This window comes from Vibrio mytili, from assembly GCF_000830505.1.
GTDB lineage: Bacteria > Pseudomonadota > Gammaproteobacteria > Enterobacterales > Vibrionaceae > Vibrio > Vibrio mytili.
In genome coordinates this window covers 57,672-99,210 of record NZ_JXOK01000036.1, presented here as the reverse complement: position 1 = coordinate 99,210, position 41,539 = coordinate 57,672, and the positions used below count along the sequence as shown (strand labels likewise).

At 45.3% G+C, this 41,539-nt stretch carries 29 protein-coding genes, 12 tRNA genes and 6 pseudogenes (1 of these 47 running past the window's edge); 38 read left to right on the top strand and 9 right to left on the bottom strand.

Translation table 11 applies throughout. The features are described 5' to 3' along the window. The first annotated feature begins 23 nt into the window (after positions 1-23). From SU60_RS10090 to SU60_RS10035, 12 genes are all read left to right on the top strand, one after another. Positions 24-108: transfer RNA gene (locus SU60_RS10090), tRNA-Leu, on the top strand. Between the two features lie 47 nt (positions 109-155). Then, positions 156-229: transfer RNA gene (locus tag SU60_RS10085), tRNA-Gln, on the top strand. Positions 230-312: 83 nt separating this feature from the next. After that, positions 313-397: transfer RNA gene (locus SU60_RS10080), tRNA-Leu, on the top strand. A gap of 22 nt (positions 398-419) precedes the next feature. Beyond that, positions 420-496 (top strand) — tRNA-Met (locus SU60_RS10075). Positions 497-548: 52 nt separating this feature from the next. Further along, positions 549-633: transfer RNA gene (locus SU60_RS10070), tRNA-Leu, on the top strand. Between the two features lie 47 nt (positions 634-680). Further along, positions 681-754: transfer RNA gene (locus tag SU60_RS10065), tRNA-Gln, on the top strand. A gap of 83 nt (positions 755-837) precedes the next feature. Next, positions 838-922 (top strand) — tRNA-Leu (locus SU60_RS10060). A gap of 22 nt (positions 923-944) precedes the next feature. Then, positions 945-1,021, top strand: a tRNA-Met gene (locus SU60_RS10055). A 47-nt stretch (positions 1,022-1,068) separates the two neighbouring features. After that, positions 1,069-1,153 (top strand) — tRNA-Leu (locus SU60_RS10050). 29 nt (positions 1,154-1,182) lie between these two features. Further along, positions 1,183-1,267, top strand: a tRNA-Leu gene (locus SU60_RS10045). Between the two features lie 43 nt (positions 1,268-1,310). Continuing rightward, positions 1,311-1,384 (top strand) — tRNA-Gln (locus SU60_RS10040). Between the two features lie 51 nt (positions 1,385-1,435). Further along, positions 1,436-1,520: transfer RNA gene (locus SU60_RS10035), tRNA-Leu, on the top strand. 144 nt (positions 1,521-1,664) lie between these two features. Here the strand turns inward: SU60_RS10035 and SU60_RS10030 are convergent. After that, positions 1,665-2,840: a 2-octaprenyl-3-methyl-6-methoxy-1,4-benzoquinol hydroxylase gene (locus SU60_RS10030; protein ID WP_041155403.1), complete on the bottom strand. Its 1,176-nt coding sequence runs from the start codon at positions 2,838-2,840 to the stop codon at positions 1,665-1,667. Between the two features lie 392 nt (positions 2,841-3,232). Between SU60_RS10030 and miaB the strand changes: the two genes are divergently transcribed. From miaB to lnt, 5 genes are all read left to right on the top strand, one after another. Continuing rightward, positions 3,233-4,657 carry a tRNA (N6-isopentenyl adenosine(37)-C2)-methylthiotransferase MiaB gene (gene miaB, locus SU60_RS10025; protein WP_041155399.1) on the top strand — a complete coding sequence of 475 codons (1,425 nt, stop codon included), beginning with the start codon at positions 3,233-3,235 and terminating at the stop codon, positions 4,655-4,657. A gap of 109 nt (positions 4,658-4,766) precedes the next feature. Continuing rightward, entirely contained in the window at positions 4,767-5,864 is a 1,098-nt protein-coding gene (locus SU60_RS10020) for a PhoH family protein (RefSeq protein ID WP_041155398.1), read from the top strand. A 2-nt stretch (positions 5,865-5,866) separates the two neighbouring features. Beyond that, positions 5,867-6,331, top strand: a complete 465-nt coding sequence (gene ybeY / locus SU60_RS10015; protein ID WP_041155397.1) for an rRNA maturation RNase YbeY — start codon at positions 5,867-5,869, stop codon at positions 6,329-6,331. A gap of 105 nt (positions 6,332-6,436) precedes the next feature. Continuing rightward, positions 6,437-7,339 carry a CNNM family magnesium/cobalt transport protein CorC gene (gene corC / locus SU60_RS10010; RefSeq protein WP_041155396.1) on the top strand — a complete coding sequence of 301 codons (903 nt, stop codon included), beginning with the start codon at positions 6,437-6,439 and terminating at the stop codon, positions 7,337-7,339. A gap of 34 nt (positions 7,340-7,373) precedes the next feature. Continuing rightward, positions 7,374-8,909: an apolipoprotein N-acyltransferase gene (gene lnt / locus SU60_RS10005; protein ID WP_041155395.1), complete on the top strand. Its 1,536-nt coding sequence runs from the start codon at positions 7,374-7,376 to the stop codon at positions 8,907-8,909. A gap of 107 nt (positions 8,910-9,016) precedes the next feature. Here the strand turns inward: lnt and SU60_RS10000 are convergent, their stop codons facing one another. Then, a complete protein-coding gene (locus SU60_RS10000) occupies positions 9,017-9,487 on the bottom strand; it encodes a zinc ribbon-containing protein (RefSeq protein WP_041155394.1) in 471 nt (156 codons plus the stop codon). A 155-nt stretch (positions 9,488-9,642) separates the two neighbouring features. Between SU60_RS10000 and leuS the strand changes: the two genes are divergently transcribed. From leuS to lipA, 12 genes and pseudogenes are all read left to right on the top strand, one after another. Then, positions 9,643-12,216, top strand: a complete 2,574-nt coding sequence (gene leuS / locus SU60_RS09995; RefSeq protein ID WP_041155393.1) for a leucine--tRNA ligase — start codon at positions 9,643-9,645, stop codon at positions 12,214-12,216. 164 nt (positions 12,217-12,380) lie between these two features. Further along, positions 12,381-12,923, top strand: a complete 543-nt coding sequence (locus SU60_RS09990; RefSeq protein WP_041155392.1) for an LPS-assembly lipoprotein LptE — start codon at positions 12,381-12,383, stop codon at positions 12,921-12,923. A gap of 5 nt (positions 12,924-12,928) precedes the next feature. Beyond that, a complete protein-coding gene (holA, locus tag SU60_RS09985) occupies positions 12,929-13,948 on the top strand; it encodes a DNA polymerase III subunit delta (protein WP_041155391.1) in 1,020 nt (339 codons plus the stop codon). A gap of 89 nt (positions 13,949-14,037) precedes the next feature. Beyond that, on the top strand, positions 14,038-14,355 hold the full coding sequence (gene rsfS, locus SU60_RS09980) for a ribosome silencing factor (protein WP_041155390.1): 318 nt from the start codon (positions 14,038-14,040) through the stop codon (positions 14,353-14,355). 4 nt (positions 14,356-14,359) lie between these two features. Continuing rightward, complete coding sequence (gene rlmH, locus SU60_RS09975; protein WP_041155389.1) at positions 14,360-14,830, top strand: 23S rRNA (pseudouridine(1915)-N(3))-methyltransferase RlmH; 471 nt, start codon at positions 14,360-14,362, stop codon at positions 14,828-14,830. A gap of 49 nt (positions 14,831-14,879) precedes the next feature. Further along, positions 14,880-16,792: pseudogene (mrdA, locus tag SU60_RS09970) on the top strand (penicillin-binding protein 2). Beyond that, positions 16,792-17,912 (top strand): annotated as a pseudogene (gene rodA, locus SU60_RS09965) (rod shape-determining protein RodA). The pseudogenes mrdA and rodA overlap by 1 nt, the downstream one beginning before the upstream one ends. A gap of 2 nt (positions 17,913-17,914) precedes the next feature. Then, entirely contained in the window at positions 17,915-18,739 is an 825-nt protein-coding gene (locus SU60_RS09960) for a septal ring lytic transglycosylase RlpA family protein (RefSeq protein ID WP_041155388.1), read from the top strand. Positions 18,740-18,831: 92 nt separating this feature from the next. Beyond that, complete coding sequence (locus SU60_RS09955) at positions 18,832-20,010, top strand: serine hydrolase (RefSeq protein ID WP_041155387.1); 1,179 nt, start codon at positions 18,832-18,834, stop codon at positions 20,008-20,010. Positions 20,011-20,149: 139 nt separating this feature from the next. Continuing rightward, positions 20,150-20,428, top strand: a complete 279-nt coding sequence (gene ybeD, locus SU60_RS09950; RefSeq protein ID WP_038865384.1) for a DUF493 family protein YbeD — start codon at positions 20,150-20,152, stop codon at positions 20,426-20,428. A gap of 176 nt (positions 20,429-20,604) precedes the next feature. Then, positions 20,605-21,266, top strand: a pseudogene (lipB, locus tag SU60_RS09945) (lipoyl(octanoyl) transferase LipB). Continuing rightward, positions 21,263-22,228: a lipoyl synthase gene (lipA, locus tag SU60_RS09940; RefSeq protein WP_041155386.1), complete on the top strand. Its 966-nt coding sequence runs from the start codon at positions 21,263-21,265 to the stop codon at positions 22,226-22,228. Before lipB ends, lipA begins: the two are co-directional and overlap by 4 nt. A 269-nt stretch (positions 22,229-22,497) precedes the next feature. On the opposite strand, the gene glyA is transcribed toward lipA, so the two are convergent. Beyond that, positions 22,498-23,748 (bottom strand): serine hydroxymethyltransferase, encoded by a 1,251-nt coding sequence (gene glyA, locus SU60_RS09935; RefSeq protein WP_041155385.1) that lies wholly within the window; start codon positions 23,746-23,748, stop codon positions 22,498-22,500. A gap of 346 nt (positions 23,749-24,094) precedes the next feature. Here glyA and SU60_RS09930 point away from each other — a divergent pair, with 346 nt between their 5' ends. Beyond that, positions 24,095-24,697 carry a YitT family protein gene (locus tag SU60_RS09930; RefSeq protein ID WP_041155384.1) on the top strand — a complete coding sequence of 201 codons (603 nt, stop codon included), beginning with the start codon at positions 24,095-24,097 and terminating at the stop codon, positions 24,695-24,697. A gap of 95 nt (positions 24,698-24,792) precedes the next feature. Here SU60_RS09930 and treC read toward each other — a convergent pair whose 3' ends face one another. The 4 genes from treC to gmhB all read right to left on the bottom strand — a co-directional run bounded on the left by treC (position 24,793) and on the right by gmhB (position 29,771). Next, positions 24,793-26,478, bottom strand: coding sequence for an alpha,alpha-phosphotrehalase (gene treC, locus SU60_RS09925; protein WP_041155383.1), 1,686 nt, complete (start codon positions 26,476-26,478; stop codon positions 24,793-24,795). A 91-nt stretch (positions 26,479-26,569) separates the two neighbouring features. Continuing rightward, positions 26,570-27,994, bottom strand: coding sequence for a PTS trehalose transporter subunit IIBC (treB, locus tag SU60_RS09920; RefSeq protein WP_041155382.1), 1,425 nt, complete (start codon positions 27,992-27,994; stop codon positions 26,570-26,572). Positions 27,995-28,170: 176 nt separating this feature from the next. Further along, entirely contained in the window at positions 28,171-29,118 is a 948-nt protein-coding gene (treR, locus tag SU60_RS09915) for a trehalose operon repressor TreR (RefSeq protein ID WP_041155381.1), read from the bottom strand. Between the two features lie 101 nt (positions 29,119-29,219). After that, positions 29,220-29,771: a D-glycero-beta-D-manno-heptose 1,7-bisphosphate 7-phosphatase gene (gene gmhB / locus SU60_RS09910; protein WP_041155380.1), complete on the bottom strand. Its 552-nt coding sequence runs from the start codon at positions 29,769-29,771 to the stop codon at positions 29,220-29,222. A 342-nt stretch (positions 29,772-30,113) separates the two neighbouring features. Between gmhB and metN the strand changes: the two are divergent. From metN to SU60_RS09895, 3 genes and pseudogenes are all read left to right on the top strand, one after another. Next, positions 30,114-31,147: pseudogene (gene metN / locus SU60_RS09905) on the top strand (methionine ABC transporter ATP-binding protein MetN). After that, positions 31,137-31,814 (top strand): methionine ABC transporter permease, encoded by a 678-nt coding sequence (locus tag SU60_RS09900; protein WP_041155379.1) that lies wholly within the window; start codon positions 31,137-31,139, stop codon positions 31,812-31,814. The pseudogene metN and the gene SU60_RS09900 overlap by 11 nt, the downstream one beginning before the upstream one ends. 33 nt (positions 31,815-31,847) lie before the next feature. Next, positions 31,848-32,657, top strand: a complete 810-nt coding sequence (locus SU60_RS09895; protein WP_041155378.1) for a MetQ/NlpA family lipoprotein — start codon at positions 31,848-31,850, stop codon at positions 32,655-32,657. A 111-nt stretch (positions 32,658-32,768) separates the two neighbouring features. Here the strand turns inward: SU60_RS09895 and SU60_RS09890 are convergent, their stop codons facing one another. Beyond that, positions 32,769-33,545 carry a Zn-ribbon-containing protein gene (locus tag SU60_RS09890; protein ID WP_041155377.1) on the bottom strand — a complete coding sequence of 259 codons (777 nt, stop codon included), beginning with the start codon at positions 33,543-33,545 and terminating at the stop codon, positions 32,769-32,771. A 2-nt stretch (positions 33,546-33,547) separates the two neighbouring features. Next, positions 33,548-34,093, bottom strand: a complete 546-nt coding sequence (syd, locus tag SU60_RS09885) for a SecY-interacting protein (RefSeq protein WP_041155376.1) — start codon at positions 34,091-34,093, stop codon at positions 33,548-33,550. 81 nt (positions 34,094-34,174) lie between these two features. Here syd and queF point away from each other — a divergent pair, with 81 nt between their 5' ends. The 5 genes and pseudogenes from queF to xni all read left to right on the top strand — a co-directional run. Next, positions 34,175-35,020, top strand: a complete 846-nt coding sequence (gene queF / locus SU60_RS09880) for an NADPH-dependent 7-cyano-7-deazaguanine reductase QueF (protein WP_041155375.1) — start codon at positions 34,175-34,177, stop codon at positions 35,018-35,020. A gap of 182 nt (positions 35,021-35,202) precedes the next feature. Continuing rightward, positions 35,203-37,485, top strand: a complete 2,283-nt coding sequence (locus SU60_RS09875) for a tetratricopeptide repeat protein (RefSeq protein WP_041155374.1) — start codon at positions 35,203-35,205, stop codon at positions 37,483-37,485. Positions 37,486-37,585: 100 nt separating this feature from the next. Continuing rightward, positions 37,586-39,150 (top strand): annotated as a pseudogene (locus tag SU60_RS09870) (GGDEF domain-containing protein). Positions 39,151-39,402: 252 nt separating this feature from the next. After that, positions 39,403-40,778 (top strand): annotated as a pseudogene (gene ppnN, locus SU60_RS09865) (nucleotide 5'-monophosphate nucleosidase PpnN). Between the two features lie 58 nt (positions 40,779-40,836). Continuing rightward, on the top strand, positions 40,837-41,539 hold the 5' portion of the coding sequence (xni, locus tag SU60_RS09860) for a flap endonuclease Xni (RefSeq protein ID WP_041155373.1). It continues 80 nt past the right edge of the window; only the first 703 of its 783 coding nucleotides appear in the window; it begins with the start codon at positions 40,837-40,839; its stop codon lies off the right edge, out of view.

Here is a 41,539-nt window from a genome sequence, read left to right as displayed (position 1 = left end):
ACCTTGATCACTATAAATAAGATGCGGAAGTGGCGGAATTGGTAGACGCACCAGATTTAGGTTCTGGCGCCGCAAGGTGTGAGAGTTCAAGTCTCTCCTTCCGCACCATTCTTTCTTTATTAGAAAGATTAATAGTCTCACGACTATTGACCTGTAGGCTATCGCCAAGCGGTAAGGCAGCGGCTTTTGATGCCGCCATTCCCTGGTTCGAATCCAGGTAGCCCTGCCATTATTTCTTTGAAATAAAGGTTCCTTGAAATACAGGAACGTTATCTAGGTTCACCAATCACCTTGATAACTATAAATCAAGATGCGGAAGTGGCGGAATTGGTAGACGCACCAGATTTAGGTTCTGGCGCCGCAAGGTGTGAGAGTTCAAGTCTCTCCTTCCGCACCATTCTTGATTAAAAGTTTAAAATGGCTACGTAGCTCAGCTGGTTAGAGCACATCACTCATAATGATGGGGTCACAGGTTCGAATCCCGTCGTAGCCACCATAAACAACGTTATTTAGGTTTTACCAATTACCTTGATAACTACGAATAAGTTGCGGAAGTGGCGGAATTGGTAGACGCACCAGATTTAGGTTCTGGCGCCGCAAGGTGTGAGAGTTCAAGTCTCTCCTTCCGCACCATTCTTTCTTTATTAGAAAGATTAATAGTCTCATGACTATTGACCTGTAGGCTATCGCCAAGCGGTAAGGCAGCGGCTTTTGATGCCGCCATTCCCTGGTTCGAATCCAGGTAGCCCTGCCATTATTTCTTTGAAATAAAGGTTCCTTGAAATACAGGAACGTTATCGAGGTTCACCAATCACCTTGATAACTATAAATCAAGATGCGGAAGTGGCGGAATTGGTAGACGCACCAGATTTAGGTTCTGGCGCCGTAAGGTGTGAGAGTTCAAGTCTCTCCTTCCGCACCATTCTTGATTAAAAATTTAAAATGGCTACGTAGCTCAGCTGGTTAGAGCACATCACTCATAATGATGGGGTCACAGGTTCGAATCCCGTCGTAGCCACCATTGATTCGATTACTAGCTAACGCTAATAATCGTGTAGATTTTAAGATGCGGAAGTGGCGGAATTGGTAGACGCACCAGATTTAGGTTCTGGCGCCGCAAGGTGTGAGAGTTCAAGTCTCTCCTTCCGCACCATCTTAAATAATCTACAATATCAAACCTGTGCGGAAGTGGCGGAATTGGTAGACGCACCAGATTTAGGTTCTGGCGCCGTAAGGTGTGAGAGTTCAAGTCTCTCCTTCCGCACCATTCTTTCCTTTATGGAAAGATCATAGTTTTTAGACTATGCTTTAGGCTATCGCCAAGCGGTAAGGCAGCGGCTTTTGATGCCGCCATTCCCTGGTTCGAATCCAGGTAGCCCTGCCATATACAACGTTTTCGAGGTTCACCAATCGCCTTGATAACTATAAATAAGATGCGGAAGTGGCGGAATTGGTAGACGCACCAGATTTAGGTTCTGGCGCCGCAAGGTGTGAGAGTTCAAGTCTCTCCTTCCGCACCATTATTTGAAACCCAGTATTAAGTTGCTGGGTTTTTTCTTTTTCTGGACTCGGTGAATTAACTACCATTGGTATTAATTGACCGGATTAAAAAAGCGAGCTTAATGCTCGCTTTTTTTCTATCTATCCACAAAAACTGGCAGCAATCACATGCCGAGTGCGTATTTAAGAACTTGGGATTTGATTGGTCCAGAGTGCTCAGCCAATTTTAGTGCCGCATTGCGTGCAAACTTTAATGGACCCAGATCATTACTAAAACCTTTGTAGAAGAAATCCATCCCTGTCTGCATCAGTAGGTTATCTGGACGACGAGAACGCTCATATTTCGCCAATAGCGCATCACTTAACTCATTCTGGTTTTGTGTCACTTTTAGTAGAACATCAACATCCTTAAAGCCTAGATTTACTCCCTGGCCGGCGAGTGGATTGATAGTATGTGCTGAATCACCAACAAGGACACACCCTTTATTCGAATAGGACTGAGCATGACGACGAGTCAAAGGGAACGAGCCAAACTGCAGTACTTCAATGTCACCGAGCTCTTTCGGGAAGTGATGTAAGATCTCAGCTCTCAGCTGAGACTTCGTCATGGAGCACAACTGTTTAATACGGGCGGGTGAGTCATACCAAACTAATGAACCTTGCCCTAATTCAGTTCCTTCATCTTCGAAAGAACATAATGGCAAGAAAGAACGCGGACCAGAGGGCGTAAACTGCTGCCACGTAATATCTTGTTGCGGTAATTCAGTCTTCACATTGATCAACATGCAATGTTGACGGTAATCCCACGCAGTAATTCCAATTCCGGCCAATTGACGCACTTTCGAGTTTGCACCATCAGCACCGATCACCCACTGCGCCTCAAATTGCTTGCCACTCTCTAGAGTCACGCGATTACACTGTTCAAATTCTATGGTTTTTAAGCGTTCTGGGCATTCAAGAGTCAGGTTATCGTACTGCCCAAAGGCTTGCCATAACCCTAATTGAATGAGGCGGTTTTCTGCAATGTAACCAAGTTGCTCAAGGGATAATTCCTCCGAATGAAATCGAGTACGACATTCAGGGTGTTCCCAAGTTTCCAAACGACGGTAGGGACAGACACGCATCGCTTTAATTGACGCCCATGCACCCAACGACTCAAGAAGTGACACGGATTGATGAGAAATAGCGGATACGCGTATATCCATAGCTTGAGAGCTATCAAACGGTTTTGGTTCGTTTCCCTCAACAACAACTACACTTCTGCCCTGCTGAGCAAAACCTATCGCCATTGCTGCACCGACCATACCTCCGCCTATTACTGCGATGTCATATCTGTTCATTTTTTGTTCTTCATTATCTTGATTCACCAGCTTTTTTCATTGTACGTCTCACCCAAGCATTTACAAAACGGTTTATCTTTAGTTATGGCTATATAGAGCCCCTCACTTTTGACATCATCTCTCTATATATACTGCTCAGTAAGCTAGATTTTTTCATTCGTTTTTATGGTCAAAAACCTTGTTCAACATAAAGCGAATCCCCTGATTTCATCAGGCTTTGCAGAGAATTGACCAGATCACTAGTCAGGTGCTTTTTAAAGCAGTACAATACGCCGCTTACCGTCGAGACGGCGGCTAAAACTTGGTCACCACAACTGCTATTATATCGGTGACTTTCTGGAAACATTGGGCGATTTGCTCCCTTAATTTAAACTAACGATCGAGCGAACAACATGAGTAAAAAACTGCTAATTAAAACCTGGGGCTGCCAGATGAACGAATACGATTCATCAAAAATGGCGGATCTACTGAATGCGACTAACGGCTACGAGCTGACAGAAGAACCAGAAGAAGCAGACGTATTACTACTTAATACCTGTTCTATCCGTGAAAAAGCACAAGAGAAGGTATTCCATCAGCTAGGTCGTTGGAAAACGCTAAAAGACAAAAAAGCAGGCGTCGTGATTGGCGTGGGTGGTTGCGTAGCAACGCAAGAAGGTGACCACATTCGTGAACGCGCACCTTTTGTTGACGTGATCTTTGGTCCTCAAACATTGCACCGCCTGCCAGAGATGATCAAACAGTCTCAGTCAGATGACGCTCCGGTCATGGACATTTCATTCCCAGAGATTGAAAAATTCGACCGTCTACCAGAGCCTCGTGCTGAAGGCGCGACAGCATTCGTATCCATTATGGAAGGCTGCTCTAAATACTGTACATACTGCGTAGTGCCATACACACGTGGTGAAGAAGTTAGCCGCCCAATGGACGACGTGCTATTCGAAATCGCACAGCTTGCCGAGCAAGGCGTACGTGAAGTCAATTTGCTAGGTCAGAACGTGAATGCGTACCGTGGGTCTACTCACGATGGTGAGATCTGTTCGTTTGCAGAATTGCTTCGCCTGGTCGCATCCATCGACGGTATCGATCGTATCCGCTTTACCACTAGCCACCCACTAGAGTTTACTGACGATATCATCGCTGTTTATGAAGATACGCCTGAACTCGTAAGCTTCCTACACTTGCCAGTACAAAGTGGTAGTGATCGCGTTCTGACAATGATGAAGCGTCCGCACACAGGCATTGAGTACAAATCGATCATCCGTAAGCTACGCAAAGCACGTCCTGATATCCAAATCAGTTCTGACTTTATTGTTGGCTTCCCAGGTGAAACGGACAAAGACTTCCAAGACACGATGAAGCTTATCAAAGACGTCGACTTTGATATGAGCTTCAGCTTTATCTTCTCTCCTCGCCCAGGTACGCCTGCCGCTGATTACCCATGTGATCTGTCAGAGGAAGTGAAAAAAGAGCGCCTGTATGAGCTCCAACAAACAATTAACGCTCAGGCTATGCGTTACTCTCGTCTAATGCTAGGTACTGAGCAACGCGTATTGGTTGAAGGGCCATCTAAGAAAAATCTAATGGAACTGCGTGCTCGTACAGAAAACAACCGTGTAGTAAACTTTGAAGGTAGTGCAGACCTCATTGGTCAGTTCGTTGATGTGAAGATTGTAGATGTATTTGCAAACTCACTACGTGGTGAGCTAGTACGTACAGAAAAAGACATGGACCTTCGTAGCGTGATTTCTCCAACGCAAATGATGGCGAAAACCCGCCGCGAAGATGAGCTAGGTGTAGCGACTTTTACGCCTTAAAGCTTGAAATTACCTGACTAAGTAACCATCTTAGAAGAAGGTATGTAAAGCCATTAGAAGCCCGGTCTAAATCGGGCTTCTGCAAGGTGGCATAAAATGAGAGGCAACATTGAGCAATAAAATCGTAACTCTAGAAATCAATCTAGAACCTTCAGACAACCGCCGTCTTGCAAGCCTGTGCGGTCCATTCGATGATAATATCAAGCATTTAGAACGCCGCTTGGGCGTTGAAATCAACCACCGTAGTGATCATTTTACTATCGTAGGTAAGCCCCATACCTCAGCGGCTGCGCTAGATATTCTCAAAACGCTTTACGTGGATACCGCACCAGTACGCGGTGAGATCCCAGATATCGAGCCTGAACAGATCCATCTTGCGATCAAAGAGTCAGGGGTGTTAGAGCAAAACACTGAGTCAAATATCGAGCACGGTAAAGAGGTGTTCGTCAAGACGAAGAAGGGAGTCATTAAGCCACGTACTCCGAATCAAGCTCAATACTTAGTTAATATGGTGACACACGATATCTCATTTGGTATAGGTCCTGCGGGTACAGGTAAGACTTACCTTGCGGTTGCAGCAGCAGTTGATGCGCTTGAACGCCAAGAGATTCGTCGTATTTTGCTGACTCGTCCAGCGGTTGAAGCTGGCGAAAAACTCGGTTTCCTGCCAGGAGACTTGAGCCAGAAAGTCGACCCATACCTTCGTCCACTGTACGATGCATTATTTGAAATGCTAGGCTTTGAACGGGTTGAGAAACTGATTGAGCGTAACGTAATTGAAGTCGCCCCACTTGCATACATGCGTGGTCGTACCCTGAACGACGCATTTATTATTCTCGATGAGAGCCAAAACACCACGGTAGAACAAATGAAAATGTTCCTCACACGTATTGGCTTTAACTCTCGTGCAGTGATCACTGGTGACGTAACCCAGATCGACTTACCGCGCGGCGCTAAATCGGGTTTGCGTCATGCGATTGAAGTACTAAACGAAGTGGATGATATCAGCTTCAACTTCTTCCTCGCCGACGACGTCGTGCGTCACCCTGTTGTTGCTCGTATCGTTAACGCCTATGAGAAATGGGAAGCGCAAGATCAGAAAGAGCGTAAAGAGTTTGAAAAGCGTCGTCGTGAAGAGCGTGATGCCAAATTACTTGAAGCTGCCAAAGCTGAGCTAAACACTCAAGCTACTGCAACGAAGGAATAACTATGGCGATTGAACTCGATCTGCAACTGGCAGTCAAAAGTGAAGAAGGGTTACCTTCTAAACAAGACTTCCAATTATGGTTGGACAAGACTATCCCTCTTTTTCAACCACAAGCAGAAGTCACCATACGCGTTGTGGATGAGCAAGAAAGCCATACATTGAATTATGATTATCGTGGCAAAGATAAACCAACCAATGTGCTTTCGTTCCCTTTTGAAGCCCCACCGGGTATGGAATTGGATCTATTAGGTGACTTGATCATTTGCCGACAAGTTGTTGAAAACGAGGCGGCTGAGCAAAACAAACCGCTATTAGCTCACTGGGCACATATGGTTGTACATGGTAGCTTGCATCTGCTAGGTTATGATCATATTGAGGATGACGAAGCCGAAGAGATGGAGTCCCTCGAAACGGAAATCTTGCAAGGCATGGGTTATGACGACCCATACCTCGCAGAAAAAGAGTAGCGTTAAGCCACTCGATTGTGAAAGGCAAATTACTCACAGTATTCTCGTATGTGCCTTTCTATGTGAGCTATCACACTTCTGATAGCGTTACTTACTTGAGAAACAATGAACGAAGATAATTCGCCCCCCGCATCCAACGAAGGGCAGAAAGAAAAGGCAGAAGGTCCGAGTAGAAAGTCCTTCTTTGAACGCTTAGGTCAACTCTTTCAAGGCGATCCAAAAGACCGCCAAGAGCTTGTGGATGTGATCCGCGACTCTGAAGTTAATGACCTGATCGACCACGATACCCGAGACATGCTTGAGGGTGTTATGGAGATCGCCGAAATGCGAGTGCGAGACATTATGTTGCCACGCTCGCAAATGGTCACGGTTGATCGAAAAGACGATCTCGATACGCTCGTCATGTTGATCACCGATGCGCAACACTCTCGCTACCCTGTGATCAGCGAGGACAAAGACCATGTGGAAGGCATTCTGCTCGCGAAGGACTTACTTAAATACTTAGGCTCTGACAGCAACCCATTTGACATCGAAGAGGTCATTCGACCTGCTGTGGTCGTTCCGGAAAGCAAACGCGTTGATCGCTTGCTAAAAGAATTCCGAGAAGAACGCTACCATATGGCGATCGTTGTCGACGAGTTTGGTGGAGTATCTGGACTGGTAACCATCGAAGATATCCTCGAAGAGATCGTTGGCGATATTGAAGATGAGTTCGATGATGATGAAGAAACCGATATTCGTAAGCTTAGCAAGCATACGTTTGCCGTTCGAGCGTTAACAACTATTGAAGAATTTAATGCCACGTTCGGTACCAACTTCAGTGATGAAGAGGTAGACACTGTCGGTGGTATGGTTATGACTGCCTTTGGTCACCTACCGTCACGAGGTGAGCTTGTCGAAATTGAGGGCTATAACTTCAAAGTCACCGCTGCCGATAACCGTCGTGTCATTCAACTCCAAGTCACCATTCCAGATGAAGAGACACTGGTAGAAGCGGCTCAAGAGTAACGCGATACCCTGTAGGGAATATCAGAAAATAATAATGATGAATGAATTCTTTCATCGCCTCAAGCGGCCCTTAGCGGCCGCTTTTGTTGGCGCCTCCACTACATTAGCCTTTGCCCCTTACCAACTGTGGCCATTGGCGATCCTCAGCCCGGCACTATTGCTTATTCTTCTCGCAAAGCAGACACCAAAACGCGCGCTTTGGATAGGTTACTCCTGGGGACTTGGCCAGTTTGCAACTGGCGTTAGCTGGGTTTACGTCAGTATATCTGGCTTTGGCGGAATGCCACTGATTGCCAACGTATTTTTGATGGCGTTATTGGTGGCCTATTTAGCCATCTACTCTGGCCTGTTTGCTTGGCTCAATAATCGACTCTTTCCCTCACTGACCTTAAGCCAAGTACTGCTAGCTACGCCTGCGCTTTGGCTGATTACCGATTGGCTACGCGGATGGGTTATGACTGGGTTCCCTTGGTTGTGGCTAGGGTACAGTCAAATTGATGCCCCATTTGCCAGCTTTGCGCCAATTGGTGGTGTGGAACTTCTGACCCTATTAGTTGTTATCTCTGCCGGGGCTATGGCTTACGCTTGGCTTCATAAACAATGGTTAGTCGTTGTTATTCCTGTGGTACTGCTCAGTACAGGGTTTGGTATTCGCCAGTACGATTGGGTCACTCCACGTTTGCAGGACACGACCAAAGTTGCTCTACTCCAAGGTAATGTCGATCAGAAATTAAAATGGTTGCCGAGTCAACGCTGGCCTACGATCATGAAGTACACTGACCTGACCCGAGAAAACTGGGATGCCGATATCATTGTCTGGCCAGAGGCTGCGATCCCAGCCTTCGAGATCGAAGTGGCGTCATTTCTCAAAAACATCGATAGTGCAGCAAAGAACAATCACAGTGCGATCGTTACTGGGGTCGTGAATCAAACCGACGATCATCAGTTTTACAATAGTATTTTAGCACTCGGCACCACACCATACGGTGACTACAGCTTTGATATGACACAGCGATATCACAAACACCATCTACTGCCGTTTGGGGAATTTGTACCGTTTGAAAATATCCTGCGTCCACTCGCGCCGTTCTTTAACTTACCGATGTCATCGTTCAGTCGTGGGGATTTTATCCAGCCAAACATCGTCGCAAATGGCAAACATATGGCGCCAGCACTGTGTTATGAAATTATCTTTAATGAGCAAGTGCGTCAAAACATCACCGACGACACTGACTTCATCTTAACGTTATCAAACGATGCATGGTTTGGACACTCTATCGGACCACTACAACATATGGAAATAGCTCGGATGCGCGCGTTGGAGTTAGGCAAGCCTCTGATTCGTTCAACCAACAATGGTTTAACCGCGGTGACAGATCACAAAGGTAAGATTATCGAACAAGTCCCTCAGTTTACAACTGCGGTTCTACGCGCTGAAGTAGCTCCCACTGATGGAAAAACGCCATACCGTATTTTTGGTACCTGGCCGTTGTATATCTGGGTGGCACTCAGCCTAATCCTTGCCTGGTGGTTACCGAGAGTAAGTAATAAGTCCATTAAGGATAAGTAAAAACTCAAATACTTATTTGCAACGCTATAACGCATCAGTCACACGCGCAGAAAAATCAGTCACACACGAACAAAAAAAGAGGCTTGATAGCCTCTTTTTTATTCGAGCTAAGGTTTTAGTGGCTGGCGACTAAAGCCTGTGTGACCGCATTTAATGCATGGGATAACCACGGTGGGATGATTATAGGTTGTCTTATGGCCGCATTCATCACATACCAGTGTCCCTAAACCGATCACATCGCCAACTTCATACAAACCTTGGTGCTCAAGATCGTCAAACAACTCCATCCATTCGATTTTTGTACGATCGGTAATTTCCAATAACCCTTGCCAAATAGAATCGGCAATTGTTAGATAGAACGGCCCGGTTTTACTCTCTTCATAGCTTTCAGAGAACTCTTTCAAGTCGGATTTGATATAAGCTTTAATCAGAGCCAACTCATCTTTGGTCAAGTCATTGGCGGCATCCACCACTTTGCCCGACGTTTCAATCGCTTTGTTCACTTCTTCCGGACTTTGCTTCAAGGTTTCGATAACATCCTCGAGCATTTCCTCGTAACCTGTTTTACGTTTAGGCATAACTGACCTCCATCTTTGCTCCTACCGATGTCACTTAAGCGTGCATGGGTAGAGATTGGCTATTGTTGTGCACCCTAGCTTTAGGTATTCTATGATGATCTATTTAAGTCTGTTCTAACCGAACTCACAAATTCCAAGATAAACGGATACCATCGATGCAAGAGCAATACAACCCACAAGAGATTGAACAAAAAGTTCAAAAGCACTGGGATGACAACAAAACCTTTGTTGTAAGTGAAGACCCAAATAAAGAAAAATTCTACTGTTTATCTATGTTTCCATACCCAAGTGGTCGACTGCACATGGGTCACGTCCGTAACTATACCATTGGTGACGTAGTCTCTCGCTTCCAACGCCTACAAGGTAAAAATGTCATGCAACCTATCGGTTGGGATGCATTCGGTCTACCTGCAGAAAACGCGGCTGTAAAAAACAAAACAGCGCCTGCGCCATGGACTTACGAAAACATTGAGTACATGAAGAACCAACTTAAGTTGCTCGGTTTTGGCTACGACTGGAACCGCGAATTCGCCACATGTACGCCTGAATACTACCGTTGGGAACAAGAATTCTTCACTAAGCTTTACGAAAAAGGCCTGGTTTACAAGAAGACGTCATCAGTGAACTGGTGTCCAAATGACCAAACGGTTTTAGCGAATGAACAGGTCGAAGACGGCTGTTGTTGGCGTTGTGACACTCCGGTAGAGCAAAAAGAGATCCCTCAGTGGTTCATCAAAATCACCGAATACGCACAAGAACTACTTGACGACCTAGACAACCTAGACGGCTGGCCTGAAATGGTGAAAACCATGCAGCGTAACTGGATTGGCCGCTCAGAAGGCGTTGAACTTAAGTTCACAGTGAAAGGCCATTCTGATCTGGAAGTTTACACCACACGTCCAGACACGCTAATGGGTGTGACTTACGTAGGTATCGCAGCAGGTCACCCTCTTGCAGCATTAGCAGCAGAGACCAATCCTGAGCTTGCAGCATTTATCGACGAATGTAAGAACAACAAAGTTGCGGAAGCTGAGCTAGCAACAATGGAGAAGAAAGGTATGGCGACTGGCCTTACTGCAATTCATCCATTGAACGGCCGTGAAGTACCAGTGTACGTCGCCAACTTCGTACTGATGGACTATGGTACAGGTGCGGTTATGGCAGTCCCTGCTCACGACCAGCGCGATTTTGAATTCGCAACCAAATACGGTCTAGATATCGTACCCGTCATCAAGCCTGTTGATGGTAGCGAGCTAGATATCTCTGAAGTCGCATACACAGAAAAAGGGGTACTGTTCGATTCTGGTGAATTCGACGGCCTAGAATTCCAAGCAGCATTTGATGCCATCGCCGCCAAGCTTGAAGCAGAAGGTAAAGGCAAGAAGACCGTTAACTTCCGTCTTCGTGACTGGGGGGTATCTCGTCAACGTTACTGGGGCGCACCAATCCCTATGGTCACGACCGAAGATGGTGAAGTTCATCCTGTTCCTGCCGACCAACTGCCAGTAATTCTTCCTGAAGATGTGGTCATGGACGGCGTAACGAGCCCAATCAAAGCAGATAAAGAGTGGGCTAAGACCACCTTTAAGGGTGAGCCAGCGCTACGAGAGACAGATACGTTCGATACGTTCATGGAATCTTCTTGGTACTACGCTCGCTACTGTTCACCGCAAGCGGACGACATCCTAGATCCAGAAAAAGCAAACTACTGGCTGCCTGTAGACCAGTACATCGGTGGTATCGAGCACGCTTGTATGCACCTATTGTACTCACGCTTCTTCCATAAACTTCTACGTGATGCTGGCTACGTGACGTCTGACGAACCGTTCAAACAACTCCTATGTCAAGGCATGGTGCTAGCGGACGCGTTCTACCACACGAATGAAAAAGGCACTAAAGAATGGGTTGCACCAACTGACGTGAAAGTAGAGCGTGACGGTAAAGGGCGCATCGAATCGGCTGTCGACAACCAAGGTCGTAACGTTGAGCACTCAGGCATGATCAAAATGTCTAAGTCGAAGAACAACGGTATTGACCCGCAAGAGATGGTCGACAAATACGGTGCCGACACTGTACGCCTATTCATGATGTTCGCTTCTCCAGCAGACATGACACTAGAATGGCAAGAGTCTGGTGTAGAAGGTGCGAACCGCTTCCTGAAACGTGTATGGAAACTGGTAAAAGAACACACTGAGAAAGGCGCATCAGACGCTGTGGATGCAGCTGCACTTTCTAGCGACCAAAAAGCGCTTCGTCGTGATGTTCACAAGACCATTGCGAAAGTGACGGACGATATCGCTCGTCGCCAAACGTTCAATACCGCTATCGCTGCAATCATGGAGCTGATGAACAAGCTTGCAAAAGCACCTCAAGAGTCGGTTCAAGACCGTGCAATTCTGGATGAAGCACTGAAAGCAGTCGTCGCAATGCTTTACCCTATCACTCCACACATTTCGTACGAGTTGTGGACAGCACTAGGTCAATCGGACATTGATAACGCTGGATGGCCAACTTACGACGAAAGTGCGCTGGTTGAAGACGAGAAGACCATTGTTGTTCAAGTAAACGGCAAACTACGTGCGAAACTGACCGTTGCTGCTGACGCAAGCAAAGAACAAGTTGAAGAACTTGGTCTGAACGACGAGAACGTGACTAAATTCACCGAAGGTAAGACCATCCGTAAAGTCATTTACGTTCCGGGTAAACTTCTCAATATTGTTGCGAACTGATCATTGCAAAATCTGCAACTTTTCGTCTCTCAATAATTAGCGAACTATTTCGTTAATAATGAGTCATAAACAGGGTGAATAATCACCCTGTTTATTTACCTCAAACTATTTGTTTAAAGTGGTTTGAGGTAAATCCCTCTTTCAATTTAGGATGAATACAATCAATGCGTTTTTTCTCTGCCATTCAACTGCCAGTAGTATTGGTATTAACGGGGCTTCTTTCTGCCTGCGGCTTCCACCTTCGTGGCGAATATTCCGTTCCGGAAGAACTGCACACCATGTCCTTTTCTAGTTATGATGAATACAGCCCGCTAACCCGTTATGTGCGATCTGAACTGACACTCAACAAAGTAGAACTTGTTTCACCATCATCAAGTATACCTAACTTGCACTTGCTCAGAGCAAGCCTAGACGAACGCACATTGTCACTGTACCAAAATAGCCGCGCAGCAGAAAAAGAGTTGACGTACGTGGTGAACTACCGTGTCACCATTCCTGGATACGGCTCGAAGAGCTTTACCACAACCGTAAACCGAAATTACCTTGATAACCCGCTAACCGCATTGGCAAAATCTGTTGAGCGTGATGTGATTGAAGATGAGATGCGCCAGCAGGCCGCTAAACAAATGATGCGTCAGCTAGGTCGTATCCGAGCAGAGTACGAAGCCGGTCACGTCCAAGAACCTGCGACGAACACAAACTCTTAGTCATCATGCGAATTTATGCGGATAAACTGGCTGATCACCTAGCCAAACAAATAAAGCAAGTTTACCTAATCTTTGGTAACGAGCCGCTATTGATTCAGGAGAGTCGTCAGGCGATCCAGAAAGCAGCGCAACAGCATGGCTTCGAAGAAACACATCGATTTTCCATCGATCCCAACTTGGATTGGAATCAAGTCTACGATTGCTTTCAGGCATTAAGCTTATTTTCTAGCCGCCAGATCATTGAGTTAGAGGTCCCAGAAAGTGGGGTGACGGCGACGGTTAGTAAAGAGCTACAATCGCTTTGTGACATACTACATGACGACATCATGTTGGTCATCGTGGGTAGTAAGCTTACGAAAGCACAAGAGAATGCGAAATGGTTTAAGTCTCTGAGTACAAAAGGAGATTGGGTCAGTTGCCTGACACCAGACTTGCAACGCTTGCCGATGTTCATCCAAGCACGCTGCCGAAAGCTAGCACTCAAGCCCGATCAGCAATCACTACAAATGCTCGCACAATGGCATGAAGGGAATTTATTCGCTCTCTCTCAGAGCCTAGAGAAACTGGCACTACTCTACCCTGATGGAGAGTTGACGATAGTGCGCCTCGAAAAAGCCTTAAGTCGCAACAATCACTTTACCACGTTTCACTGGATAGATGCTGTACTTGCCGGTAAAGCCAATCGAGCTCAACGTATATTGAGGCAGTTAGAAGCAGAAGGCATTGAATCTGTCATACTTATTCGTAGTATTCAAAAAGAGTTCCATCAGTTGTTAAGTATGCACAGAGACTTAACTCAGATGGGAATGAATCAAGTTTTTGAAAAATATCGGGTGTGGCAAAACAAGCGGCCACTATACAATGCAGCACTGACCAGACTAACGGCTCAACGCATACACGCACTTATCTCAGTGCTCGCGCAAGCAGAGATAAAAGCGAAAACCCAATATGACCAATCCGTTTGGCCAACTATTCATCAATTGAGCCTAGAAACCAGCTCTCCTGATATTAAGCTGGCAATTTAAAAATCAAAGCGTGATATAGTGCGCGACCTTGTTTTGCCCTAGATACGTGCAAAACAAACCGAGACAAGAGATAAACCGAGGAAAACTGAGTGCTTCGCGAAGAATTGAAAGACTTTTTGGCTGATAAAGCCGACGATATGAAAGCGGAAGATATCATCATCCTGAATGTAGAAGACAAATCGAGCGTGACAGACTACATGATTATCTGTACGGGCACGTCTAAACGCCATGTATCTTCTATCGCAGATCACGTCGCATCAGAAGTAAAAAAGGCTGGGCTTGCTCCATTAGGCATGGAAGGTGAGAACGAAGGTGAATGGGTCGTGCTGGACATGGGTGATGCTATGTTGCACGTAATGCAGGAAGAACACCGCGCTTTATACCAGCTAGAAAAACTCTGGGGTTAGTCGTTTGAAAATTCAACTCATTGCCGTTGGGACAAAAATGCCGAAATGGGTCGAAGAAGGCTTTCAAGAGTATCGACGTCGTTTCCCACATGATATGCCGTTAGAATTGGTAGAAATCCCCGCAGGTAAACGGGGTAAAAACGCTGATATTACCCGTATTTTACAAAAAGAAGGGGAAGCCATGTTGGCAGCGGTACCAAAAGGTAACCGCATTGTCACCTTGGATATCCCAGGAAAAAAGTGGGATACACCGCAACTGGCCGAGCAATTGGAAGCCTGGAAGTTGGACGCTCGTGATGTGTCCATTTTAATTGGCGGCCCTGAAGGATTAGCACCAGCCTGTAAAGCCGCGGCTGATCAAAGCTGGTCATTATCAGCATTGACGTTGCCACATCCCCTAGTTCGTATCGTGATGGCAGAAAGCTTATACCGAGCGTGGAGCATTACCGCTAACCACCCTTACCACCGCGAATAATCGTTGATTCATTTTCATGATCATTGTTTAACTTTAGAGCCAAGCGTTAATGATTCGTAAGCGCCGTAGTCAAATCCGAGATTATCAAGCCGAAGCGCGTTTGTTTGCCAATCGCGCTATCGTTGCATTTATCGGCATCGTCATTTTGATGGGAGTGCTGGTTGCCAATATGTACAATATTCAGGTCAACCAGTATCAAGACTATCAAACTCGTTCCAATGACAACCGGATAAAAATCGTTCCAATCGCCCCTAACCGTGGTCTTATCTATGATCGCAATGGTGTCTTACTTGCTGAAAACAGACCTGTTTTTAACTTAGAGATCACACCAGAAAAGGTTAAAAACATCGATAAAACCATCGAAGAGCTACAAACGATTTTAGAGATCACACCGGAAGAAATCGAACGCTTCCAGCGTGAGCGAAAACGCACTCGTCGCTTTAAGTCTGTCCCCCTTCTCACTCAATTAGATGAAAAACAAGTCGCCGTATTTTCGGTGAATCAATACCGTTTCCCAGGTGTTGAAATCAGCGCAACACTAAAACGTTACTATCCATTTAGTGAAGTTTTAACGCACGTTATCGGCTATGTGTCGCGCATTAATGATCGCGATATGCAACGTTTGATTCGAGAAGAAAAAGCAGCTAACTATCAAGCAACTCGTGATATTGGTAAGTTAGGTATCGAAAAATACTACGAAGACTTACTCCATGGTACGGCAGGTTATCAAGAGGTAGAAGTTAACAGTCGTGGGCGCGTTATTCGTACGCTCAAGTACGTTCCACCTACCCCAGGTGAAGATATCGTCTTAAATCTCGATATCAACTTGCAAATGTATGTGCATCAGTTGCTCGACGGACGTCGCGGCAGTGCTGTTGTTATGGACCCAAGAGATAATGGCATTTTGGCGATGGTCTCAAGCCCAAGCTATGATCCCAACGCTTTCGTCCATGGTATTTCCGGCAAAGCGTACCGGCTCTGCTCAATAATAAAGACCGTCCTCTTGTCAATCGAATTACATTAGGTATTTATCCACCGGCCTCTACGGTCAAACCTATGATAGCCGTTTCCGCGTTACAGGAAGGCGTCATTACTCCTAACACAACGCGAAATGACCCAGGTTATTGGCGAATCCCGAACTCCAATACGCGTCCATTTCGTGACTGGTTGCGCTGGGGACATGGACGCGTTGATGTGGTTAAGTCGATTGAAGAGTCGGTCGATACTTTTTACTACCAAGTGGCTTACGACATGGGCATTGATCGGCTTTCTACTTGGATGATGAAATTCGGTTTTGGCGACTATACCGGCATTGATATTTTTGAAGAAAGTAAGGCAAATATGCCAACTCGAGAATGGAAAATGTCACGCCACCGCACTCCTTGGTACAAAGGTGATACGATTCCCGTTGGTATTGGGCAAGGTTATTGGACCGCTACCCCGATGCAAATAGCAAAAGCGACGTCGGTGTTAGTTAATGACGGAAAAGTCGTGGCCCCTCACTTATTAAAATCGACGATTGAAAATAGCGGTGACTTTGATGAGCAAAGGACGGAAGAGTACGTGACTTATCCGCCAATCAAAGGGGTACCAAAGAAATACTGGGACTTAGCCAAAGAAGGCATGCGTCGAGTCAACCATGGGACTCGAGGCACAGCTCGTCGTTCATTTTATGACATGAGTTATCAAACCGCCGGAAAATCAGGTACGGCCCAAGTTTTCGGTTTGGCAGAGAACGAAGAATATAATGCCGATGAAGTCGCAGAGCATCTGCGCGACCACGCGTTGTTTACCGGCTTCGCTCCCTTTGAAAACCCAGAAGTTGTCGTCACCGTCGTGCTGGAAAATGCTGGTGGTGGCTCAAGTCACGGCGGACCAGTCGCGAGAAAAATTTTCGACCGGGTCATACTTGGTCCTGAGGCGACAAAACCAGAAGAAGAAAAATCAGAGGCAACACACTAATGAAGATGGATCCCTCTACAGGTAAAAATCGCTCCCAATTCGAGCGCCTTCATATTGATTTGCCGTTGCTACTTGGCTTGTTAGCTTTGATGGCTTTCGGTCTGGTGATCATTTATAGCGCAAGTGGACAAAACCTCGCCATGATGGATAGACAAATCATGCGTATGGTGCTGTCTCTTGTGGTAATGATTGTTCTCGCTCAGTTATCTCCAAGGACTTACGAAAACCTAGCACCTCTTATGTTTATAGGCGGCGTCGTGTTGCTGTTCGGCGTATTGTTTTTTGGTGAAGCTCAAAGGGCGCACAACGCTGGCTGAACCTGGGTTTTGTTCGCTTCCAACCGTCCGAATTACTGAAGTTGGCGGTACCACTAATGGTGGCTCGCTACATTGGTCGTCAGGCCTTGCCTCCATCATTTAAAACATTGGTGATTGCATTTGCCATGGTGATGGTACCGACCATCTTAATCGCCAAACAACCCGACTTAGGCACATCTATTCTTATCGCCGCATCAGGGATATTCGTTATCTTCCTGGCAGGTATTAGTTGGAAAATCATTGCGGCTGCGGCCATAGCAGTTGGCGGTTTTATTCCGATTCTGTGGTTCTTCCTAATGCGTGAATATCAGAAAGTCCGGGTTAGAACACTATTTAATCCAGAGTCCGATCCACTCGGAGCTGGTTACCATATCATTCAGAGTAAAATCGCAATCGGCTCGGGTGGCATCTTTGGTAAAGGCTGGTTGCACGGTACGCAGTCACAGTTAGAATTTCTGCCTGAACGACATACTGACTTTATCTTTGCAGTCATTGCTGAAGAGTGGGGTATGATCGGCTTCCTGTGCTTACTTGCCATCTATCTATTTATCATTGGTCGCGGTCTTTACCTCGCCAGCCAAGCTCAAACCGCATTTGGACGAATGATGGCAGGCAGTATTGTATTAAGTTTCTTCGTTTATATTTTTGTAAATATCGGCATGGTAAGTGGCATCCTACCCGTCGTCGGCGTACCTTTAGCACTGATCAGCTATGGTGGTACTTCTATGGTGACCCTGATGGCTGGTTTTGGTATTTTAATGTCGATTCACACGCACCGAAAAGCATTCTCTAAGGCAACCTAAACATGCAAAAACACGCTTTATATACCTTAGTTTTTACTGCCCTAGTCTTGGCAGGTTGCTCATCAACGAGCGAAAAAACGAGTGAAAAAAAGCAAACAGGTCGTTACGAACTCGAGTCAGATGTTGCACCAGACTCCCCCATATCGGTCGAGCATATCGAAGATGCTCACCCAAGATACGAACCTTACAGCTTAGGTGGTAACAGAGATTATCACCTGCGCGGCCAAGATTATAAAATCGTTCGCAACGCAAAAGGTTTTACTCAACGAGGTCGAGCGTCTTGGTACGGCAAAAAATTTCAGGGACACCTGACCTCGAATGGTGAAATATACGATATGTACTCAATGACAGCCGCGCATAAAACCTTACCGCTGCCGAGTTATGTCAAAGTGACAAATACCGATAATGGTAAAAGCACCGTCGTTCGAGTTAATGACCGAGGACCGTTCCATACCGGTCGCATCATTGATCTCAGCTATGCCGCCGCACACAAGTTAGATGTGATTAAAACGGGCACTGCCAACGTTCAAATCGAAGTAATTAGCGTGAATAAACCCAATGATAAAAAGTCATTGGAAGCGCACCCAAAATACGTTATCCAAGTTTCCTCATCAAAAAATGAGGGGCGCGCGCGAACTTTAGGTCAAGAACTTGGTCAAAAGCTGGATACAGATTCTTTTCTAGAAAATACGAAAGAGTCTTATCGTTTGCTTTTGGGGCCGTTTACTGACTATTCCCTGACTCAAGCGACCTTGGATAAAGTAAAGTTGCTCGGCTATTCGTCTGCATTTATTAAAAAACACAACAACATTAACACTGCCCAATGAGCTAGTATCATGAATTTCTAGGTGAATCCCCCTCTTATCTAACTAGGGATTCTGATAAGATGTTCGCAGTTAACCCAAAAATTTGAATTACCATGAATAAAACTAAGTTTGTGAAATCTATTCTCGTTTCTTCCGTTGCGCTTTCTGCAACTTTTGCTCAACCAGTTCTCGCTTCACCTATCGTGGTACCGGACTCGCCTCAAATCGCAGCGAAAGGCTACGTATTGATGGATTACAACTCCGGTAAAGTCTTAGCAGAAAAAGAGATGAACACTAAGTTATCTCCTGCAAGTTTGACAAAAATGATGACCAGCTACGTCATTGGCCAAGAGCTGGCACGTGGTAATATTTCAGAAGATGATGACGTCACCATCAGCAAAAATGCGTGGGCGAAAAACTTCCCTGAATCTTCAAAGATGTTCATTGAAGTAGGCACAACCGTTAAAGTAAAAGATCTCAACCGCGGTATCATCATCCAGTCAGGTAACGATGCATGCGTTGCCATGGCAGAGCACATAGCTGGTTCTGAGGACGCGTTTGTTGATCTAATGAACGCTTGGGCAAATACGTTAGGTATGAGCAACTCACACTTCGCCAACGTGCACGGTTTAGATAATCCAAACCTTTACTCAACACCATATGACATGGCGTTGCTGGGTAAGGCACTGATTCGCGATGTACCAAACGAATATCGCATTTACTCTCAGAAAAAATTCAGCTACAACGGCATCACTCAGTATAACCGTAACGGTCTACTGTGGGATAAAAGCATGAACGTTGACGGCATCAAAACAGGCCATACGAGCAACGCTGGTTATAGCTTAGTGAGCTCTGCGACAGAAGGTCAAATGCGTTTGGTGGCAGTCGTGATGGGCACAAAAGATGCGAATGCACGTAAATCTGAAAGCAAAAAGCTATTGAGCTACGGCTTCCGCTTTTTTGAAACAGTGGCACCACACAAAGCGGGTGAGACGTTCGTAGAAGAAAAAGTATGGATGGGCAACAAAGGCACGGTCGCACTTGGTTTGGACCAAGATACGTACGTAACTCTGCCTCGCGGTGAAGCGAAAAATCTAAAAGCAAGTTTTGTTCTTGAAAAAGAACTAGAAGCACCGATCAACAAAGGCGATGTAGTTGGTAAGCTATACTACCAAATTGATGGTGAAGATATTGCAGAGTATCCACTTATGGCGCTAGAAACGGTTGAGCAAGGTAGCCTGTTTAGCCGCATGTGGGACTACATTGTGTTGTTATTCAAGAGCTTCTTCTAAACCAAGCTAAAGATTAACAAACCGATTCTTAAAGCCGCCAACGATGGCGGCTTTTTAAGTATGCGATCCTCACCTTGAGTTCACCTTAATTTGACTGTACTATTTCGCACCGCAACCAATACCAACTGGAGTGACCGACATGCTAACCATCAACTCTGATGCAAAATTAAAAGACCTGCTTGAGTTCCCTTGCTCTTTTACTTACAAAGTCATGGGTCATGCAAAACCTGAACTTCCAGAACTTGTTCTTGAAGTGATTCAACGCCATGCTCCAGGGGATTACAGCCCAGCGGTAAAACCAAGTGCTAAAGGCAATTACCACTCGGTATCAATCAACATTACTGCGACTTCTATCGAGCAAGTAGAAACCCTATATAAAGAGCTGGGTGAAATCGACATTGTTCGCATGGTTCTATAATTATTTTATAAATTAAATTTTTTTTGAAAGCAGCTCTGGCTGCTTTCTTTTTATATATCAATAAGATAATAGATTACCAATCATCGTTGAGTTAAAAAACTGTTACTCAACGGTAGAGTAGAGAGATTATCCAGTTTATAATCCAAATACTTTATATAATAGCGACAGGAACCCCCATGCCACACCAGCTTGTTGTCAAACGACTTGGCCGTCAGGACTATGAACCTGTATGGAAGGCAATGCATGAGTTCACCGATCAACGCACCGAGGAAACACTCGATGAGGTTTGGTTAGTTGAACATAACCCAGTCTTTACCCAAGGTCAGGCAGGCAAAACCGAACACTTGATTAATACTGGTGACATTCCTGTCGTGCAAAGCGATCGCGGTGGTCAAGTGACGTACCACGGCCCTGGTCAACTTGTCGTCTACTTCCTAATAAACCTGCGTCGCAAGAAATTAGGAGTTCGAGATCTCGTTACCCATATAGAGAACCTCGTGATCAACACATTAAAAGCATACAATATCGACTCTGCCGCCCGACCTGACGCTCCAGGTGTGTATGTCGATGGCAAAAAAATATGCTCTCTAGGTCTACGTATTCGCAAAGGATGCTCGTTTCATGGGCTTGCCCTGAATGTAAACATGGACTTGACACCGTTCCTGCGAATCAACCATGTGGCTACGCTGGGATGGAGATGGTTCAAGTAAGCCAACTTGGCGGACCAGAGAACATCGAAGCAGTCGAAAAACAATTAATAGAAGAACTCGTTACTTTGCTTGATTATGAGCAAGTAAAATTCAGCACAGAAGCACCTTCTCAAGGTAATAAAGCATGAGCAAACCAATCCAGATGGAAAAAGGCGTTAAATATCGTGACGCCGACAAAATGGCATTGATTCCAGTAAAGAACATGCCTACAGAGCAGAAAGAAGTGCTGCGTAAGCCTGATTGGATGAAGATCAAGCTACCAGCCGATAGCCAACGAATTCAAGATATTAAAGCAGCAATGCGTAAGAACAAACTTCACTCGGTGTGTGAAGAAGCCTCTTGCCCTAACCTTGCGGAATGTTTTAACCACGGCACTGCGACCTTTATGATCTTAGGCGCAATCTGTACTCGTCGTTGTCCTTTCTGCGACGTTGCTCATGGTCGACCTCTTCCACCTGAAGCAGAAGAACCCAAAAAACTAGCAAAAACCATCGCCGATATGAAACTGAAGTACGTGGTGATCACATCGGTCGATCGTGACGATCTGCGTGATGGTGGTGCACAACACTTTGCCGACTGTAACCGCGAAATTCGTGAACAGAACCCAGAAATTAAGATTGAGACGCTTGTTCCTGATTTCCGTGGTCGTATGGACGTTGCTCTGGATTTAATGAAAGACAATCCACCCGATGTATTTAACCATAACTTGGAAACAGCACCGCGCCTATATCGTAAAGCTCGTCCAGGTGCAAACTATAAGTGGTCGCTACAGTTATTGAAGAAATTCAAAGAGCAACATCCTGATGTTCCGACCAAGTCGGGTCTGATGATGGGCCTCGGTGAGACAAAAGAAGAGATCGTAGAAGTACTGAAAGATCTGCGCGAACACGGTGTCACCATGCTGACTCTTGGTCAATACCTTGCACCAAGCCGTCACCACTTACCAGTAGAGCGTTATGTTCCGCCATCAGAGTTTGACGAGCTCAAAGAGATCGCACTAGAACTTGGATTTACACACGCAGCATGCGGACCGTTTGTTCGCTCTTCATACCACGCCGACATGCAAGCACAAGGTATCGAGATCAAGTAATCAATGAGTTCTCAATAACAAAAAAGGTTGGCACTTCGCCAACTTTTTTGTATCTGGTAACTAACACCAAGCCAAGTGAGAAAGTGGTCATATTTAATTCTAGAAAGCCAGAAAAACAAAAAGGCCCTCAATTGAGGACCTTGATATTTAATTCTCAAAATAGATGAATCGAGTTCTAGGAGAACACACATAGTTTGCGCGAGCAAATGAGTATGTTCGACACCGAAATCGGCTCACTCTATGAAGAAGCTATTATTTATAAAGTAAAGTTAGGCGTAAACCGGTAGACGCTTACAGATATCTAGCACTTTCTGTTTTGTCGCTTCAATAACGTCTTGGTTTTCAATGTTATCTAACACATCACACATCCAGTTAGCCAACTCTTTTGCGTCTTCTTGAGTGAAGCCGCGACGAGTGATCGCTGGTGTACCAACACGGATACCTGACGTAACAAATGGGCTACGTGGATCATTGGGTACAGAGTTTTTGTTTACAGTGATGTTCGCTGCACCTAGTGCGGCATCCGCTTCTTTGCCCGTGATGTTCTTGTCGATTAAGTCAACAAGGAACAGGTGGTTTTCTGTACCGTTAGAAACGATCTTGTAGCCACGCTCTTGGAACTGAGCAACCATCGCTTTAGCGTTTTGAACAACGCGAGCTTGGTATGCTTTAAACTCAGGCTCCATTGCTTCTTTGAACGCGACCGCTTTACCAGCAATCACATGCATTAGAGGGCCACCTTGACCACCCGGGAAGACAGCTGAGTTCAGCTTCTTGTACATGTCTTCGCCAGCGTTAGACAGGATAAGACCACCACGTGGGCCTGCTAATGTTTTGTGTGTCGTAGTAGTAACAACGTGAGCATGTGGTACAGGAGTTGGGTATTCGCCCGCAGCAATAAGACCCGCTACGTGAGCCATATCAACAAAGAGGTAAGCGTCAACTTTGTCTGCAATTTCACGCATACGTTTCCAGTCAACAATTTGAGAGTAAGCAGAGAAGCCGCCGATGATCATCTTAGGTTTGTGTTCAAGCGCAAGAGCTTCCATCTCGTCGTAGTTGATTTGGCCAGCTTCGTCGATACCGTAAGGAATAACGTTGTAGTGCTTACCAGAGAAGTTTACTGGTGAACCGTGAGTCAAGTGACCACCGTGAGCTAAGCTCATGCCAAGTACTGTGTCGCCTGGGTTAAGCAGCGCCATGTAAACCGCACTGTTTGCTTGAGAACCAGAGTGAGGCTGTACGTTCGCATATTCACAACCAAATAGTTCACATGCGCGATCGATCGCGAGTTGTTCCGCTTTATCTACATATTCACAACCGCCGTAATAACGCTTGCCTGGGTAGCCTTCAGCGTATTTGTTCGTTAGCTGAGAACCTTGCGCTTCCATTACACGTGGGCTTGTGTAGTTTTCAGAAGCGATAAGTTCAATGTGTTCTTCCTGGCGAAGAGTTTCTTCCTGGATAGCTGCGAACAGTTCCGCATCGTAATCTGCGATGTTCATATCACGCTTAAGCATCTGTATCTCCTGACTCAGATTAGTACTGAAAGTTGCAAAAAAACTGTTGAATGACCTTACGCAAACGTTTTCGTCACCCTATTGGCGCGCATTCTACATAATTTGATCTAGGTCATAAAGAGAAATTTACAATTTTTCTCATGCAGTTTTTTCATGATGACAAGCAATAATTATCATCGTTGTATTGCAATCGTTTAACGACAATTGTTACCTGTCAATTTTGTGCTTTACACCCTGTAAAACAGCAATTACATAGGTTTACCGTAAATTTTACCCTCTAGCTACCGAAAAGATCATCTTTTTACTATTATGCGACCCTAAATTCTCACCTATGACTATTACTTTGATGGAAAAACACTCAAGAAAAGAAGACTGGATAGCGATCCTCACGGGCACTTTTTTGGTAGCCCAGGGTGTTTTCTTTCTCCAATCTGCAAACCTCCTTACTGGAGGCACAACAGGTTTGGCTTTGCTTATCAGCCAATTTACACCTTTTACCTTCGGTATGCTGTACTTTTTGACCAATTGCCCTTTTTACCTATTAGCATGGAAACGCTTCGGGCGACGTTTTGCAATCAATAGTGTGATTTCTGGTGCTTTGGTTTCAGTTTTTGCCGATCATCTTTATTTACTGATTTCGCTTGAGTCGGTCAACGACGTCTATTGTGCCGTGGCGGGGGGGATTTTAATGGGACTCGGGATGCTGATCTTATTCAGACACCGCTCCAGCCTCGGTGGCTTTAATGTCCTGTGTTTATTTATTCAAGACAAATTTGGGATATCTGTAGGTAAAAGCCAGATGGCGATAGATGTGTGCATTGTATTAGGTTCAATGTTCTTTGTTTCGCCGTGGATTATTGCTCTGTCTGCTTTAGGGGCATTCGCTCTTAACCTTGTGTTAGCGATGAACCACAAACCACACCGCTATTCTGTAACCTACGGTTCATAAATAACACTCCTTCACACATAAATTAAAAAGGCTTTGGGGAGCACACCAAAGCCTTCATCTCGAACATCAATCCTGGGGGCTGTTGGCACCCGAGTTTATTCTTCTATCAATAAAATACGAGTTTCGTAAGGTCGTAACACTTGATGATTTGACGCAACCGCGCTCGCTGAGTTTTGATAGTTAGATAGCAAGTTTTTCGCTTTATTCATATCAAAACGGTCTGGCAGTACGCATTCCACCTCTTCACCGTAATAGTTATTAATACACAGCAGCGTTTGTTGGTCGTTTTGGCGAGCGTAAGCAAAAATGCGCTGATGCTCTGGGAGTAAATCTTCATAACGACCATCAGTAATGACAGGCACTTGTTTGCGCAGTTCTATCAAACGTTTGTAGAAGTAAAACACCGAATTCAATTCGGCAACCGCCGCGTCAGCGTTGATATCGGAGTAGTTTTGTGCGATTTCAAGCCAGGGTTTACCTTCTGTAAACCCTGCGTTTTTTTGGCTGTTCCATTGCATTGGCGTACGCGAGTTATCGCGTGACTTTTGCGCCAAAATCGCCATCATGTCCTCGTGCGCGACACCATCTCGGTTGACCATGATGTCGTACATGTTCGTGCTTTCAACATCGCGGTATTGACAAAGGTCGGTGTAACCCGGGTTAGTCATACCAATCTCTTCACCTTGATAGATGTACGGTGTACCTTGCATCATATGTACCGATGCTGCCAACATCTTCGCAGACTCCACACGGTATTGTTGATCATCGCCCAGTCGACTAACGACGCGCGGCTGGTCATGATTACACCAGAACAACGCCCCCCATCCTTTACCATTCAATCCGGTTTGCCAATGATTAAAGATTTGCTTTAACTGAATGAAATCAAACGGTGCTTTCGTCCATTTATCACCATTTGGATAATCCACTTTCAGGTGATGGAAGTTGAACACCATAGACAGCTCTTTTCCGTCTAATGAAGAGTATTGCTGGCAGTGCTCAAGCGTGGTGGAAGACATTTCACCCACCGTAACGCTGCCATACTTTTGAAATACCGCGTCACTAATTTCTTGCAGGTATTCGTGTACACGAGGACCGTCAGTATAGAAACGACGGCCATCACCACGGTGATCATTAGGGAAATCTTGCTGCTTTGAAATCAGATTGATAACGTCTAGGCGGAAACCATCGACGCCCTTCTCAGCCCAAAATCTGATCACATCTTTAACTTCCTCGCGCACTGCTGGGTTTTCCCAGTTCAAATCCGCTTGTTCTTGAGCAAAAAGGTGTAAATAGTACTGGCCTGTCATTTGATCCAGCTCCCACGCACTGCCACCAAACTTCGATTGCCAATTATTAGGTTCCGCGCCATTGACCGGATCTTTCCAGATGTAATAATCGCGATATGGACTGTTTTTGTCGCCCAGTGCAGATTGGAACCAGTGATGCTCAGTTGACGTGTGGTTGACAACGATGTCCATGATGATACGAATGCCTAGCAGATGCGCTTCTGCCAGCAAGGTATCAAAATCATCCATAGTGCCGAATTCTGGATTGATCGCGTAGTAATCGGAAATATCGTAACCGTTATCAACCATCGGAGATTGATACACCGGAGTTAGCCAAATCGCATCCACTCCCAAATGCTTTAGATAATCCAGCTTAGAAATGATCCCTTTAATGTCGCCCGTGCCTTTACTGCCGCTGTCACAAAAGCTTTTTGGGTAAATTTGGTAGATGGTTGCGGTTTTCCACCAGCTTCCATCTTGCTTGGTCATAGCCATGTCTAACACTCACTTACCAATTAAAATTTTAAAAAGAAAAAACAAATAAAAGAGATAGAGGAAGGCAGCCAAGTGACTGCCTTAAATCGAATTACGCACTGGCCGCTTCAAGCTCACCTTTTGCCTGAGCACGCTTATAAAGAATTAACGTTAGTGCAGCAGGCACCACCATCGCAACAAGCATCGCTAGAGCAAAAATACCCCAAAACTGTGGCTGGATAGACAAAATACCCGGCAAACCGCCCACACCAATACCGTTCGCCATCACTCCCGCACTACCACAGATTGCAGCAGCACAAGCACTACCAATCATTGCGCTTATCATCGGGAACTTGTATTTCAGGTTGATGCCGTACATGGCAGGCTCTGTCACACCAAGATAGGCAGAGATTGCGGCTGGCACTGAAATTTCACGTTCATCTTGCTTTCTACTAATGATAATGATGCCAACCACTGCCGATGCTTGAGCAATGTTTGATAACGCAATCAAAGGCCAAATCGGCGTGCCACCAAGCTCTTGCATCAACTGCAAGTCCACGGCGTTTGTCGTGTGGTGGATACCTGTAATCACCAGCGGTGCATACAAGAACCCAAAGATGGTTGAACCGATCATCGCAAAGTCACCCGTCATGGCTGCTTTCGCTGCGAAGGCGACACCATCACCTAGCATGCGGCCGAATGGACCAATGATTGAATGCGCTAAAATGACAGCAACAATAAGGGAAACAAATGGCACCACAACGAGGTACAAATAAGAAGGAATGATGCGTTTTAAGCGTGTTTCAATAAACGCTAATGCCATACCAGCTAACATCGCCGGAATGACCTGTGCTTGGTAGCCGACCTTCTCTATCACAAACAACCCAAAGTCCCACACTTCCGGAACTTGCTTACCAATTAAGTACGCATTCATTAACTGCGGCGAAACCAACGTGACACCGAGCGTGATCCCTAGTATCGGTGTACCACCGAGCTTTTTCACCGTTGACCAGCACACACCAACGGGGAGGAAGAAGAAAATCGCCTCGCCGATTAACCATAAGAATGAATGGACGGTCGCCCAAAACTGACTGATTTCGGTAAGCGTTTGGCCATCAAACATTTTGATGTCGCCTATTACGTTACGGAAACCAAGAATCAAACCACCAGTAATGATCGCAGGCAGCAATGGGACAAAAATTTCTGCAAGATGGGAAATACCACGCTCTATGATATTCATATTTTGACGAGCCGCGTTCTTAGCTTCGTCTTTGCTGGCTTCGCTTTTACCCGTCAGTTCAATCAGCATTTTATAGACATCATCGACTTCAGTGCCGATAACCACTTGGAACTGACCAGCGTTAGTGAAGCAACCTTTCACCATACTCAACGCTTCCAACTGTTTTGTGTCCGCTTTGTCGGTATCGTTTAGAACAAAACGCAAGCGAGTTAAACAGTGGCTGACACTGGCAATGTTGTCCGGCCCACCGACCAACTCAACAAGACGCTCCACGTCTTTACGCGCAATCTTACTCATAACTTTGTCCACCTTGGATTAGATACATTGAATTCATCTTTTTATTGTTATTAATGGGAACATTCCCACTCGATAGTTTTAATAGTGCCACTCGAAGAATAAAAACAAAATGGGAACAGTCCCATTAATTGAGAATGATCACAGTCTAATTTTAGATCAGAACGTTGGAGACGAGATTAACGACAGATAGGTTGTTGTGTGAAATGAACGACCTTATCATATCCATTCAATTGATTAATAAGCATTTTTGCAGATTTCTCTCCTGCAAGAGAGTAACCTGGGTCAACACTAAAAACATTGGGAAATAGGAAAGAAAGCAACTCGTTGCCACCCACACCGGTCACGACCACGTCTTCACGACCTAGCTCTTGAAGACGTTTGAGGACACCCAACGCAATAGTATCACTCGCGCAAACAATAGCTTGAGTATCCGGTGCTAATACGTTCTCGACCAATCGATAAGCACTTTCATGGCTTAGCTTACCAGTTTGAAAACAAGGGGTAAGCTGCTTGCGCTGGCACCAAGCCTTATAAGCATTTAAACGAATTAGACCTGTGGTCTTGTCCTCTGGGTCAACCCCCATGTAGGCAATTCGAGACAACGATTGATTTTCAAGATGAGACAACGCCATCTCTATCACACCTTGATTATCATAGTTAATCGAAGACACCTCATCGGTATCCATCGCAATCACCACGATACGATTCCCCCATTCAGCTAGGGCTTGTTCATCACATCCGGTAAAACCAAATACGATAACACCATCAACATTGCGACGCTTGAGTACGCTTAAGTGCTCGTTGGTTTTATCACGATCAAACTGGCTCTCCATGATCACGACATCGTATCCCGCCGAATACAACGCATTGAGCATGGTACCAACAGCGCGGTTTTCCGACGGCGAATCGAGGCGAGAGATAATTACACCGATAACTTTTTGGCTCCCCCCACGCATTGATTGCGCTGACTTGGATGGTACATAGCCTGACTCACGAATGATTTGCTCAACCTTCTCTCGCGTTTGTGGTTTTACTTTTGGATCATTGGTGAGAACACGACTTACCGTCGATTTACCGACGCCAGCCAGTTTAGCGATATCGAGTATGGTGAGTTTTTTGCTCATAGGTGACTGAATCAAGATAGTGGATAATTAGATGGTTGAACTTTAACAGCAATAAAGTAAAAGAGAAGCAAACGCTTCTCTAGCATATGAAATGGTACAAACTATCTGTTTAGATAAGCGGGTACGTCTGCAACGCTATCAAGTACAACCGTTGCAAGCGCTTCCCCTTGTTCTGTGATTGGTTTGCCAGTACGAACCAAGATTTTTGTTCCCACACCAGCGGCCTCGGCAGCCATCATGTCTTCGGCTTTGTCACCGATCATAACCGACTTTGCCATATCAATTTTCAAGAAATCACGAGCTGAAATAAACATGCCTGGCTTTGGCTTACGGCAGTCACAATCTTGTTTGTACTCACCAATGCCATGCTCAGGATGGTGTGGACAGTAATAGATACCATCAAACTCAACACCATGATCGACAAAGTTCCAGTCCATCCACTGAGTCAAAGACAAGAAACGATCTTCACTGAACTTACCGCGTGCAATACCTGATTGGTTAGTTACCAGCACCAACAGGTAGCCCTGCTCTTTCAGCGCTTTTGTTGCTTCAAACACACCTTCGATGTACTCAAAATCATGCTCATCGTGAACATAGCCGTGGTCAACGTTAATTACGCCATCACGATCAATAAAAACAGCGGGTTTTGCCAAAACGTATTTCTCTATTTACTCAGTTTTATCCGATTATTACATACCTTATAAACTTCAACACTATCTAATTCAGCGTCTTTCCAAGCAAAATTTACGCTGCTTCAGCAAAGAATCGTTGCATCATGGGCGTTGCCGTTGGTTCTCTTTACCTGGAGCGAAGGTCACCTCATTTTCAGTAAATTACACCCACTAGTTTTAGACGTCTAGACGTAAAAATACCTATTGACTTCGATCAAGTTAACCCATAGCATCTACTAAAAATTGAGATAGAGCTCAAAATTTAGTTCTGTCAAAAGCCGTTTTTGACAATGAAGTTCCCCATATCTCTGTGCAGGTTGAAACATGATAGAAATAAAAGAAGTCAACAAAGTGTTCTATCAAGCAGTAAAGAAATTCTTGCCCTGAAAGACATTAACCTACATATCGCCAAGGGCACCATCTTTGGAGTCATCGGCTCTTCAGGTGCCGGTAAAAGTACACTGATCCGTTGTGTGAATATGTTGGAAGCACCGACTTCTGGCTCTATCATTGTCGATGGTATAGACCTAACTCAATTAAGTAAAAAGCAGTTGGTAGAAACACGCCGCAACATTGGCATGATCTTTCAACATTTTAACCTGCTGTCATCGCGAACCGTATTTGACAATGTCGCGCTTCCACTAGAGCTCGCAGGGAAAGAGAAAGCACTAGTCAGTGAGAAAGTGACCGAGCTGCTTAAGTTAGTCGGCTTAGAAGACAAACATGAGAGCTACCCTTCAAACTTGAGTGGTGGTCAAAAACAACGTGTCGCAATCGCTCGAGCATTAGCGTCTGACCCAAGCGTGCTACTTTGTGATGAAGCCACCAGCGCACTTGACCCCGCGACAACTCAATCGATTCTTGAGCTGTTAAAAAAAATAAACCGTCAGCTTAACATCACCATCTTGCTGATCACTCATGAAATGGAAGTGGTAAAAAGCATCTGTCACGAAGTAGCGATCATTGGTGGTGGCGAATTAGTAGAGAAAGGTACGGTTGGCGACATTTTCGCTCATCCAAAAACAGAACTTGCCCACGAATTTATTCGCTCGACTTTAGATCTATCGATTCCTGAAGATTATCAAGCACGGCTGCAATCGCAGCGTGTTCAAGGCAGCCATCCACTGGTTCGTCTTGAGTTTACTGGCGCAACGGTGGATGCTCCGCTGATGTCACAAATTTCACGCAAGTACAATATCGACGTCAGTATCCTGAGTTCTGATCTTGATTATGCCGGTGGCGTTAAATTCGGCATGATGGTCGCAGAGTTATTTGGTAATGAAGAAAACGACAACGCAGCGATTGAGTACCTGCGTGATCACAACGTGAAAGTAGAGGTGCTTGGTTATGTCCTTTAATACGATTTCTGAATGGCTAAGTCTCAATAGCACGCTTCTTCTTGGCGCGACATGGGAAACCCTTTATATGGTCGCGGTTGCGGGTATTGTTGGTTTTGCTGTCGGTATTCCTTTAGGTGTGATTCTGCATATCACCAAAAAAGGTGGGCTGTTAGAAAACACCAGACTCAATGGTTCATTAGGTGCCATCGTCAACATCGGCCGCTCAGTTCCATTCCTTGTTTTGATGGTAGCCATTATTCCGGTGACGAAAATGTTGGTTGGTACCTTTATTGGTACCACTGCTGCTATCGTACCATTAACCATTGGTGCCATTCCTTTTGTCGCGCGTCTTATTGAAGGTGCGTTGTTGGAAGTGCCTTCTGGATTGGTGGAAGCTGCACAATCTATGGGCGCAACGCCAACACAAATCATTACAAAAGTCCTGCTACCTGAAGCAATGCCGACTATTGTTAACTCAGTGACGATAACACTCGTTACTCTGGTGAGCTATTCCGCAATGGCTGGTACAGTCGGTGGTGGTGGCTTAGGCGACGTAGCCATTCGATATGGTTTCCACCGCTACGATGTCACCATCATGGCCGTTACCGTTGTGATGCTCATTGTTCTAGTACAAATCATTCAATCAATCGGTGACGCAGTGGTACGCCGCGTAGACCACAGATAAGCATTTAATTTAAATAATTATAAGGAGATACAGATGAAACTTGGCCTTAAAAGTCTTTTGACTATCGTTACAGCGGCTTCCGCTCTTGTTCTCGCTGGCTGCGGTGATAAAGAAGTAGACCTAAACAAAGTGAAAGTTGGCGTTATTGCTGGCGCTGAAGCACAAGTTGCAGAAGTGGCAGCCAAAATTGCAAAAGAGAAATACAACTTAGATGTTGAACTAGTGACGTTCACTGACTATGTAACACCAAACGCAGCACTGGATGACGGTTCTGTTGATGCAAATGCATTCCAACACAAGCCATACCTAGACAAGCAAATGGAAGACCGTGGTTACAAACTGGCTATCGCGGGTAACACCTTCGTCTACCCAATTGCTGGTTACTCAAAGCAAGTAAAATCTGTTGATGAAATTCAAGATGGTGCACGTATCGCGGTACCTAACGATCCAACAAACCTAGGCCGCTCTTTGCTGCTACTTGAGCAACAAGGTCTGATTGAATTACGTGAAGGTGCTGGTCTACAAGCAACCGTACGCGATATCGTTGCAAACCCTAAAAACATCGAAATCATTGAGCTTGAAGCACCACAACTGCCACGTTCACTGGATGATGTAACGCTATCAATCATCAACACTACGTACGCAAGCTCAATTGACCTTTCTCCAGAGCGTGATGGCGTATTCGTCGAAGATAAAGAGTCTCCATACGTGAACCTTATCGTTGCTCGTGAAGAAAACGTTAACGCTGAAAACGTACAAAACTTCGTAAAAGCTTACCAAACGGAAGAAGTTTACGAAGCAGCCAAAGAGCTATTCAAAGGCGGCGTAGTGAAAGGTTGGTAATCCAACTCGGCTAACAAAGCGCAAAATAAAAGGGCTGATGTGAACACATCAGCCCTTTTCCATTTTGTGGGTGGTTCAAAATAGACTTCAGCTAGATAAACCTACCAAGTACTATTTAATATGATCCCAAGAAATGTTCGATACGATTCTGCAGTCATCACACTTAAAATGAAAAATATCATGCATTGGCTCTTCCAGTAACCAGTCTCCACCACACTTCGGGCACTTACGTGCTTTTTCACTCTCTAAAGACTGGCCGCCCACACGGTATTGATAGTAATAGGTTGGAATTTTCGTGATGTACTCAATACGTCCTCGTAAATCCCATCCTCGGCGGAAAAGCACACTGTCGGCATCGCAAATCTCATGTAACGCCGCGTGTTCTGCTCGACAGCCTCCCGCCATTTGCAGTTCATCACATGCCTGCCATTCGGTTTGCCACTTCACCACCGCTTTGTGATCGCCATTTAAGGTCGGCTCATTGCGGTATAACGGAATCGGCAGCAAGGTGTCGCCACTTCGTAGCGGTGAGCAAGTATGAACATACGTCGTGTACAGTACCTGCCAACTAGGTTGCTCATCCTCAGCGGCCTGTTCCGAATTTAAGTCTCGGCCAAGCAAACGCATTTTTGGCGCAAGTAATGACGCTTCGGACAAACGATTCATGCACACTTTGACAAAATCGGAATGATAACGCGGATGCAAACTGTCTTGCTCAGGACAAACTACACGAACAAAAAACTCACCATCCCCCATCACGATAGGAAACTCTCGCCCCAGTACCTGACCGTTATAACGCAACGCATCCATTAAACCGTTGATGGCTTTATCAACCGCACTTACGGTCGTATTATCGAAACATTCAAACTGTAATTCAACGACATACATGCTTATACTACGACCTCGAGATTATTAAGAAACTCACTGACGTTATTTGCCAACACATCGCGTTGAGACGTACCTAGACGCTCCAAAATTACGTTCCCGGTCAGGTTGCAGATAGACACCACATCTAACTCGGCATCGGTTGCGGCAATAAATACTGTAGGCTTCAGCTTGAGACGACGTTGAGTGACCAAATGACCCAGAATATTTTCTTGCAGACGATCAAAGTCATCATCACTCCACACCTGAAGTAACGTTAGAGGGTTTCCATCCCAAGCCGCTTCCATATCCGCACTGTATTGAAAGCCATAAAAGTCTTTAATGTCATCATGCAGCGCCAGTTCAATAGCGTTTTCAACATTGGTAAAGTCCGCCATTTCTTCACGAGGAAATGCTTTCCACAATACCACCCCGTCACGTCGTTCTTCGACACATGGAGAAACAAGTTCAGCAAGCTCTTCACTGCGTGGCAATTCTTGGTGGGCATTTTGCCAAGCTTGTTGGTAGCGCAGGCTGAAATCTTGTAGTGCCTGAGTCACGGTTTGGGTCATGAAGGTCTCCTCATCTAGATAGCAATTAGTCAGCGGATTCAGTAAAATTCTCGCCATTCTAATCGAAAACGACCACAAAGTATGAGCAAATATTCAGACGCGAAAGAGCTAGCTGGCCTAACCCTCGGTAAAAAAACCGAATACTCGAACCAATATGATGCTAGCTTGTTGCAACCAGTACCTCGCAGCCTAAACCGTGACGACCTACAGTTAGGCGATGAGCTGCCATTTGTTGGTCACGACATCTGGACGCTTTACGAGTTATCTTGGCTCAACAGTAAAGGGTTACCTCAAGTCGCGGTAGGGGAAGTCTACATTCCGGCAACCAGTGCGAACTTAATTGAATCGAAATCCTTTAAGCTGTATCTCAACAGCTATAATCAAACCCACTTTGCTAGCTGGGAAGCCGTGGCTGATCGCCTGACGCAAGATCTATCTGAATGTGCCGGTGAGCAAGTGTTTGTGGAAGTGAACCCTGTCACCCATTATACCAACCAACCGATAGTAACAATGGCTGGTGAGTGCATTGACGATCAAGATATCAACATCACTAATTATGAATTTGACCCGACACTACTCGAAGGCGCTGCTGGCAAAGCGCATGTCGAAGAGTCACTTCACAGTCACCTATTAAAGTCTAATTGTTTGATTACCAATCAGCCGGACTGGGGCAGCGTGGAAATTCACTACCAAGGCGCGAAAATTGACCGCGAGAAACTGCTGCGATACATCGTCTCGTTCCGTGAGCACAATGAGTTTCATGAACAATGTGTCGAGCGTATTTTTACCGACCTAATGAAGTATTGCCAACCAAGCAAGTTAACCGTATTTGCACGATATACACGTCGTGGCGGTTTAGACATCAACCCTTACCGCTCAACAGAGCAAGACAAACCCACGCATAATCATCGCATGGCTCGTCAGTAAGCGGCTGTTAAGTCCAGCAATCAATTGGATTGCTGGACGTTTTTATTTCCTAGGCATGGTATTATATCGATTCATTTTAACGGTGTGCACGACAGTAATGCCCATCGCAAGGTGTATGTTCAACTCACTCAAGATAACTTGAGAAGTCAGCCAGATCTCAACCAGTTCGAGGGAACGAAAGGATGTTTTGCGACAGTTCGCGTTTATTAAAGCTTATTGGTTTATGTTGTGTGTTGCTAACACACCCCCTTCACGCGACCATTTTATCGACCTCTTTGCTGAAAGAAGCACAGCAACTGACAGAAATAGAACCCGCGCAAGCCAAACAACTGGCGAAAAACTACCTCGACCAACGTGAGTTGTATAAACCGAACGACAGTGATAACCCATCAGCGATGTCTCGCGAGGAGACCGACCGAAACATTCGCACACCGAGCAGCACCATTGAAGCGTATCAAATTATCGCGCAAGCCAACTACAAGCTAGGCAACGTACGTGCTGCGATTGAAATCCTTGATGATGCCCAAAACCTCGCCACCCAATATCAATTGTCGTATATGGAGTTAGATGTCCAATTGATGCGCAATCAAATGGTTTGGATGTATGACAAAAACTATGACAAAGCAGAAGATAGACTCAACCAAATCGAAAAATCGCTCGACGAGCCTGAGGTCATGTTACCGAGAGAAGAAAATGTTCGCTATAGCCTTACGATGCAACGTGCATTGCTGGAATCGCATCGTGGTGATGTAACTAAGGCTGAGCAGCTGTACGCTCAAGCGAAAAAGCAACTAGAAACCAATCGCTCTGATGCTACGCTCATTGATTATTACACCACGGTTGGGCAGTTTTATCTTACAAACAAAAAATACAATCCAGCCTTGACCGAGCTTCTTTATGGTTACTGGCTATCTATAGAAGCAGACAGTGGGGCCAGACTGGCAAAAGTTAATCGTTTACTGGCAAGATTGTTTCAGGAGCGCCGAGTCTACGATAAAGCCATCGAATATTTATCGCAGGCAGCGGACTTTTACGATAGTTACCCTAACTCTCCGATTCTTGCAGACTCCCTTGAAAAAATGGGCGATATTTATTACTACCAAGGCAAATACAACCTTGCATTGGTGCATTACTTCAATGTGCTCGATCATGAGAGCACCAGCAAATATTTAGAACGAATGATCAAGATTCGTCTTAGTCTCGCCGCCACCTACCTTCAGCTCTATAACTATACTCTTGCTGAGCAATACTTGGATCGCGCGACAGAGTTGCTTGAATACGCAAGTTTGCCAAGCCTAGAAGCTCGAGCTGCCCTACTTCGTTCGGGTCTGGCCTATCATAAAAATGATAGCAAAGGCGTGATAGAGCATGCCAATAATGCTTTAGAGTTCGTTGGCCAATCGCAGCCTCAGGATAACTTTACCAAGCAACAATCCTATCTCTATTTAGCGCTTGGTTACGAGCAAGCAAACGACTATAAATCGTCCCTTGATGCCTATAAAAAGTACACCCATTTGGTCAAACTTGAGCAGGCACAGCTCAACCAAATAAGTGAAGACGCATTCCGTCAACAGAAAGAATTTGCTGAGCAAAAGATTCACTATGTAGGTCAGTCAGAACGCCTGAAACAAGTGGAGACCGAACATCGTAAATTTCAGAAGATTTCTTTTGCTCTGTTTATTACCGTGCTGGTGATGTTTTTGTTCATCATGCGTCGTGGTGTCGTGATGCAACGCCAAACGAGTCAAATAGAAAAGCTGCGTAATGACCTATTTACTCATTCTCGTTCACGTCTAAACAATCTACGCATGCTCAATGTGAAACTGTCTCGTTCATTGAAAAAATCAAGTGATACCTTTGAACAGTGGCAGATCGGAGAGTTGATTCATGAACCCCTTAATGATCGCTTACGCTTTGTCATGATCGATTTGCCGTTTTTACGCAGCATGTACGTTCAAAACGGGTATAAAGCAGGATTAGAGTTAGAGCGCGCTTTTGGGGAATTCATGGCAGAAAAAATCCAAAAACCCGCGCGTTTATACCACTTCTCAGATGCAAATTTATTGTACATAGAGCCAAACTCTGATCGTGATGCACCCGCTGAGGAAATGTTCGATAAATTCCAAACTTGGGTCGACGAGTTTGCACAGCAGCATGATATCAATCGCGTCATCCGTATCGGGATCAGCGATTACCCATTCTTGCCACGTGCTTATACCGCAATCAATGACGAAGAGTTGCTCGATTTACTTCTTCTCGCGACACACATTGCACGTGAAATAAGTCTAAAAACGAAGCAAAGTCACTGGGTTTTCTTAAAGGCTATAGAAAATGCACCAGCGGCGAGCTTTGCAACAGGGGACATAAGAACGGCATGCCGACATGCTATTGCCCAAGGCCTGATAAAAATTCATTCGTCTTACAAGAATGAGGAAGACATCAAGAATATCTTAAAAAGTGGATAATTAACGTCGCCATACGATGAATAACTAATGACGCTATCATGTTTTTTGTTATTATCGAATTCATAGTAGTCGTAAATGGATTTAATCGTCGTCACTCAATATGGGTATTTTAAAGTCCGATATACAATCACAGCTTCATCAACTGAGTTGTCAACTAGACGAGCTCAGGTTGACGCACCGTGATAGTTCGCTCAAATTTAGAAGAGAGCAACAGGTTCTAAAGCGCATCGTGCTTCTCTGTCTTCAGCTTGCCAAGGATCAAATCCGCAGGTATCTCAATACTTGCTTGAAATCCAACATGATCTAAAGCGTAAAACGGATATCAGCACGCTTATTCCACGCTTAGCCGTATTGGAAAGAATGCTCAAGCAACAATCCCAAACGACACAAAAACAGCACAGCTATCTTAACGAACAAATCAAATGCAGTGGCGAGACTCTACAACGGATTACGGGTTTGCCCGCTCAGCTTAAGCGCGAATTACGTCACTTATTGAACCTGTCTGATTCCCTTTCAGGGAAGCAAGCCGATCAAGCAACAAAACTGCTTAGCATTTATGAGCGCGCAATTAAGATCATCACTTCAAATTCCCGCCTACAGCTAAATGAGTTTGAAAATGATCCAGATAAGTCGCAGCTTGAACATTTGATTAGCGACCTTCAACACACCATTACCGAGTTAGATTTCGAAGGAGAGTCTGGAGATAAACTGCTCGACATTCGAGCTAAACTCTTGCTTAGTGTTAATGCGGAGTCACTCATTGAGCTGACCCTATCCACGCTCAGACTCGTCGTAGAGGCAACAAAAGAGGAACGTAAAGCCTCCGGTCAGTTTTTAGATCAGTTGAATTCGGCCTTAGCGAGCAATCTGAAAACGGTCCATCAAAACGTCGACCAACATCATAGCTATTTTGAGCATCGGCAAGAGCTAAACTCAGAAATGAACAGTTTGCTCGAACGAGCACAAGAATCGCTTAATCAAACTAAAGGGGTAGATGAGCTCAAACAAGATGTTGCCCCACTCTTAGCTCAAATGGCCTCACTTTCTGAACGCTTGCAAATGACGCAAGAGCGTGAGCAAGCACTTCAAGAACGCTTGATATACAGTAAAAATCAATTAGAAGCCGTATTTGAAAGCACTCAGGACTACCGCCGCCGCTTGGATGACCAAGCACAGCGTATGTTGCTCGATCCTCTAACCAAAGTGTACAACCGCACCGCTTTTAACGATCGCTTAGAACTAGAATACCGCCGCTGGGTTCGCTCACAAAACAATCTGCGTGTGGTTTTGTTTGATGTCGATCGTTTCAAGATGATCAATGATAGCTACGGCTATAGTGCCGGAGATAAAGCACTCAAAATCATTGCACGTAACATTAACAAATGCGCGGCTAAAACTGAAACCGTTGCCCGCTTTAGCGGTGAAGAGTTTATCCTCCTCATTCCGGAACAGACAGAAGAATACACGTTAGATCTGATAAAGAAAATACAACATAATATCAGCCAGCTACCGTTCAAATTTCGTGAACAGAATATCGTCATAACTTTGACAGCGGTATCCACGTCGTTCAAAGAAGCCGACTCCCCCGCACTAGTGATAGACCGACTTGGTCAAATGCTCAATGATGCTAAAAGTCGCGGTAAAAACCAACTCAGTTGGAGTTAAGCAGCACGTTCTAACTCGGTCAGTGTTACCAAAAGCGCTCAAATAACAACCAAACAGCAACGTTATTCTATTCATCCAGTTTATAATCAACGTCTTATCACATATTACTGCTTTCATTCTGCTAAGCTGTAACTATTCGTGTGATGAAAACACCTCTACATAGTGATAACCAATACCATACTAACAGAACCACTCGATCACTCAGTGAAGTCAGCACTTTCCCCCAAATAAGAACAATCATAAGGAGGCGCTATGATTACCCATATCAGCCCCAAAGGAAGCATGGACTTGCTATCCCAGCTAGAAGTTGAACGCTTAAAGAAAACAGCCTCTAGCGATATTTATCAGCTTTATCGCAACTGTACCTTAGCGGTATTAAACTCCGGCAGTCACACCGACAACTCGAAAGAACTCCTAGACCGTCACCAATCATTTGATGTCGAAGTCGTCAGGCGAGAACGTGGTATTAAGCTGGAACTGACAGACCCACCAGAGCATGCTTTCGTTGATGGAAAAATCATCAAAGGGATTCAGGAGCACTTGTTTTCGGTCTTGCGCGACATTGTGTATGTCAATATGCACTTGGCAGACAGCCAGCGTTTAAACCTCACCAACCCAATTCACATCACCAACTTAGTGTTCGGTATTCTGCGTAATGCAAGAGCCCTGACGCCAGGTATTGCGCCTAACCTTGTGGTGTGCTGGGGTGGTCACTCGATTAACGCGGTTGAATACCAATACACCCGTGAAGTCGGTAACGAGTTGGGATTAAGGGAGCTGAACATTTGTACTGGTTGCGGTCCTGGTGCGATGGAAGGACCAATGAAGGGAGCGGCAATAGGTCACGCCAAACAGCGCTATACTCAACAACGATACCTAGGGCTTACGGAACCATCGATCATCGCTGCTGAGCCACCCAACCCGATCGTCAACGAACTGGTTATCATGCCGGACATCGAAAAGCGCTTAGAAGCGTTTGTACGAATGGCGCACGGTATCGTCATCTTCCTGGTGGGCCTGGCACTGCGGAGGAACTCCTGTATTTACTCGGTATTATGATGCATCCAGACAACGCCGAACAGCCAATGCCAATTGTATTGACCGGCCCAAAAGAAAGCGAAGATTACTTCCGGTCCATTGATGAATTTATTCGTGATACTCTCGGTGAAGAAGGGCAAAAACACTATCAAATAATTATCGATAATCCCGCAGAAGTGGCGCGAATAATGAAGCGTGCAATGGAAGATGTTCGCCAGTACCGCAAAGAAAAAGGCGACGCATACAGCTTTAATTGGTCACTAAAAATTGAGCCTGAGTTCCAGTTACCATTTACGCCAAATCATGACTCTATGGAACAACTGGATCTCAACCTAGGCCAAGCACCTCAAGTACTGGCCGCAAACTTACGTCAAGCCTTCTCAGGCATTGTCGCTGGGAACGTCAAAGCAGAAGGCATTCGTGAAATCGAGTCTCGCGGGCCATTTACGATTAATGGTGATCCCGTCTTAATGAAGAAACTAGACAAATTATTACAGGATTTTGTCGTCCAACACCGAATGAAGCTACCGGGTGGATCTGAGTATGAACCTTGTTATCGCATTGCTCATCCAGAAATTGAAGGTCGATAGTCACGCTAGCATTCGTTACACTAGGGGCATTACGCCCCTTTTTTATTGCTAAGTCATTATGTCTATTCATCTTGTTATTATCGATGCGCTAAACCTGATCCGCAGAGTACACTCTGCTCAGCCCGATCCTACCGACATAGCAAGAACCATTACCACAACCCAAAGAACGCTCTCTCGCATCCTGTCAGAAGCTAACCCGACGCATATCATTGCTGTGTTTGATCATCACGAGCAAGACAGAGGTTGGCGCGCAGATCTACTTCCTGACTACAAACAAAACCGTAAGCCAATGCCAGAGCCGTTATTACAAGGTTTAGATAGTATTCAGCAAGCATGGTGGGAACAAGGCATTGACTCATTATTGTCCGATGGTGACGAAGCCGATGATCTGGTCGCGACATTGGCAACCAAAGTGGCCAGTCACGGAGAAAAAGTGACTATCGTCTCTACTGATAAAGGTTACTGTCAGCTGTTATCTCCTACGCTTCAAATCCGAGACTACTTTCAACATCGCTGGTTAGATGAGCCGTTTATCGACAAAGAGTTTGGCGTAAAACCGAGTCAACTGGCAGATTATTGGGGATTAACCGGTATCAGCTCTAGTCAGGTACCCGGTGTACCAGGGATTGGACCGAAGGCAGCAAAAGAGATACTGACTCAGTTTGAAGATATTGAAACGGCTTACGCAAGCAATGAGTTAGCCTCAAAGTACCGCAAAAAATTGGACGAGCACATCGAATCGGCAAGGTTATGTAAGCAGG

What these genes read in the sequence shown, in the direction of transcription:
- lnt (WP_041155395.1), top strand. Translation starts at nt 7,374, where the DNA reads ATGATGAATGAATTCTTTCATCGCCTCAAGCGGCCCTTAGCGGCCGCT.
- miaB (WP_041155399.1), top strand. Translation starts at nt 3,233, where the DNA reads ATGAGTAAAAAACTGCTAATTAAAACCTGGGGCTGCCAGATGAACGAA.
- SU60_RS09900 (WP_041155379.1), top strand. Translation starts at nt 31,137, where the DNA reads ATGTCCTTTAATACGATTTCTGAATGGCTAAGTCTCAATAGCACGCTT.
- glyA (WP_041155385.1), bottom strand. Translation starts at nt 23,748, where the DNA reads ATGCTTAAGCGTGATATGAACATCGCAGATTACGATGCGGAACTGTTC.
- SU60_RS09895 (WP_041155378.1), top strand. Translation starts at nt 31,848, where the DNA reads ATGAAACTTGGCCTTAAAAGTCTTTTGACTATCGTTACAGCGGCTTCC.
- queF (WP_041155375.1), top strand. Translation starts at nt 34,175, where the DNA reads ATGAGCAAATATTCAGACGCGAAAGAGCTAGCTGGCCTAACCCTCGGT.
- corC (WP_041155396.1), top strand. Translation starts at nt 6,437, where the DNA reads ATGAACGAAGATAATTCGCCCCCCGCATCCAACGAAGGGCAGAAAGAA.
- treR (WP_041155381.1), bottom strand. Translation starts at nt 29,118, where the DNA reads ATGAGCAAAAAACTCACCATACTCGATATCGCTAAACTGGCTGGCGTC.
- treB (WP_041155382.1), bottom strand. Translation starts at nt 27,994, where the DNA reads ATGAGTAAGATTGCGCGTAAAGACGTGGAGCGTCTTGTTGAGTTGGTC.
- SU60_RS10000 (WP_041155394.1), bottom strand. Translation starts at nt 9,487, where the DNA reads ATGCCTAAACGTAAAACAGGTTACGAGGAAATGCTCGAGGATGTTATC.
- ybeY (WP_041155397.1), top strand. Translation starts at nt 5,867, where the DNA reads ATGGCGATTGAACTCGATCTGCAACTGGCAGTCAAAAGTGAAGAAGGG.
- SU60_RS09955 (WP_041155387.1), top strand. Translation starts at nt 18,832, where the DNA reads ATGAATAAAACTAAGTTTGTGAAATCTATTCTCGTTTCTTCCGTTGCG.
- leuS (WP_041155393.1), top strand. Translation starts at nt 9,643, where the DNA reads ATGCAAGAGCAATACAACCCACAAGAGATTGAACAAAAAGTTCAAAAG.
- holA (WP_041155391.1), top strand. Translation starts at nt 12,929, where the DNA reads ATGCGAATTTATGCGGATAAACTGGCTGATCACCTAGCCAAACAAATA.
- SU60_RS09890 (WP_041155377.1), bottom strand. Translation starts at nt 33,545, where the DNA reads ATGTATGTCGTTGAATTACAGTTTGAATGTTTCGATAATACGACCGTA.
- SU60_RS09875 (WP_041155374.1), top strand. Translation starts at nt 35,203, where the DNA reads ATGTTTTGCGACAGTTCGCGTTTATTAAAGCTTATTGGTTTATGTTGT.
- SU60_RS10030 (WP_041155403.1), bottom strand. Translation starts at nt 2,840, where the DNA reads ATGAACAGATATGACATCGCAGTAATAGGCGGAGGTATGGTCGGTGCA.
- treC (WP_041155383.1), bottom strand. Translation starts at nt 26,478, where the DNA reads ATGGCTATGACCAAGCAAGATGGAAGCTGGTGGAAAACCGCAACCATC.
- lipA (WP_041155386.1), top strand. Translation starts at nt 21,263, where the DNA reads ATGAGCAAACCAATCCAGATGGAAAAAGGCGTTAAATATCGTGACGCC.
- ybeD (WP_038865384.1), top strand. Translation starts at nt 20,150, where the DNA reads ATGCTAACCATCAACTCTGATGCAAAATTAAAAGACCTGCTTGAGTTC.
- SU60_RS09960 (WP_041155388.1), top strand. Translation starts at nt 17,915, where the DNA reads ATGCAAAAACACGCTTTATATACCTTAGTTTTTACTGCCCTAGTCTTG.
- SU60_RS09990 (WP_041155392.1), top strand. Translation starts at nt 12,381, where the DNA reads ATGCGTTTTTTCTCTGCCATTCAACTGCCAGTAGTATTGGTATTAACG.
- syd (WP_041155376.1), bottom strand. Translation starts at nt 34,093, where the DNA reads ATGACCCAAACCGTGACTCAGGCACTACAAGATTTCAGCCTGCGCTAC.
- SU60_RS09930 (WP_041155384.1), top strand. Translation starts at nt 24,095, where the DNA reads ATGGAAAAACACTCAAGAAAAGAAGACTGGATAGCGATCCTCACGGGC.